This window comes from Kitasatospora sp. DSM 101779, from assembly GCF_025655475.1.
Taxonomy (GTDB): domain Bacteria; phylum Actinomycetota; class Actinomycetes; order Streptomycetales; family Streptomycetaceae; genus Kitasatospora.
In genome coordinates this window covers 6441880-6497283 of sequence record NZ_JAHTIK010000001.1, presented here as the reverse complement: position 1 = coordinate 6497283, position 55404 = coordinate 6441880, and the positions used below count along the sequence as shown (strand labels likewise).

Below are 55404 nucleotides of genomic sequence, written 5' to 3'. Positions count from 1 at the left end.
CTCGGCGACGGCGCCGATGGCGGAGGCTCCGCAGATCGAGTAGCCGGTGGCGACCAGCAGCGGCTGGTCGCCGGGCAGGCCGAGGCGGCGGCCGAGCCAGACGGTGCCGGCGAAGGTGGCGGCGACCACGGCGAGCACCATGGCGACGGTGGCCCAGCCGAGGCCGAGCAGGTCGTCGAGGCCGAGGGCGAGCCCGAGCAGCACGATTCCGGCGCGCATCAGCCGGCGGCCGGCCAGCGAGAGCCCGGGGCGGGCATGGCCGCGGACGAGCGGACGCAGGCCCGGCAGATGGGCGGCGGCGATGCCGAGCACCACCGCGGCGGTGAGGCGGGGGACGGCGGGCACGGCGGCGTGCACGGCCCAGGCGGCGGCGGTGCCGAGGCAGGCGAGCAGCAGACCGGGTCCGGTGCGGTGGAGCAGCGGCGGGGCGGTCGGCCGGGCCGTCGTGCGCAGGGTGAGGGCCATCGGGCTCACATCCCGCCGATGGCCGGGCCGGGGCCGGCCGGCAGGTGGTAGGTGCGGCGGATGCTGGTGGTGAGCCGGGCGATGTCGGCGCCGTAGACGTGGATGGACAGGGCGGTCCCGGGGCCGGCGTTGCGAACGAGGTGGATGTCGCCGGGCGGGGCGAAGGCGGCGACCGATCCCTGCGGGCTGACGGCGGCCTCGGTGAACTCCAGCCGCGCGGTCGGGCCGTCGGGGACGAGCCGGTAGCGCAGTTCGCTCTCCTGGCCGCGGTGGACGCCGGCGACGCACCAGGCGACGTGGTCGTGGATCGGGGTCTGCTGGCCGGGCAGCCACACCAGGGCGACGACGGAGAACGAGCCGTCCGCTTCGGCGTGCACCAGGTGCTGCCGGTAGCGGGCGGGGTCGCCGAGGCGCTGTTCGGGGGTGAGCAGGTCGTCGGGGCCGAGGTGCGGGGCGAGGCGGTCGGCGACCAGTCGGGCGGTGGTGCCGGGGTCGAGGCCGCGTCCGGCGGCGGCACGGATGTCGGCGATGAGCTGCTGCATCCGCGGGGTGGCAGGTCCGGCGACGGTGAGGCGGCCGGCGGGGGCGCTACGGGGGGCTGCGGTCGGGGAGGGGACGGTCGCGGCGTGGGTGCGGGCGGCGGTGGCGGTGGCGGCCGTGCCGACCGGGGTGGTGGCGGGGACGGCGGAGGGATTCGCGGCGGTGGCCATGGCAGCAGGGTCGACGCCACGATCCATCACGTCCAACGACAGTCTGTTGAGGGATCGCCAACTCCCGCTTATGGGTGCCGGGACCTGTCGGCCCCTCAGCAGCCGGCGCGGGAGGCGGCGGCGCGGCGGAGTTCGTCCAGCACCAGCGCGGTGGCGGGCATCCGCAGCTGTTCGCGCAGTGCGTAGGCGAGCACCCGGCGGCGGTGGTGCGGCTCGACCAGGCGGCCGGTGACCTTGGCGTGGCACAGGAAGGAGAGCACCAGTGCGGGCATCAGCGCAATCCCCACGCCCGCGGCGACGAGGCTCTGCACGGCGAGGTTGTCGTCGGTGGTGAAGACGATGTCCGGGGTCCACCCCTGGTCCGCGCAGATCTGCAGCAGGTTGGCGCGGCAGCGCGGGCAGCCGGCGATCCACCGCTCCCCCGCGAGGTCCGCGAGCCGGACGGCGCTCCGGCGGGCCAGCGGGTGGCCGACCGGCAGCAGCACGGTCAGCTGGTCCTCCAGCAGCGGCGTCTCGACGACCTCGGGCGGGACCTCCACCGGCAGGCCCGGGTACTGGAAGGCCAGCGCGATGTCGCACTCGCCGCGCAGCAGCCGCTGCACGGAGTCGGGCGGTTCCGCCTCCAGGAGTTCGACCCGGATGCCGGGGTGGTCGGCGAGCAGCCGGGCCATCGTCTCCGGGATGAGGGTCGCGTTGGCGCTCGGGAAGGCGCACACCCTGACCTTCCCGGCGCGCAGCCGGGCGAGTGCGCCCAGCTGCTGCTGGGCGGAGGCGAGGCTGTCGAGGATCGTCTCGGCGTGCCGGGCCAGCGCCTCGCCGGCCTCGGTGAGCCTCAGGCCGCGGCCGGCCCGGGTGAACAGCGGCACGCCGACGGAGCGCTCCAGCGCCTTCATCTGCTGCGTGATCGCGGGCTGGGTGTAGCCGAGCGTACGGGCCGCCGCCGAGTAGGAGCCGGAGACGACCACCTCGTGGAAGGTCCTGATGTGCCGTGAATCGAACACCAACGAATCATAAGCGGAGGTTGGGTCCGCTGACGACGCACCGTCAGCTCGCGGTCACCGTACGCGCTCCCCACCTCCATGGGCGACCTACCCCCGGGCATCGGGGGACAGGCCGCTCACGCACTGGCTGAAGAGGCACCACCCTGGGGCGCGTGGGGTGAACGCTCTAGCCCTGGGCGTCCGGCGGCAGTCCGGTCACGGCCTCGGCCGGGGCCACCGGTGCTCCGCCGCGCGTCTTCGGGCTGCGCCGCCCGCGCCGCTCGACCGCCCGGGCGAGCCAGGACAGCAGCAGGCACAGGCCGATGTAGACCGGGGCGACGACCATCACGACCGGGATGAACGGCAGGCCGTAGTCGAGGTTGGTGGCGATCAGCTTGCCGGCGTGCAGGAACTCCTCGTAGGTGATCAGGAAGCCGAGCGAGGTGTCCTTCAGCGCCACCACGAGCTGGCTGATGATGCTGGGCAGCATCGCCCGGTTCGCCTGCGGCACCAGGACGTACGCCATCACCTGGGTCTTGCGCATCCCGAGCGCGTACCCGGCCTCCCGCTGCCCGGCGGGCACGGCGAGCACGCCGGCGCGCAGCACCTCGGCCAGCACCGAGCCGTTGTAGAGGACGAGTCCGGCGACCAGTGCCTGGAGCGGGTCCGCTTTCAGTGCCACGAAGATGAAGAAGATCATCACCAGGAGCGGCATCGCCCGGAAGAACTCGACCACCGCCCCGCTGATCCGCCGGACCAGGGCGTGCTCGGAGAGCCGCCCGGCCGCGAACAGCGCCGCGAAGGGCAGCGCGAGCAGCACCGTCCAGCCGAAGGCCTTCAGTGTGTTGGCGAGGCCGCGCAGCAGCAGCTCCTGGATGCCGCGGTACTGGAAGGCCGTCCACTTCTCGTTGGTGAACTGGTGGGTGTCGAAGAGTTGGACGACCAGCCAGCCGATCAGGGCCGCCAGGGCCAGGGCGGCGAGCAGGCCGTAGAGCCGGTGGCGGGCCAGCGCCCGTGGGCCGGGGACGTCGTAGAGCGCGGAGGCCTCGGTGGTCACCGGCTCACCGCCGCACGCCGCTCCAGGACGCCGAACAGTGCGCTGATCGCCAGGGTGATCAGCAGGTAGCCGGCAGCGATCCAGACGAAGGCCCAGATCACGCTGTAGCCGAGCTCGTTGACGGTGTGGTAGGTGCCGAGCAGCTCGACCACGCTGAACGAGCCGGCGATCGCGGTGTTCTTCGCCAGTGCGATCATCACGCTGCCGAGCGGCGCGACGACCGCGCGGTACGCCTGCGGCAGCACCACCAGGCCCAGCGTCTGGCCGAACGTCAGACCGAGGCTGCGGGCCGCCTCCCCCTGCCCGGCCGGCACGGTGTTGATGCCCGAGCGGAACGCCTCGCAGACGAAGGCCGAGGTGTAGCAGCCGAGCGCCAGCACGGCGAAGGTGAAGAACGGCAGCACGATGCCGAACCGCGGCAGGCCCAGCACCACCACGAAGAAGAGCAGGGTCAGCGGGGTGTTGCGCAGCACTGTCACCCAGCCGGTGCCGAAGGCCCGCAGCGGCCGCACCGGCGAGACCCGGAAGGCGGCGACCAGCACTCCGACGGTGAGCGCCAGCCCGGCGCTGACCCCGGTGAGCGCCAGGGTCCCGAGGAAGCCGTGCCAGTAGGTCGACCAGTTGTCGATCAGCACTTTCATGCGGCGGCCCCTTCGGGAGCGAGTGGCGGTCGATCGGGGGCGGCGTGGACGGACGCCGGTCAGTAGCGGTCGATCGGGGGCGGGGCGGGGGCGGGTACGCCGGAGAGGCCCAGGGTGGCGTCGTACGCCCTGCGCCAGTCGCCGTTCTGCTCGTGCCGGGCGAGCGCGTCGTCGATCGCACCGCGCAGGACGGTGTCGCCCTTGGGCGTGCCGATGCCGTAGGGCTCGCGGGAGAACGGCTCGCCGACCACCTTCATCTCGTCGGGTGCCTTCGCCGCGTACCCCTGGAGGATCGCGTTGTCCGTGGTGACGGCGGCGACCTGGGCGGAGATCAGGTTGTCCACGCAGGCCGAGTAGGTGTCGTAGGCGACGAGCTCGGCCTTCGGGTACTCCTCGGCGATCCGCTGGTACGGGGTGGAGCCGGCCGCGGAGCAGACCTTGCGCCCGGCCAGGTCCTCGGGCCCGTGGATGCTGTCGTCGCTCCGCCGCACCAGCAGGCTCTGCCCGGCGACGAAGTACGGGCCGGCGAAGCCGACCAGCTTCTTGCGCCGGTCGTTGATGGTGTAGGTGCCGACGTAGTAGTCGACCTGGCCGTTCTGCAGCGCGGTCTCGCGGTTGGCGGAGGCGACAGTGCGGAACTCGACGTCCTCCGGGGCGAAGCCGAGGTCCGCGGCGACCATCTTGGCGATCTCGATGTCGAAGCCGGAGTAGGTGCCGGTGGCCGGGTCCCTCTGGCCCAGGTATGGCTGGTCCTCCTTGGCGCCGACGACCAGGTGGCCGCGGCGGCGGGCCGCGTCCAGGGTGGGCGAGCCCTGCACCCCGGAGGCGTCGCGGACGGGGTAGTGCGGCAGGGCGCCGGGCTGCGGGCCCTTGGGCGGCGGGGTGCCGGGCCTCCCGCAGGCGGCGGCGAGCAGGGCGAGGACGGCGAGCAGGACGGCGGCGGCCGTGCGGGCTGGGCGCTTCACTCGGCAGCCTCAGTGCTGGAGGATCTTGGCGAGGAAGTCCCGGGCCCGCGCGCTGCGCGGGGCGGCGAAGAACTCCTCCGGCGGGCGGTCCTCCACGATGCGGCCGTCCGCCATGAAGACCACGCGGTCGGCGGAGGCGCGGGCGAAGCCCATCTCGTGGGTGACCACGACCATGGTCATGCCGTCCCGGGCGAGGCCGCGCATGACGTCCAGCACCTCGGTGATCATCTCCGGGTCGAGGGCGGAGGTCGGCTCGTCGAAGAGCAGCGCCTTCGGGTCCATGGCGAGGGCCCGGGCGATGGCCACCCGCTGCTGCTGGCCGCCGGAGAGCTGCGCCGGGTAGCGATCGGCGTGCGAGGCGAGGCCGACCCGGTCCAGCAGGTCGAGACCGCGCCGCTCGGCGTCCGCGTGGGAGCGCCGGCGGACCTTGGTCTGCGCGAGGGTGAGGTTGTCCAGCACCGTCCGGTGCGCGAAGAGGTTGAAGGACTGGAACACCATGCCGACCTCGGCACGCAGTGCGGCCAGCGCCCGGCCCTCCTGCGGCAGCGGTCGGCCGTCGATGCTGATCCGGCCGCTCTCCACCGTCTCCAGCCGGTTGATCGCCCGGCACAGGGTGGACTTGCCGGAGCCCGAGGGGCCGATCACCACCACGACCTCGCCCCGGCCGACGACCAGGTCGATGTCCTGCAGCACGTGCAGCTCGCCGAAGTGCTTGTTCACACCGGCGAGTTCGATCAGCGGCGGGCTGGTGGTGGTCACTTGGTTCGGCGCCCCTTGAGCAGCCAGCCGACCGCGCCGCCGGCGAGCAGGGCGCCGAGCAGGGCGATCCACAGCGGCGCGGTCACCGTGAACACCCAGAACTGGATCTCCACGTCGTCGAGGTTGGCGAACAGGAACCAGATCGCCAGTACCGCGATCACCGCGCCGGCGATCACTCTGGTGGGCACTCCCGCGATCTCGCCGCGCGGCTTGCCACCGCCGGACGCACCGCCCGAGGAACCACCCGAAGTCTTGGTCACACCATCAGTCTGCTCCGTTCTGTACCGGTTTGCCGGTATCGCGCCGCCCGGTGCGACCCGGGCGGCGCAATGCCGGCTGCTCCGCGCTCCGCCGGACCGGCCCGCTCGGCACGATGCCGGTCCCCGTGCGCCGACCGGACCGGCCGCTCAGCGCTCGTCGCGCCAGGAGCGCCAGAGGGCCGCGTACGGGCCGCCGGCCGCGACCAGCTCGGGATGGCTGCCGTACTCGCTGATCCGGCCCTGCTCGACCACCGCGATCACGTCGGCGTCGTGCGCGGTGTGCAGGCGGTGCGCGATGGCGATCACGGTGCGGCCCTCCAGCACCCGGGAGAGCGAGCGCTCCAGGTGGCGGGCGGCCCGCGGGTCGAGCAGCGAGGTCGCCTCGTCCAGCACCAGGGTGTGCGGGTCGGCGAGGACGAGCCGGGCGAGCGCCAGCTGCTGGGCCTGGGCCGGGGTGAGCGCGGTGCCGCCCGAGCCGACCTCGGTGTCCAGGCCCTCGGGCAGGGCGTCGGCCCAGTCCTCGGCGTCGACGGCGGCGAGCGCGGACCGCAGCTCGGTGTCGTCGGCGTCCGGCCGGGCGAGCCTCAGGTTGTCCCGGAGCGTGCCCACGAACACGTGGTGCTCCTGGTTGACCAGGGCGACCTCGGCGCGGACCCGCTCGGCGGGCATCTCCGCCAGGGCGGCGCCGCCGAGGGTGACCCGGCCGCGGCCCGGTGCGTAGATGCCGGCGAGCAGCCGCCCGAGCGTGGACTTGCCCGCGCCGGACGGGCCGACCAGGGCCACCCGGCTGCCCGGCGCGACGTCCAGGCTGATGCCGTGCAGCACGTCGGCGCCCTCGCGGTAGCCGAAGCGGACCTCCTCGGCCCGCACCCGGCGCCCGTCGGGCCCGAGCGTCGCATCGGTGTCCGGGTCGGGCACCTCGCGGACGCCGACCAGGCGGGCCAGCGACGCCTGCCCGATCTGCAGCTCGTCGTACCAGCGCAGGATGAGGTCGACCGGGTGGACGAGCGCCTGCGCGTACAGCACGCCGGCGGTGAGCTGGCCGACGTCGATCCAGCCCCGGACGGTGAACGTCCCGCCGAGGGTGAGCGTGCCGAGCACGGCCAGCGCGTAGGTCGCGTCCACGGTCGGGAACCAGACCGAGCGCAGCCAGAGCGTGTACCGCTCCCAGGCCGCCCACTCGCCGATCTTGCGGTCGGTCAGCCGGACCCGCTGCTCGCCGAGGCGCAGCGCCTCGACGGTGCGGCCGGCGTCGACCGTCTCGGCGAGGACGGTGTTGACCGCCGCGTACCCGGCCGACTCGGCGCGGTAGGACTGCGGCGCGCGCCGGAAGTACCAGCGGGAGCTGGCGAGCAGCAGCGGCAGGCCGATCAGTGCGGTGGCGGCGAGCAGCGGCGAGGTCAGCACCAGCGCGCCGAGCACGAGCACCACGGAGACCACGGCGACGGCGAGCTCGGGGACGGCCTCACGGACGGACTTCGCCAGCCGGTCGATGTCGGTGGTGCCGCGGGAGACGAGGTCTCCGGTGCCGGCCCGCTCCAGCACGCCGGGCGGCAGGGCAACCGACCGGACGAGGAAGTCCTCGCGCAGGTCGGCGAGCACCTCCTCGCCGAGGATGCTGCCGCGCAGCCGGGAGAGCCCGATGAACACCGACTGGACGACCAGCGCCGCGAGGTACCAGCCGACGGCGCCGAGGATGCGGCCCCCGGTGGTGCCGGTGGAGAGCGACTCGACGAGCGAGCCGAGCACCCAGGGGCCGACCAGGCCGGCCAGCGTGGCGACCGAGTGCAGCGTGACGACGGCGGTGAAACCGCCGCGGTGACGGCGGGCGAGCAGGCGCACGTAGGCGCGGACGGTGGCCGGGCCGGCCACCGGGAGCATGGTGGCGGGCCCCTGCTCCTGGACGGTGGGGGGCTTCAGCCCTCGGGGGAGCCGCATGCCGCCTCCTTCATGGTCTGGTTCGGCGCGGGGGTGTCGGCGGGGACCGGGCCGGCCGCGGTGGGGGCCGGGCCCGCGGCGTCCTCGTCGCGGGTGACGACGGCCCGGTACTGCGCGTCGTCGGCGATCAGGGTGCGGTGGGTGCCGACGGCGGCGACCCGGCCGTCCTGGACGAGGACGACGCTGTCGGCCTGGTCGAGCAGCAGCGGGCTGGTGGCGAAGACCACCGTGGTGCGGCCGTCCCGGACCTTGCGCAGGCCGGCCGCGATCCGCGACTCGGTGTGGGCGTCGACGGCGCTGGTGGGCTCGTCCATGACGAGCACCGGCGGGTCGGCCACCAGTGAGCGGGCGAGGGCGAGCCGCTGCCGCTGGCCGCCGGAGAGCGAGCGGCCCCGCTCCGTGATCCGGGCGGCCATCGGGTCGCCGCCGCACTCGGGCGAGCCGTCGACGAGGGCGTCGAGCACGTCCTCGGCACGGGCGGCGGCGAGCGCCTCCGCGGTGTCCACCCGTCCGGCGCCGGGGACGTCCAGCAGCTCGGCCAGCGTGCCGGAGAGCAGCACCGGCTCCTTGTCGTGGACGAGCACGGCGGCCCGGGCGTCGGACAGCGGCACGCCGTCCAGCGGGACGCCGCCTAGCCGGACGGAGGGCTTGGGCCGCTCGTCCTCGCCGAGCGGGACGTGCCCGCCGAGCCGGGCGGCGAGTTCGCCGGCGATGTCCGGGTCGCCGCAGACCACGGCGGTGAGCCGGCCGGCCCGGGCGGTCAGGCCGGTGACCGGGTCGTGCAGGTCGCCGCGTTCGGGGCGGACGATGCTGTCCGGGAAGTCGCTGCCGGGGGCGGTGCGGCTGAGCGCGAGGACCCGGGCGGCGCGGCCGGCCGAGACCCGGGCCACCGACCAGGCGTGCGCGGCCTCGCCGAGGATCCGCAGCGGCGCGGCGAGGAAGGCCGTCGCACCGTACACGGCGACGAGTTCGCCGATGCCGAGTGCGCCGGTGGCGGCGAGGTGGGCGCCGTACCAGGTGACGCCGACGACGAACAGGCCGGGCAGCAGGACCTGCTGGGCCTGCATCAGGGACCAGGTGCGGGCGGCCCGGACGGCGGCCCGGCGGACCTTCTGCGAGGCGGTGCGGTAGCGCTCCAGGAAGAGCTCCTCGCCGCCGATGCCGCGCAGCACGCGCAGGCCCGCGACGGTGTCGGCGGCGAGCTCGGTGGCCTTGCCGCCGAGGGCGCGCTGCTCGGAGTAGCGCCGTTCGAACGGGCCGAGCAGCGGCCAGACGGCGGCGGCGAGCACCGGCACGCCGAGCAGGACGGCGGCGCCGAGCAGCGGCTCGCGGACGAGCACGACGAGGCTGACGCCGAGCCACACCAGCACGGCGGCGCGGACCCGCGCCATCAGCTCGACGTACCAGCCGATCTTCTCGACGTCGCCGCTGCTGACGGCGACCACCTCGCCGGTGGCGATCCGGCGGGAGAGGCCGGCGCCGAGGCGGGAGGCCTGGCGGGCGACGAGCTGGCGGACCTGCGCGGCGCAGGTGATCCAGTTCCACACCGCCTGGCGGTGCAGCAGCACGGTGCCGACCGCCTGGAGGACGGCGAGCAGGGCGGCGAGGCCGCCGGCCCGCCAGATGCCGGCGGTGTCGCCGTCGATCGCGGCCTGGATGCCGAGGCCGAGGGCGAGCGGCAGGGCCGCCTGGCATCCCATTTCGAGGACGCCCCAGCAGGTGGCGAGCACCTGCCCGCGGCGTTGGGCGCGGGAGAGCCAGCGCAGCAGGCCCAGCGGGGAGGAGAGGTCGGGTCTGCCGGGGTCGTCCAGCGGCAGGTGGGTGAGCGGCATGACGCTCCGTTACGGGTGGTACGGGCAGGTCGGGGCGCGCGGCCCGGGTCGCGGGCACGGCGGCGGGCCCGGCGCGTGGTGCGACCAGGGCTTCAGGAGGCGGGGGCGGGGCGGGGGCCCGGCGCGGGCGCGGACAGCCTTCGGGAGGCGGGGCGCCGGTCACGGTTCAGGACGTCATGGTCACCGAGCGTCCCCGCCGGGGTGTGGCGGACGCAACAGGTTTTCCGCGCGACCCGCGGGATTCCGGCCAGGGCGGCCGCAGGTCTCACCGGATCGAGGGAATTTCCGCCGTCCGGGAATGTTCTCCCCGCCCCACCGGTTGGTTGCCCTCGGAAAGTATCGGACGACCAGGAGGGCACCCCTTCCCGTGAGCACCATCCCCAGCGTCACGCTCAACGACGGCGCGGTGATCCCGCAGCTCGGTTTCGGCGTCTGGCAGGTCCCGGACGCGGAGGCCGCACCGGCGGTCCGCGCGGCGATCGAGGCGGGCTACCGCTCGATCGACACCGCGGCCGTGTACGAGAACGAGACCGGCACCGGTGTGGCGATAGCCGAGTCGGGCGTGGCCCGCGAGGAGCTGTTCGTCACCACCAAGCTGTGGAACTCGGGCACCGTCGACTGGTCCGGGCAGCAGGGGCGGGACGCCGTGCTCCGCGCGTTCGACGACTCGCTGGCCAAGCTCGGGCTCGACTACGTCGACCTGTACCTGATCCACTGGCCGCGGCCGATGCACGGATCCTTCGGCAACATCTGGAAGGCCTTCGAGCAGCTCGCCGCGGACGGCCGCGCCCGCTCGATCGGCGTCTCCAACTTCGGTCCGCAGCAGCTGGAGGTGCTGCTGCAGGAGAGCTCGGTGGCCCCGGTGCTCAACCAGGTCGAGCTGCACCCCTACTTCCCGCAGCACGAACTGCGGGCCTTCCACGCGCAGCACGGCATCGCGACCGAGGCGTGGAGCCCGCTCGGCCAGGGCAAGTCGCTGCTCGACGAGCCGGCGCTGGCGAAGGTGGCCGCCAAGCACGGCCGCACCCCGGCCCAGGTGGTGCTGCGCTGGCACCTGCAGAGCGGCGTCATCGCGATCCCGAAGTCGGTCACCCCGTCGCGGATCAGGGAGAACCTCGACGTGGCCGGCTTCGAGCTGGACGCCGAGGACCTCGCGGCGATCGCCTCGATCGACACCGGCCGCCGGATCGGCCCGGACCCGCAGGGCTTCGACTGGAACTGAGCCGCCGGCACAGATCCGCGCGGTGGACGGCCGTACCCCGGGGGATACGGTCGTCCGCCGCGCGGCACGACCGAGGGCCGTCACTCCGCACAGGTGACGGCCCTCGTTCTGTTGCGCGGCCGGGGCCGCGCGCTGCCGAATCGTTCCGTCCGGGCTACAGCCGGGCGGTCTTGGCGAGGAGGGCCAGCGCCGGCTCGTGCTCCTCCGGCTCCAGCGGGGAGAGGAGCAGTTCCTGCACCTCTCTCACCCCGGCCGCCGACCGGTGCAGGAGGTCCTGCCCGGCGGGCGAGAGCGACAGCAGGTTGCGCCGCCCGTCCGAGGGGTCGCGGCGGCGCAGCACCAGGCCGCGCCGGACGAGCCGGCTGACCATCTCGGCCATCGTCGCCTTGTCGAGCGAGGCGAGTTCGCCGACGGTGCGCTGGTCCGCACCCGGCTCCGTCTCCAGCGCTTCCAGCACCGCATACTGGGGCGCGGTCAGATCGGCTCCGACCTTCTCGGACCAGAGCTTGGTGTGCACCTGCTGGGCCACCCGGATGAGGTAGCCGATCGCCCGCTGGGCGTCGAGCAGCGGGCGCGCGTCGGTCAGTGCGGCGACCGCGGCCGGCTCCAGCCGGGCTATCTTGGCCATGACCCGGACGATCTCGATCTGCTCGTCGGGGGTGAGCGGCTCGAAGAGCGTCCGCTGCACGCGGACGACTCCGCCGGTGGCCTCGCGGACCGCCTGGGCGCCGTTCTGAGACAGGGCCAGCAGCTTGCGCCGGCCGTCGGCCGGGTCGCGCCGGCGCAGCACCAGGCCGCGCCGGACGAGTCGGGCCACCATCTCGGCCATCGTCGCCTTGTCCAGCGAGGCCCGTTCGCCCACGGTGCGCTGATCGGCACCGGGCTCGAGGGCGAGCGCGAGGAGCACGGCGAACTGCGGAGCCGTCAGATCGGCTCCGACGTGCTCGGACCACAAGCGGGTGTGCACCTGCTGGGCCACTCGGATGAGGTGACCGGGCGACTGCTGCAGTCGACCTGTCACTCGGGTTGTCGGGATCTCCCCCAGCACCATGAAATCCGTCCCGGTGTCACGCTCGGTGTGTGTGGGACACCCGAGCGGGGCAGTAACGGCGAGTAAGCGTCCCGCTGTGTGGGAGGGCGCGTCAGCCGTGCAGCCGGTGGCTGCTGGCGCACACTATACAAACGGTCGAGCCGCCCTGGCAGGCAGGGGCTGATAGTAGTCGCATGTTCGGCAAAGTTGGCATATTTCCGCCATCTGTCGGGCCCACGACAGGTCGGGTTTCGCCCGTCCGGCCGCCGTCGGCCCTCACCCTCCGTCACCTGCGGCTCTACACCCTGGCCCATGAGGCTACCCGCCGGTAGGGTGTGCGCCCAGCGCGCTGTGTACCACCTTTCGCCCCGGTCTCACCGACCGGGGCGCGCGGGTCGGCCGCCGCCTCGGTGCCGGCCTCCCGTCCCACCACCGAGAGAGACGAGTACGAGCATGACCGAGCAGTCCCCCGCCACCCGGGTCGCCGTCGTCACCGGTGCCGCCCGCGGCATCGGCGCCGCCACCGCCCTGCGCCTGGCCGCCGACGGCTACGCCGTCGCCGTGGTCGACCTGGAGGAGTCCGCCGGCAAGCAGACCGTGGACGCCATCGTGGCCGCGGGCGGCCGTGCACTCGCCGTCGGCGCCGACGTCTCGAACGCCGAGCAGGTGCAGGCGGCCGTCGACCGGATCGCCGCCGAACTCGGCGCCCCCGTGGTGCTGGTGAACAACGCCGGCGTGCTCCGGGACAACCTGCTCTTCAAGATGTCCGAGTCCGACTGGGACACCGTCATGAACGTGCACCTCAAGGGTGCCTTCCTGATGACCCGTGCGGTGCAGAAGCACATGGTGGACGCCGGCTTCGGACGCATCGTCAACCTCTCCTCCTCCTCGGCGCAGGGCAACCGCGGCCAGGCCAACTACTCGGCCGCCAAGGCCGGTCTGCAGGGCTTCACCAAGACCCTGGCGATCGAGCTCGGCAAGTTCGGGATCACCGCGAACGCGGTCGCCCCCGGCTTCATCGCCACCGACATGACCGCTGCCACCGCCGCCCGGGTGGGCATGGAGTTCGAGGCGTTCAAGCAGGCCGCCGCGACCCAGATCCCGGTGAACCGGGTCGGCACCCCCGAGGACATCGCGCACACCATCTCCTTCCTGGCGAGCGAGGGCGCCGGCTTCGTCTCCGGCCAGGTCCTGTACGTGGCCGGCGGCCCGCTCGACTGACCCGCTGACCCGCCCGCGGGGAGGCCCCACCCGACTGCCCCGGCGGCCGGGCGGGCGGCCCCGGGGCCGCGCCGGGCGGCGGCGGAGCGTCCGCGCCGGTCGCCGCGGGCGCGCCGACCCGAGCGTCGCAGTGCGCCGAGGCCCTCCGATGGTCCACACTCGGTAGCAGACGTCCGCTGTCCGACGAGGGCGGCGGAGCCGCAGCCGACCGCTCGCCGACGGCCCGGCCGGCACTCGTACCACTGGAGGCCTCCATGTCCGAGTCCACTGACAGCCGATCGATGCCCACCCCGGACCACCTGCTCCACACCGGGGCGGAGCACCCCGTCGACCCCGAGGACCTGGTGATGGCCTCCGGTCGAACCCCGACGCCGGAGCTGATCGAAAAGGCCCGGCAGGACCTCCAGAAGTACGGCCGGGTCGCCGTGGAGCGCCTGCTCCCCTGACCTGGAGCCCGTACCGTCGCCGCCGAGAGGCCCCGCACCTGCGGGGCCTCTCGTGTTCCTCCCGCCGCCACGAAGGCCCCCCGGGGCCGGGCACGGCCCCTTCCCGACCCGGCCCGGACCGCCCCGGGGCAGCGGGTAGGGTCTCTGGAGTGCGAGTCCTGACCGAATCCCCCCTCGACCGGCGGTCCGCGTCCGCTCCGCCGACGGTACCGGCCCGGACACCGATCGGCCGCCGGCGCGCGCTGCTGATCGCCGCCACCGCGCTGGTGTACGCGGCGGTCGTGGTCGGGGTGCTCGCCGACACCGCCCTGGTGCGCTTCGACTGGTGGCTGGAGCTGCTGAAGCCCTACAAGCGGTGGCCCGAGGTGCAGCCGCTGCTCGACGTGTGGATCGTGGCGGGCCAGCGCGGCCCGGCCGCGATCGCCGCCTGTCTCTGGCTCGGCTGGCGTTCCTGGCGCACCCGCACGGTGCGGCCGCTGCTGGTGATGGGCGCCGCCCTGCTGCTCCTCAACATCACCGTGGGCGGCGTCAAGATCATCACCGGCCGGCTCGGCCCGCACTACGCACACGTCATCGACTCCCCCGAGCTGTTCGCCGGAGGGACGATCTTCCCGTCCGGGCACACCGCCAACGCGGTGGTGACCTGGGGCGTCCTCGCCTACCTCGCGGTCCGGTGGCGGCGCACCGGGGCGCTGCTGGCCGGGCTGACGGCGGTGTCGATCGGCCTCACCACGGTCTACCTCGGCACCCACTGGATCTCGGACGTGGTCGCCGGCTGGACGGCCGGCCTGCTGGTGCTGCTCGCCCTGCCGCTGGCCGAACCGCTGGTGGACGCCGCGGACCGGTGGATCACCGCGCTGTACCACGGCCCGGCCGGGCGCACCGGGCGCTGAACCCCGGGCCTACCCTGGAAGGGGGGCTGGAGGTGAGCGCCATGCGCCCGGCGAAGACACCCCGGTACTGGCGCAGCGGCACCGAGCCGGCGACCGCGCGCAGCGATCTGAAGCTGCGCTTCCTGCTGTCCGTGCTCTTCCTGCCGGTGTTCGTGGCGATGACGGCGGGCTTCGCTCTCTGGGCGTCCCGCAGCACCGGATCCGACCTGCCGAGCAGCGGCGCGCTGGCGGGCTTCGCGGTGCTGTCCGGGGTGCTGACGGTGTTCGCCGCGGTGGACCTGTACGTGGTGGTCCGACGGCGCCGCACCGAGCTGTGAGACCCGGCGCGGCGATCTCCGAGGGGGTCGGGCCGCACGGCCGTCCCCCACCGGGGCACCCCGCGCGGTGAGCGTGTCGGTGCCCACCCCGGCCACCCGGCACCTCCTGGGTCCTCGCAATCCCGGCACACCCCTCCCCCGATCGCCGAGGGCATGACAGTCTGTCCGCCATGCGCACACGCTCCCTCACCGTGGTCGTCGCGGCCGTCGCCGCACTCGGGCTGGCCGGCTGCTCCGGCTCCACCGGCTCCGCACCGAAGGCCGACCCCGCCGCCCCTGCCTCCGCCGCCGCTCCCGCCACCCCGGCCGCCTCCGGGGCCGCCGCCTCCGACGCCGCCGCGGCAGCCACGCCGACCGGCCCCAAGCCCGCGCCGCCGTCGGACGCCGGCCTGCCCGCCAAGCCCGACGCGGACACCGCCGCCAAGCTGGTCGCGGCGCTGAAGGCGCTCGACCCGGACATCGTCTCGGCGGGCCCGGAGAAGACGGTGGAGGCGGCCCGCAAGGAGTGCCAGGCCGTCTACAACTACCCCAAGGACCGCGCCAAGCTGGTCGAGGTGACCGGCAGCACCTTCATCTCCGCCGCGCACCCGCAGGGCTTCGGCCCGGAGGTCTCGGAGAAGATCCTCGCCGCCGTGCAGGCCTCGGGCCTGTGCACCCGCCCCTGACCCGTCCACGGCCCTCCGGGCCCCGACCGTCCTCCGGTCGGGGCCCGGACCCGTTCGGCCGGCCTCAGCAGCCCACGCACCGTCGCCAGGTCCGCGTCCGGCAGCCTCTCCCTGCTCGGCGGAGCCACCGACGACCGGCCGGTACGGGCGCGGGCTGCTCCCACCGACTTCGACGCCGTGCCGCCGCACCTCCCCGCGATCGTGGACGCGATGGACGAGCATGGCACCAGCCGGCCGACCGGCCGGGCCCGGAGACCACGTCGGCCCGGATTCGGCCCGGATTCGGCCCGGATCGACATCGACCGCACCGAGCGCCACACGATCACCACGGACTGACGATGCCACGGACCATCCTGCTCACCGGCGCGGCCGGCGGCGTCGGCACCATGCTGCGCGAGCTGCTGCCGCCGTACGGCCACCGCCTCCGGCTCGCCGATCTCGCCCCGATCCCCGACGCCCCGGACGCCCTCGCCTTCGACCTGCGGGACGCCGACGCCGTCCGCGCGGCCGTCCGCGGTGTGGACGCCGTCGTGCACCTCGGCGGCATCTCGCTGGAGGACACCTTCGCCCGCATCCTCGGCGCCAACATCGAGGGCACCTACCAGCTCTACGAGGCCGCCCGGCTGGAGGGCGTGCGACGGGTGGTCTTCGCCAGCTCCAACCACGCGGTCGGCTTCACCCCGCTGGACGGCCTCGGCACAGGCGGTAGGGGCCTGATCGGCACCGACGTACCGCCCCGGCCCGACACCTACTACGGCCTGTCCAAGGTGTTCGGCGAGGGCCTGGCCCAGCTCTACGCCGACAAGTACGGCATCGACACCGTCTCGATCCGGATCGGCTCGTGCTTCCCGAAGCCGCGCTCCACCCGGATGCTCTCCACCTGGCTCAGCCCCGCCGACTGCGCCAGGCTGGTGCACGCCGCGCTCACCGCCCCCGTCGAGGGGCACGTGGTGGTCAACGGCATCAGCGCCAACACCCGCGCCTGGTGGGACCTGGCGCCGGCCCGGGCGCTCGGCTACGAGCCGCAGGACGACGCCGAGGCGTACGCCGCCGAGGTGGTCGCCGAGCACGGCGAACTGCCGCCGGACGGCGTCGACGCCCGCCTGCTCGGCGGCGGCTTCACCGAGATCGAGCCGCCGCGCTGAGACACGCCGGCAGCCGTCCTCGAAGGCGCACGGGTGGTCGATCGAGCCGCACCGTGCGCCTTCGGGGAAACGCCCTGAGGTCCATTCACCGCCCGCCGACCGCCTGCTTGACCAGGGTGCGGCCGAAGTCCCACATCAGGCCGCTGCCGCGGTGTGCCTCGTCCATCACCTCGGTGAAGGCGTCGACGAAGCGGTCGACCTCCTTCTCGGTGATGATCAGCGGCGGGATCAGCTTGATCACCTCCAGGTGGTCGCCGGACACCTGGGTGAGGATCCGGTGCCGTTGCAGCAGCGGCACGACCACCATCTGGGCGAACAGCCCCTTGCGGGCGGCCTGCAGCGCCGTCCACCCGGTGCGCAGCTTCAGCGACTTGGGCCGGCCGAACTCGATGCCGATCATCAGCCCGCGGCCCCGGACGTCGGCCAGCAGCTCGTAGCGGTCGACGAGTTCGGCGAGCCGGGTACGGAAGAGGTCGCCCACCTTGCGGGCGTTGGCCACCACCTGCTCGTCGCGCATCACGTGGAGCGTCGCGAGGCCGGCCGCCATCGCCTGCGCGTTGGAGCCGAAGCTGGCGGAGTGCACCAGCACCCGGTCCATCGACGAGTACACCTTGTCGAAGATCCAGTCCTTGCCGAGGGTGGCACCGATCGGCACGTAGCCGCCGGAGAGCGCCTTGGCCGCGCAGACCAGGTCGGGTCGCACGCCCTCCTCGTGCTGGTAGGCGAAGAAGTCGCCGGTGCGGCCGATGCCGGTCTGCACCTCGTCGCAGATCAGCAGCGCCTTGTGGGCGTGCAGCAGTTCCTGCGCGGCGCGCAGCCAGCCGGGCGGGGCGGCGTTCACGCCCTTGCCCTGGATCGGTTCGACGATCAGCGCGGCGACATCGCCCTTCTTCAACTCCTTCTCCAGCGCCACGAGGTCGCCGAGCGGCACCGCGGTGTCCGGCAGCAGCGGCTCGAACCCCTTGCGGAAGCCGCTCTCTCCGTTGACCGAGAGCGAGCCCGCCGTCAGGCCGTGGAAGGCGTGGTCGCAGTAGAGGATCCGCCGGCGGCCGGTGGCGCAACGGGCGAACTTGAGCGCGGTCTCGACCGCCTCGGTGCCGCTGTTGCCGAAGAACACCCGGTCCAGGCCAGGGGCTTCGGCGATCAGCCGCTCGGCGAGCAGGCCCGGCAGCGGGGCGCAGTCGAAGCGGGTGAGGTCGGGCAGCCCGAGGTCCATCACCTGCTGCACGGCGGCGCGCACCACGGGGTGGTGCCGGCCCAGCGCGAAGATCCCGAACCCGGCCAGCATGTCCAGGTACTCGTTGCCCTCGGCGTCGTAGAAGTACGGGCCCTCGGCACGCTCGTAGTACTTGTCGAAGCCGATGGTGTGCAGCATCCGCGGCAGCTGCGGGTTGAGGTACTTGGCGTGCAGCTCGTAGCGCTCGGCGGCGCGGTCGGCGAGCAGGGCAGCGAGGTCGAGGCCCCCGGTGGGACGGTCAGCCGGCATGGTGCTGGTTCGCTCCTCGGATCGGTAGCAGCCGCTTGGCGTGGGCGGCGGTCTGGGCGGCGACTCCGGTGCCGGTGAGTCCGATCTCCTCGAGGATCTCACCGCGGCCGGCGTGCGCCAGGAACTCCTGGGGGATGCCGAGGTCGCGCAGCGGGGTGTCCACGCCGGCGTCGCGCATGGCCTGGGCGACGGCGGCACCGACGCCGCCGGTGCGGCCGTTGTCCTCGACGGTGACGACGAGCCGGTGGGCGGCGGCGAGGTCGACCAGGGCGGGGTCGACGGGCTTCACCCAGCGCGGGTCGACGACGGTGGCGGTGAAGCCCTCGGCGAGCAGCAGTGCGGCGGCGTCGAGGCAGGCGGGGGCCATGGCGCCGACGGCGACCAGCAGGATCTCGGGGGCGGACCCGGTGCGGTGCAGCACGTCGACGGCGCCGACCCGCTCCAGGGCGGGCACGCCGGGGCCGAGGTCGCCTTTCGGGAAGCGCAGCACGGTGGGTGCGTCGGGGACCTGGACGGCCTCGCGGAGCTGGGTGCGCAACTGCTCGGCGTCGCGCGGGGCGGCCAGCCGCAGGCCCGGGACGACCTGCAGGATCGACATGTCCCACATGCCGTTGTGCGAGGCGCCGTCGTTTCCGGTGACGCCCGCCCGGTCGAGGACGAAGGTGACGCCCAGCTTGTGCAGGGCGACGTCCATCAGCACCTGGTCGAAGGCCCGGTTGAGGAAGGTCGCGTAGACGGCGACGACCGGGTGCAGGCCGGCGGTGGCGAGGCCGGCGGCGCTGGCGACGGCGTGCTGCTCGGCGATGCCGACGTCGAAGGTGCGGTCGGGGTGGGCGGCGGCGAAGTCGGCGAGGCCGACGGGCTGGAGCATGGCCGCGGTGACGGCGACGACGTCGGACCGCTCCTTGCCGAGTTCGACCATCTCGGTGCCGAAGACGGAGGTCCAGGAGGTTCCTCGGGAGGGCGAGACCGGCAGGCAGGTGTACGGGTCCATGGCGCCGACGGCGTGGAAGCGGTCGGCCTCGTCCTGTTCGGCGGGGCGGTAGCCGCGGCCCTTCTCGGTGATGCAGTGCACGATGACGGGGCCGCCGAAGCGCTTGGCGCGGCGCAGCGCCTGTTCGACGGCGCCGATGTCGTGGCCGTCGATCGGGCCGACGTACTTGAGGCCGAGGTCCTCGAACATGCCCTGGGGGGCGAAGGCGTCCTTGAATCCCTTCTTGGCGCCGTGCAGGGCGCCGAAGATGGGCTGGCCGACGATGGGGGTGCGCTGCAGGGCCTCCTTGCCCCAGGCGAGGAAGCGTTCGTAGCCGCGGGTGGTGCGCAGCGTGGCGAGGTGGTGGGCGAGGCCGCCGATGGTGCGGGCGTAGGAGCGCTCGTTGTCGTTGACGACGATGACCAGCGGGCGGTCGTCGGCCTCGGCGATGTTGTTCAGGGCCTCCCAGGCCATGCCGCCGGTGAGTGCGCCGTCGCCGACGACGGCGACGGTGTGGCGGTCGGTGCGGCCGAGCAGCTGGTTGGCCTTGGCGATGCCGTCGGCGTAGCCGAGGGCGGTGGAGGCGTGCGAGTTCTCGATGAGGTCGTGGTCGGACTCGGCGCGCGAGGGATAGCCGGAGAGGCCGCCGCGGCCGCGCAGGCGGGTGAAGTCCTGGCGGCCGGTGAGGAGCTTGTGGACGTAGGCCTGGTGGCCGGTGTCCCAGAGGATGCGGTCGCGCGGGGAGTCGAAGACGCGGTGGACGGCGATGGTCAGTTCGACCACGCCGAGGTTGGGTCCGAGATGGCCTCCGGTGCGGGTGACGGCGTCGATCAGGAAGTCGCGGATCTCGTCGGCGAGGAGGGGGAGGTCGCCGGCGGGCAGGCGTCTCAGGTCGGTGGGCCCCTTGATGGTGGACAGGAGTGACATGGCTTCACCTCGCGACTCGGTGGAGAGCGATGACCGTCTGTGTCCAGGGTGCGGCCGGGGCGGGCAGCTCGCCTGTTGTCCGTGCGCCCGGGCGCGCGCCGGGGCGCACGCCCGGGGGCGCGGACGTCAGTTGATCCGGCCGGAGCCCAGGGTCTCCCGGGCGGCGCGCAGGGACTCCTTGAGCGACCCCATGGTGGCGAGCACGGCGGTGGGTTCGTAGCCGCAGTGGGCCATGCAGTTGTCGCAGCGCGGGTCCCGGCCGCGGCCGTACTTGTCCCAGTCGGTCTTCTCGATGAGCTCGCGGTAGGTGGGGACGTACCCGTCGGCCATCAGGTAGCAGGGGCGCTGCCATCCGAAGAGCGAGTAGTTGGGGATGCCCCAGGCGGTGCAGTCGAAGTCGACCTTGCCCTCCAGGAAGTCCAGGAAGAGCGGGCTGTGGTTGAGCCGCCAGCGGCGGCGGTTGCCGCCGGAGAAGGCCTTGCGGAAGAGCTCCCTGGTCTGCTCGACGCCGAGGAAGTGGTCCTGGTCGGGCGCCTTCTCGTAAGCGTAGGCCGGGGAGATCATCATCTCGTCGACCTTGAGCTCGTCGTTGAGGTAGTCGAGCACCTCGATGATGGTCTGCGGGGTGTCGGTGTTGAAGAAGGTGGAGTTGGTGGTGACCCGGAAGCCGCGCCGCTTGGCCTCCCGGATCGCCTCCACCGCCTCGTCGAAGGTGCCCTCCTTCGCGACCGAGGCGTCGTGCCGCTCGCGCAGGCCGTCGATGTGGACGGTGAAGGTGAAGTACGGCGAAGGAGTGAATCTGTCGAGCTTCTTGCGCATCAGCAGGGCGTTGGTGCAGAGGAAGACGTACTTGCGGCGGGCGACCAGCTGGCGGACGATCTCGTCGATCTGGGGGTGCATCAGCGGCTCGCCGCCGGCGATGGAGACCATCGGCGCCCCCGACTCGAGGACGGCGCCGACCGCCTGGGCGACCGGCATCCGCTGCTTGAGCACCCCGGCCGGGTGCTGGATCTTGCCGCAGCCCTCGCAGGCCAGGTTGCAGGCGTACAGCGGCTCCAGTTCGACGATCAGGGGGAACTTCTCACGGCGCCTGAGCTTCTGTTGAAGCAGGTAGGTGGAGACGCGGACGGACTGACGCAGCGGCATGGCCATGGCTAACTCGCCTCCTGCGGGAGTGTCGAGGGCTGTGGTGGACGGGGTGCTGCGGTGGCGACCAGGCGGTGCCACTCGGTGAGGGCCGGCACGGCGGCGCGCAGGGCGCGCCAGGCGTGCACGCCGGCCGGCAGGGTGCCCGGCCGGATCAACTCGCGTTCGGGAGTGTCGACGACCACCCGCAGCACCGCGGCCGGCAGCTCGGGCCGGGTCTCGGCGCGGGCGGCGAGGACGGCGGCGGCCTCCATGTCGACGGCGAGGGCGCCGCGGGCGTGCAGCGCCCGGCGCTGGGCGCCGCGGACCACGTGGTCGGCGGTGTGGTGCAGGCCGGTGTGCGTGGTCAGGCCGCAGGCCTGCAGGGCCTTGGCGAGGGTGGGGGCGCTGTCGAGCGCGAAGCGCCCGCCCTCGGAGTCGCGGACGGCGTCCGCGACGATGACCTCGCCGGGGGCGGTGCCGGGGGCGACGGAGGCGCCGAACCCGGCGACAACCAGGGCTCCGTAGTCACCGGTGGAGAGCAGGGTCCGGACGGCCTGCCCTGCGCGGCCGCGGCCGATCCCGGTGCGGACCAGGACGGGCGAGCCGCCGATCGCACCGGCCCAGTCGCCGCCGCGCAGGGCCCAGGCCTCCGGCCCGAGCGCGCACAGCACCAGCAGGGGTTCACCCCTCATCGCACACCTCCGGCCGTCTCGGTGAAGTGACGTTTTCTCACCGGTCACCGCCTCCTGCCCCGAGCGGCCGCCCGGTCACGTACCTGCCGAGCGCCGTCACCGGGAACACCAGGCGGTACAGGTGGTAGTTGATCGAGAAGTCCCACGGGAAGCCCGTCCCGGTGAACTGCGGCTCGTCCCAGGTGCCGTCGGCGCGCTGGGTGCGGGCCAGCCAGGCGACGCCGCGTTCCACGGCCTCGCTGCCGCTGCCCGGGCCGTTCGGTGCCTCGCCGGCCGCGAGCAGCGCCATCAGCGCCCAGGCGGTCTGCGAGGCGGTGGAGTCGCCGCGCCCGGCCCAGGTGGCCGGGTCGTCGTAGGAGCGCATGTCCTCGCCCCAGCCGCCGTCCGGGTTCTGCCGGCTCTCCAGCCAGTGCACGGCGCGGCGGACGGCCGGGTGGTCGCCGCGGATCCCGGCGGCGACCAGCGCGGGCAGCACCGAGCCGGTGCCGTAGATGTAGTTGGTGCCCCAGCGGCCGAACCAGGAGCCGTCGTCCTCCTGGTGGTCGAGCAGCCAGGCGATGCCGCGCAGCGCCCGTGGGTCGGCGGCGCCGCCGACCTCGGCGAGCATCTCCACCACGTGGGCGGTGACGTCGGCCGAGGGCGGATCGATGACCTCGCCGAAGTCGCAGAACGGCAGCTTGTTGGGGAGCGGACTGGTGTTGTCGACGTCGAAGGCGCCCCACGCGCCGTCGCGGGACTGCATGCCGAGGCACCAGCGGACGGCGCGCTCGACGGCGCCGTTCAGCCGCGAGGGCTCCGGATGGGCGACCCGGCGCAGGGCCAGCACGACCTCGGCGGTGTCGTCGATGTCGGGGTAGGTGTCGTTGTGGAACTCGAAGGCCCAGCCTCCGGGCGCCAGGCGCGGCCGTTTGACCGACCAGTCGCCGCGGGTGGTGATCTCCTCGTCGAGCATCCAGTCGGCGGCCCGGACGACGGCCGGGTCGTCGGCGGGCAGCCCGGCGTCGCGCAGCGCGATGGTGGCCAGGCAGGTGTCCCAGACCGGGGACTGGCAGGCCTCCATCCAGCGTCTGCCGTCCTCGGTGTGCACGGTGAAGCCGTCGAAGGCGGCCAGGCCGGCCTTCATCACCGGGTGGTCGAGCCGGTAGCCGAGCAGGTGCAGGGCGATCAGGGAGTAGACGGCGGGCGGTTGGATGCCGCCCCAGCAGCCGTCCGCCTCCTGGCGGTCGACGATCCAGCGGCCGGCCCGGGCGAGCGCGCTGCGGCGCAGCGGCCGCACCGCGTACCGGTGGTAGTGGTGCATCAGCCGGTCGAGGCGCTGGAAGAGGCCCTCCCAGCTGGCGGCGGGGGCCAGGGGCGGGACCGGGTACGGGTCGGCCGGGTCGGTGTGCAGTTCGGTGAGGTCGAACGGGGCCGGGCGTACCGGGCGGTGGGCGGAGACCACGGTCAGCGGGACGATGGTCTGCCGGGCCCACTGGCCGAAGGCGTAGATGTTGAGCGGGGCCCAGCTGGGCAGGAAGAGGATCTCCGGGGGGAGTTCGGGGAGGCGTTGCCAGGGCCACCAGCCGAACAGGGCGAGCCAGATGCGGGTGAAGACCCGGGTGGCCGCGATTCCGCCGTGCTCCCGGACGTACCGGGCGGCGGCCTGCATGTGCCCGGCGCCGGGGTCGTCCCCGGCGAGTTTCAGGGCGACGTACGCCTCGACGGTGGTGGACAGTTCGGGAGGGCCGCCGTGGAAGGTCGCCCAGGTGCCGTCCGCGCGCTGCTGCGAGCGGATCCAGGCTGCCGTGGCCCGGGTCTGGTCCGCGGTGCGGATGCCCAGGAACTCACGCAGTAAAAGGTCCTCGGCGTCCATGGTGACGTTGGTCTCCAGGTCGCCCTTCCACCAGCCGTCCGGGTTCTGCAGTGACAGCAGGTGGGCGGTGGCCCGGGCCAGCACCGCCCCGGCCGGCACATCGTCCGATCGTCCTACCGGAGCCTGGCCGTCGGCGGCCCGCGCCTCCTCGGGAGGCGGGACGAGGCCGTCCGGCACCGGCACCTGACGGTCGGCCACCCGGTCGGGAGGGCGGTCGCCCACCGCGACCGGCTCGGAATCGTACTCGGGGTCGAGCCGGCCGCCCGCGGTTGCTGTCAATTCACGTCACCTCTCTCGTACCACCACGAATTCGGCGAGTGCGACGAAGTGCTCGCGCACCTCGTCGGTCATCGGCACCTCGTCCAGTGCGGCGAGGGCGGTCTGGTGCTGCCGGCGGGCCTCGTCCTGGGTCCAGGCCCGGCCGCCGGCCTCCTCGATCAGCCCGGCGCGGGCGGCGAGCACCTGCTCGCTCTCCTCGCCGCGGCCCCGCGGGTCGGCCAGCTGGTCGGCGAGCCTGCGGGAGGCGGCGCCGCCCTCGGCGAGCGCGGCGCACACCGGCAGCGACTTCTTGCGCTGGCGCAGGTCGCCCCAGTGCGGCTTGCCGGTGACCTCGGTCGCGCCCCAGATGCCGAGCAGGTCGTCGACCGCCTGGAAGGCCAGGCCGAGGTGGTGCCCGTAGCGCTGCAGCGCGTCGGAGACGCGGTCGTCGGCACCCGCGAGCACGGCACCGATCGCGGCGGAGGCGGCGAGCAGGGCGCCGGTCTTGCCGCCCTCCATCTCCAGGCACTCCTCCACCGTCACCACGTCGCGCTGCTCGAAGGCGACGTCCATGGCCTGGCCGTCGATGAGCTTGCGGGTGGCGCTGGTGATCAGCCGGACGGCGCGTGCGGCGTCCGCGGCGGTCGCCGTGCCCGTGACCGCCGCGTCGAGCAGCACCTCGGTACCCAGCGTGGCGAGCGCGTCGCCGACCAGGATCGCCTGGGCCGGTCCGAAGACCGTCCACGCGGTGGCCCGGTGCCGCCGGGTCTCGTCACCGTCCATCAGATCATCATGGAGCAGCGAAAAGTTGTGCACCAGCTCGACGGAGACGCCCCCGGGCACGCCGGCCTCGGCCGCCGCACCGGCCGCCTCGGCCGACAGCAGTGCCAGCGCGGGCCGCACGGCCTTGCCGCCGTCGCCCGCCGCGGGCCGGCCGTCCCGGTCGATCCAGCCGAAGTGGTAGGCGCCGACGGTGTCCATCGGTGCGGCCAAACGGGCGACGGCGGACTTCAGCGACGGGGTGCACATGGTCCGGCCGCGTGCCAGCAGGTCCAGCACCGACGGGGTGTCCTTCACCGAGCCGGCGCCCTGGGTGCGAGCCTCCACGTACGTTCCCTCTCCGTGCGAATGCCCGGCCGCTGTGGGCGCCAGGCGTGGTGCGGTGTCTGTGGTCGTCCGGCGGGGCGGCGTCATCGCGGCCACCGCCCGTCGCCGCGGTCGGCCGGCAGGCGCCGACCGGTGCGGGCGAGCGCGGTGTCCGCGGCGGCGTGGCCGCTGCGCACCGCACTCTCCATGGTCGCGGGCCAGCCGGTGGCCGTCCACGAACCGGCCAGCAGGAGGCCGGGGATGTCGGTGGCCGCGGCGGGCCGCAGCGGGGCGGTGCCGGGGGCCGGGTCGAAGGTGGCCGTGCGCTCGCGGGTGACGAAGAAGTCCAGCACCTCCGCCTCGCGGGCGCCGGGCACCAGCCGGGCCAGCTCCGGCAGGTAGCGCTCGCGCAGCTCGGCCACCGGCAGGTCGATCTCGGCCTGCACGGCGGACTGTGACAGCGCCAGGTACTGGGCACCGGGAACGGCCAGACCCGAATGGGCCGTCCGGTCGAACACCCACTGCACGGGCGAGCCCAGCGCGGCGAAGAACGGGCGGCGCAGCAGGGTGCGGTCGTACACCACGTGCACGTTGAGGATCGGTGCGTGGCCGAGCCCGGAGATCCGCTGCTGGTCGCGGATCGCGCCCGGCGGCAGCAGGGCGGCGGCGGACTCCTGCGCGCCGGCGAGCACCACGGTGTCGGCGGCGAGCAGCTCGCCGTCCTCCAGCCGGACGCCGTGCCGGTCGGCGGGCTTGATCTCGGCGGCACGGGTGCGCAGCCGCACCTGTACGCCGAGGCGCTCCAGCTCGGCCAGGGCGGCGTCGTGGTGGATCCGGCCGAGCGGCACCTTGGCCATGCCGATGTCCGAGGCGCCCGGGTCGGAGAGCAGCCCGGTCTTGAAGACCATGGCGGCCAGCGCCAGCGAGGTCTGCTCGGCGGTGGCGTTCAGCGTGGCGACGCCGACCAGGTCCCACAGCGCCGCGACGGTGGCCGGGGTCTGGCCCTGCCGGCGCAGCCAGGCGCCGAAGGAGATCGCGTCCAGCGCCGGGTCGGCGAGGTCGAGCGCCTGCAGGGCGAGGGCGGCGCGCACCACGCGCAGCCGGTCGGCCGGGCCGAGGTGCGGGTACCCGGCGAGGCTGGCGGCCAGGTGCAGCGGCACCGGCAGGCCCGCGCGGCGCAGCCGGCCGAAGGTGCGCCGCCCGTCTGGGGCCACGGAGAGCACGGGGACGTCGAGGCGCGGCTGGAGATCCACCAGACGGCCCGCGCCCAGTCGGTCCAGCAGGCCGCAGTAGGCGGTGCAGCAGCGCAGGAACACGTGCTGACCGTTGTCGACGACCAGGTCGCCGCGGCGGAAGGAGAAGGCGAGGCCGCCGAGCCGGGGCCTGGTCTCCAGCAGGGTGACCCGGTGGTCGGCCTCGGCGAGGCGCAGGGCCGCGGTGATGCCGGCGAGCCCGCCGCCGACCACGACGGCGGTGGGCCGCTCGGCCGTCGTCCGTGCGGTCATCGGTGCCACCCCCTGCCCTGGTCCCGGCCCTGGTCTCGCCGTCGTTTCGTGGACAACATCACTGCATATGCCCGTGATTCCCTGTTGACACAGCGTGACATAACTGGCGGAAGAATCAAGAACGCCCTCCGGCGAGCCCGGACAGCGCGACGTACGCCTTCTCCCAACCCGGCAGGGAGACCCGGCCGCGCAGGACGGACTCCGGTTCGGCCGCGATCCGGCCGAGCAGGCGGTGGTAGATGCCGGCCATCGCGGCGGTGCAGGCGCGGCTGCGGCGGTCCAGCATCGGCAGCAGCCGCAGGCCCTCCTCGAAGGCCTGCTGGGCCCGCTGCGCCTCGAAGGCGATCAGCCCGGTGAAGTCCGCGCCGACCGGCGGCTCGGACAGCGCGAAGCCCTCCTGGCAGCCGAACCGGACGAGGTCCTCGGTGGGCAGGTAGGTGCGGCCGTTGGCGGCGTCCTCGCGCAGGTCGCGCAGGATGTTGGTGAGCTGCAGGGCGAGCCCGAGGGTGTCGGCGTAGTGCGCGCCGAGCTCGGGGTCGTCGCAGCCGTACACCCCGAGCGACAGCCGGCCGATGGCGCCGGCGACACAGCGGCAGTAGACCTTGAGGTCCTCGTACGTCCGGTACTCGACGCCCTTGAGGTCCATCTCGACGCCGTCGATCAGCTCGTCGAAGCCGCCGAGCGGGATCGGGAAGCGCCGGGCGGCGTCCGCGAGGGCGACCTTGACCGGGTCGGTGTCGTCCTCGCCGACCGCGCCGGCCCGGACCTCGTCCAGCAGCTCGCGGGTGCGCATCAGCTGCTCGGCCTTGCGGTCCTCGGGCAGGTCGCCGTCGCCGATGTCGTCCACCCGGCGGGCCAGGGCGTAGAGCGCGGACATGGCGAGGCGCTTGGGCTCGGGCAGCAGCCGGATCCCGTAGCTGAAGTTGCGGGCCTGCAGCGCGGTGACCGCCTCGCAGTACCGGTAGGCCGCCATGACCGGCGCCGACGCCAGTGGTGATGCCGCCACTCGGGCGTTCACCTTCCCTTCGCGAAGAGTGCCGCCGCCCGCAGCGCGAGGCGGCGCTTGTCCGGCTTGGGCTGCCGGGCGAGCACGTCGTACCCGGCGTCCTCGACGGCCGCCAGGGCCGCGTACCCGCCCGCGGTGAATCCCGCGAGCAGCAGCCGTAGCCTCCCGTGAACCGTACCCACCAGCGGGGCGCCGCGGTCGAGCAGGGTCCGGGCGCGCTCGGCCTCGAAGGCGATCAGCTCGCGGACCCGGGGGCCCGCGGTGGGCTCGGCGAGGTCGTCCTCGGTGACGCCGAACCGCTCCATCGAGTCGGCGGGCAGGTAGATCCGGCCGCGGCCGAGGTCCTCGGCGACGTCCTGGATGTGCTCGACGATCTGCAGGCCGCTGCAGATCGCGTCGGAGAGGGCGATGCGCTCGGGGGTGGCGACTCCGGCGATGGCGAGCACCAGCCGGCCGACCGGGTCGGCGGAGAGGGTGCAGTAGCCGATCAGGTCGCGGTAGGTGGCGTAGCGGGTGGTGGTCTGGTCGACCCGGTTGGCCTCGATCAGGCGGCGGAACGGCTCCGGGGTGACCGGGTGGCGGTCGGCGAGCGGGACGAGCGCCTTCATCAGCGGGTGGCGGGGTTGCTCGCCGCCCTGGCCGAGGGCGGTCTCGAAGGCGCGGTCGAGGTCCCGCTCCAGGCCGTCCAGCAGGCCGAGCCGGAAGGCGGTGCGGTCGGCGACGACCGGGACGTCCAGCAGCGCGGCCACCCGCTCCGGCTCGGCGAGGTCGCCGTCGCCGGCGTCGTCGACCAGCCGGGCGAAGCCGTAGACCGCCATCAGGTCGGTCCGCCAGGCGGCGGGCAGGAAGGAGGGCGCGACCGGGAAGTTCTCCAGGTCCGCCTTCTGCAACGTGGCGCCGTCTGTCTGATTGTCTGATTTGGCCGAAGCCACCACTGCCGTCACTCCCCCGTTCTACACCGCTGTCGCCCGGCGGTCCCCTTCGGACACGCGTACCGGGCACTGTGTCCGATCACGCCGAGGCCGGTGCCGGGAAGACTCCCGGCACCGGCCTCGGCGAGGTCGCCGCGAACCCCTCAGGGGCGCTCGCCGCGCTCGTACGCCTTCACCACGACGTCGGTCGGCCCGTCCATGACGAGCTCGCCCTTCTCGATCCAGATGGTGCGCTCGCAGGTGTCGCGGATCGCGTTGTTGTTGTGGCTCACCAGGAAGACCGTGCCGGCCTCCTTGCGCAGCTCGCGGATGCGGGCCTCGGAGCGCTTCTGGAACTTCTGGTCACCGGTGGCCAGCGCCTCGTCGATCAGCAGCACGTCGTGCGTCTTCGCCGCGGCGATGGAGAACCGCAGGCGGGCGGCCATGCCGGAGGAGTACGTGCGCATCGGCAGGGTGATGAAGTCGCCCTTCTCGTTGATGCCCGAGAAGTCGACGATGTCCTGGTAGCGGGACCGCACCTCGGCGGGGGACATGCCCATCGCCAGGCAGCCCAGCACCACGTTGCGGTCGCCGGTCAGGTCGTTCATCAGCGCGGCGTTCACACCGAGCAGCGAGGGCTGCCCGTTGGTGTAGATGCCGCCCTTCTCGGTCGGCAGCAGGCCCGCGATGGCGGCCAGCATGGTCGACTTGCCGGAGCCGTTGGAGCCGATCAGGCCGATCGCCTCGCCCTTGTACGCCACGAAGCTGACGCCGCGGACGGCGTGCACCTCGCGGATGGCGGGCGAGCGCTTGCGCGAGATGATCCGGCTCAGCGCCGAGGTGGCGCTGCCCCGGCCGGAACCCGCGCCGTGCACCTTGTAGACGATGTGGACGTCGTCCACGACGACGGTGGGCACGCGAGCCAGCTGGGCGTCCACCGGAGCCGCCTCCTTGACGTTGGTCGTTGCGGTGTCAGCCACGGCCGTACTCCTCCTCCGCCTTCCAGAAGAACACGAAACCGAGCACGAAGGCGACCAGTGCCCAGGCGACCGCCACGGCCCAGACGTGCGGCGGCAGCGAGTGACGGTTGTCGATGCTCGGGTCGAACGCGAACCGGACTAGGTCCATGTAGACCGCCGCCGGGTTCACGTCGGCGGCCAGCTGGATCCACTTCGGCCAGCTCTCGATGTTCCGCTCGATGCTGTAGAACACGCCCGAGAGGTACATCCAGGTGCGCAGGATGAACGGCATCAGCTGCGCCATGTCGGTGGTCTTCGCACCGACCCGGGCCATGGCCAGCGCGATGCCCGTGTTGAACAGGCACAGCAGGGCGATGGCCGGGACGACCAGCAGCCAGCTCAGACCGGGCGTGATCCCGCTGGCCAGCACGATGCCGACCAGCACCACCATCGAGATCAGCAGCTGCTGCAGCTGGATGATGGTGAAGGCGATCGGCAGGCACGCACGGGGGAAGTGCAGCGCCCGGATCAGGCCCAGGCTGTCGGAGATCGAGCGGGTTCCGCTCTGCACCGCGGTCTGGATGAACTGGAAGATGAAGACGCCGATGCACAGCCACGGAACGTAGTTGCCGATCGACTTGCTGCCCGAGAGGATCAGGCCGAAGACCAGGAAGTAGACCACGCAGTTGAGCAGCGGGGTCACGACCTGCCAGACCTGGCCGAGCTTCGCCGTGCTGTACTGCGCGACCAGCCTGGCGGTCGCGAAGGACATGATGAAGTGGCGCCGGGACCACAGCTGCTGCACGTACTTGGGCAGCGGTGGCCGCGCCCCGCTCACCGTCAGGCCGTACTTGGCCACGAGCTGCTGGGGGGTCAGGCCCGCGTCGGCACCCCTCGGGGCCGAGAGGCTGAGCGGGTCACTCAATGTCGACACATTCGTCCTTGATCACGGAGTTTGGTTCGACCGGCAGGGGGGCTTGCCGGTGGCAGCGATCAGATGATCGGCGGTCGGCCCAGGCGGGTCAATCGCCATACAGTACGCCATCGCATCGGCCGTCGCGGACCGCAGGGTTCCGCCCAGCCGGCCCGGAATCCGCCCAGCCAGGCCTTGAGCGCGTCACCGGACGGGCGGCGGGCCAGGGTGAGCAGGAACCAGCTTCCCAGGTAGAGAGGCACCAGCGGGGCCGGAAGGTTCCGCCGGGCCAGCCACACGCGGTTGCGGGCCACGTTGTGGAAGTACGAGGCGTGCCGGGCCGGCGAGGTGGTGGGATGGTGCAGCACCACGTCGGCCCGGTAGTCGATGGCCCAGCCGGCGTCCTGCGCGCGCCAGGCCAGGTCGGTCTCCTCGTGCGCGTAGAAGAACTCGCCGGGGAGCTGACCGGCCTGCGGGAAGACCGCCGTCCGCACGGCGCTGGCGCCGCCCAGGAAGGTGGTCACCCGGGACGAACGCAGCGGGTCGCTGGCGCGCAGCCGCGGGACGTGCCGGCGCTGGGTGACGCCGGTGTCCGGGTCGGCGATCCGGAAGGAGACGATGCCGAGCCGCGGGTCCTCGGAGAAGGCACGGCGCAGCAGCTCCGCGGAGTCGCGGTTGGGCAGCAGGCCGTCGTCGTCGAGGAACAGCACCACGTCGACGTCCCGGCCGTCCGGGCCGAAGAGCTCGATGCCGACGTTGCGGCCGCCGGGGATGCCGAGGTTCTCCGGCGTCTCGGCGGTGCGGACGTCCGCGGGCAGCGGCGGCAGCGGGGCGCCGTTGCCGACCACGGCCATCTCGACCGGTGGGCCGTCCTGGGCGCGGACGGAGTCGATGAGGGCGCCCAGCTCCGCCGGGCGGTTGCCCTGGGTGATGATGACGGCGCCGAGCCGCAGCGCGTCGCTCATCGCAGCCTGCTCGACAGGACGATGCTCAGCAGGTGCAGCACGGTCTGCAGCATGGCGATCGCGGCGAGCACCACCACGGCCAGGCGGGTGAAGAAGATGCCGCCGTGCACCTGGTCGGCGATGCCCGCGGCGAGGATGAACAGCGAGGCCTCGACCGCACCGATCAGGCGGTGGAACTTCAGCAGCGAGGCGGCCCGGCGGGCCTTGGCGACACCGGCGGAGCGCGGCACGGAGGCGCTGTCCTCGACGGCGGTCATGCCGCTGCGGGCGCGGGCCACGTCGACCAGGTCGGTCTCCGACTTGATCAGGATCGCGCCGAGCGCGGCCAGGGTGCCGAGGAAGGCCCACTGCCAGGCGGTGGCGGTGCCCTCCTGGTGGAAGAGGTCGGCGGCGCGCAGGCCGAGGCCGGTGAGCAGCGCGGCCTCGGACATGTAGTGGCCGACCCGGTCCAGGTAGACGCCGGTGAGCGAGGTCTGCCGGCGCCAGCGGGCGACCTCGCCGTCCACGCAGTCCAGCAGCAGGTAGACCTGGATGAGCAGGGCGCCCAGGACGGCGCCCGTGATGCCCGGGATCACCAGGGCGGCGCCGGCCAGGATGCCGGTGAACATCATCAGGTAGGTCAGCCCGTTGGGCGTGATCGCCGTGACGGTGCTGAGGACGCGGGTGATCCGCAGCGAGATCTTCCGCATGTAGAGCCGGCCGGCCCAGTGCTCGGCGCTGCGGCGCTGGAGCATCCCCTCGGGGTGGATGACGGCCCGCAGCTCCTCGATGGAGGGGCGGCGGGTCAGGTCGACCGGGGCGACCGAGGGGGTGTCAGCGGTGGACTGCTTTGACATAGTCGGCGTACGCGTCCCTGATGTCGGTTGGGGAGAGGTCGAGGTGTTCCAGGATGGTGAAGCGGCCCGGGCGGGTGTTCGGGGCGTAGTGCACCGCCTCGGTGAACTCCGCCTCGGTGAAGCCGATCCGGTCGGCGGTCACCGGCAGTCCGTGGCTCGCCAGGCGCTCCACGATCAGACCGGTCAGCTCGTACTCGCCCCGCAGGTGGCTGGCGAAGGCGGCACCGAGGCCGACCTGCTCGCCGTGCTGGGCGGACCGCTTGGGGTACAGCACGTCCAGGGCGTGCGAGATCTCGTGACAGGCACCCGAGGAGGGCCGGGTGCTGCCCGCGATGTTCATCGCGATGCCGGACAGTACCAGGGCTTCCGACAGGGCCATCAGGAGGTCCTCGTCCTCCAGGCCGCCGGGGTGGCGCAGCAGGTTCTCGCCGGCCGAGCGGGCCATCGCGACGGCCAGGCCGTCGAGCGGCTCGCCGGTGACCCGGTTCGACAGCTCCCAGTCGGCGCAGGCCGAGATGTTGGAGATGACGTCGCCGATGCCGGCCGCGACGAAGCGCTGCGGCGCCCGGCGGATGACGTCGAGGTCGACGACGATCCCGATCGGGCTGGGCACGCCGTAGGAGCCGCGCCCGGCGTCGTTGTCGAGGATCGAGACCGGCGAGCAGATGCCGTCGTGCGCGAGGTTGGTGGCCACCGCGACGATCGGCAGGCCGACCCGGGCCGCGGCGTACTTCGCCGCGTCGATGATCTTGCCGCCGCCGAGGCCAACCAGCGCGTCGAAGTGGCCGCCGCGCATCTCGTCGGCCAGCCGGACCGCCGCGTCGAGGGTGCCGTCGGCGACCTCGAACCAGGCGGCGCCCGGGAGCAGCGGTTCGAGCCGCTCCCGGAGCACCGCGCCGGAGCCGTTGCTGATCGCCACCGCTATCCGCCCGGAGGCGGACAGCCGCTGGTCGGCGAGGATCCCGCCGAGCGCGTCGAGGGCGCCCGCGCGGATCTCCACGAAGACCGGCGAGGGCAGCAGCCGGGTCAGTACTGGCACGCGATCTCCCGCGCGCGGGCCAGGTCGTCGTGGTTGTCGACCTCGACCCAGGAGACCTCGCCGATCGGCTGCACGTCGACGCGCAGGCCGCGGTCGACCATCTCCTGGTAGCCGTCCTCGTAGTAGAGCTGCGGGTCGCGCTCGAAGGTGGCCTGCAGGGCGTCGGCGAGGGCGTCCTTGGCGGACGGGTTGATGATCGTGACACCGATGTACTCGCCGGTGGCCTCGGCCGGGTCCATCAGCTTGGTGATGCGGCGCATGCCGAGGGCGGGGTCGACGACGACCTTCATCTCCTCGTCGGCGAGCTTCTTCACGGTGTCCAGGGCGAGCAGGATGCCGGGGGCGTTGCCCTCCTTGGCCATCCGGTCGTTGCCGTCGAGCATGGTGCGCTGGACGGACGCCGGGTGCACGGTGTCGCCGTTGGCGAGCAGCAGGCCCTCGCCGAACAGCTCGCGGGCGCACCACAGGGAGTAGGCGTTGTTCCACTCCTCGGCCTTGTCGTTCTCGACCAGGGTGAGCTTGACGCCGTACTTCTGCTCCAGCGCGTCCTTGCGGTCGTACACGGCCTCCTTGCGGTACCCGACCACGACGGCGGCCTCGCGCAGCCCCACCTCGGCGAAGTTGCCGAGGGTGAGGTCCAGGACGGTCCGGTCCCCGTCGACCGGCACCAGCGCCTTGGGCAGGGTGTCGGTGTACGGGCGGAGCCGGCGGCCTGCGCCGGCGGCCAGGACGAGGCCGATCATGCGGTGTCTCCTGATTCGTCGTGTTCTGCCGTGGCGTCGCCGAACACCCAGAAGTGGATGGACTCGGCGACGACGACCAGGGCCAGGACGGCGGCCAGGGCCACCAGGCCGCCCTGCAGGGCGGCAGCTCCGGGCCCCTCGTGGCCGACGGCCCCGGTGGGGGCACCGCCGTACACGAGGGCGGCGAAGAGGGTGACGAGCAGGGCCCGTCCCTCCTGGCCGCCGGTCGCGCGAACCAGCCAGCGGGCCGGCGCGCCGGTGCCGCCGCGGAGGCGGTACACCGTGTCGTAGTGATGGTAGGCGACGGCCGCGACCAGCCCGAACGCGGCCGGGAGGGAGGCGGTGTCCAGGCGCAGTGCGAGCGCGAGGACGGTCAGGTACTCGCCGGCGCGGAAGAACGCGGGGGCCAGCCAGTCCAGGGCGCCGTTCGGCTTCCTGGCCAGGACGAGCGAGCTGAGCAGCACGTAGCCGGCGGCGGCGCCGACCGAGGCCCAGGTGCCGCCGAGCAGGTAGACGGCGACGGGCAGGCCGGCCGCGGCGAGCGCGGCGAGCACCGGGACGGCGAGGCCGGGCAGCCGGCGGGCGACGGGGCGCAGCACCGGGGCGAGCAGCTCGGCGAGCGGTCCGCCGTCGGCGAGGACGGCGACCTCGCGGGCGGCCTGGTCGGTGCGCGGACGGCGCCGGTTGACCGAGCGCAGCACCCGGCCGGCGGTGGTGTAGCAGCAGGCCAGGGCGCAGCCGATCAGCAGCACGGTGAGCGTGGTGCGGGGGGTGGTGAGCGCGGTGAGCAGGGCTATCAGGGCCCATCGCTCGCCGATCGGCAGCACGATGATGCGGCGGGCCCAGACCGTCCAGCCGACCCGGTCGAGCCGGTTGGAGAGCTGGGCGGTGGGGCTGGAGTTGGCCGCCTCGACCTTGCTGCCCGCGGTGGTGGGGTTGCGGGCGGTCTCCTGGTCGGCGGCCATGAAGGCGAAGTCGACGCTGTGCCGGAAGGTCATCAGCACCATCGCGGCGAGGGCGAGCGCCCACACGTGGTCGCCGGTGCGGGTGGCCGCGATCGCGAGGCCCGCGTAGAAGGAGTACTCCTTGGCCCGGTCGAAGGTGGCGTCCAGCCAGGCGCCGACCGTGGAGTACTGCAGCGAGTAGCGGGCGAGCTGCCCGTCGGTGCAGTCCAGCACGAAGGAGAGGACCAGCAGCAGGCCGGCGGCGACGAAGCCGGGCCGGGTCGCGGTGGCCGCACTGGCGGCCGCGGCGAGCGCGGTGACCAGGGAGGCCGTGGTGACCTGGTTCGGGGTGAGGCCGCGGCGGGCGCACCAGCGGGCGATGTAGCGCGAGTACGGGCTGACGCAGTAGGTGGTGAAGAAGCCGTCGCGGGCCTTCACGGCGCGGCGCAGCCGCACCGCCTCCTCGTCGACCTCGGCGACGGCGGCGCGGGCGGCGGCCAGCTCGTCCGCGGTGGCGGGGACGGTCGCGACCAGGGTGCCGAGCTCGGGGCGCTGGACGGGGATGCCGCCGCGCTGCACGGCGCCGGCCAGGGCGTCCGGGAGGTTCGGCTCGTGGCCGGTGAGGCCGTGGGCGGCGGCGACCAGGGCCTCGCGGGCGGCGGTGCCGTTGACCGCGAGGGCACCGGGGACGGCGCCGGCCGGGAAGCGCGGGTCGGTCAGGGCGAGGCGCAGGGCGTGCCGGTGGCCGACGAAGCCGGCGTCTATGACGGCGATCCGCTCGGCCGGGTCGGCGGCCGCGAGCAGGCCGGCGAGTTCGACGGCGTCCCGGGCGTGCAGGATCCGGCCGAAGCCGATCGCCGCGAGGTCGGCGGCGAGCGGACCGGGGGCGGTGACGGCGCCGCGGACGCCGGCGGGGGCGCCGGCCGCGGTGAGGTCGGGGCTGCGGTCGGCCTGGGTCGGGATCGGCACCGTGGTCACGGTGGCGGTGGGGCCCGTCCCGTAACCGCCCGTAGTGCTGAGCGGGAGCTGGTCGCCGGCTCCCGGGGCGGCCGACGGCTCGGCGCCGGTCACGATCACAGTGGACAGCGGGACTCACTCCCTGACGGTGCGAACGTTCGACGGTACGGGCGGGATCCGGCCGCAGCGGCGAGCGGTGGGACGGGGTGTGGTGGTGGCGCTGCCCATCGGGCCCGGCGCACCGGTTGAGGCTACCGGACGGCCCGTTTGCCCCCGAAACGGGGCATCCCCTGCTCAACGGGGCGCCGCACGCGGGCGCCCGGCAGTGCGGGCGGGCGGCGCGTCACCGCGGCCGGTGGCCGTTCCGACCGCCGACCGTGCGGATCATCATTCCGGACGGTGAGCCCGGCATTCAAGCCGCGGACGGGCGGACATCGGGCGTACGTACGACCTTCGAACGGACACAAGGTGAAGGCTGCGCAACGAATTCGGTCAGGGCCCGAACACATCGTCCGGTCATTCGCCCCTTCCCGGGCCCCACGTGCGTCGCGACCGCGGGACCCCCGGCCATGGGGCAGACTTGGGGCCCGACGCCACTTGCGAAGGGGACCCCATGTCCGACATCTCGTCGACCAGCCGGACGCACCTCCTCCCGGAGATCGACACGGATCTCGACAGAGGCCCCGGTGCCGGCGCGGGCGCCGGCCGTGCGGCGCAGCCCGCCACCGAGATCCTGCTGGAACTGGTCGACGACGACGGCTTCACCATCGGCACCGCGGAGAAGCTCTCCGCCCACCAGCAGCCGGGCCGTCTGCACCGCGCCTTCTCGGTCTTCCTCTTCGACCAGCAGGGCCGGCTGCTGCTCCAGCGCCGCGCCCTCGGCAAGTACCACTCCCCCGGCGTGTGGTCGAACACCTGCTGCGGCCACCCCTACCCGGGCGAGCAGCCTTTCGTCGCGGCCGCACGCCGCACCGCGGAGGAGCTCGGCATCGCACCCGCCCTGCTCTGCGAGGCCGGCACCGTCCGCTACGACCTGCCGGACGAGGCCTCCGGCCTGATCGAGCGCGAGTGGAACCACCTGTTCGTCGGCCTGGTCACCGCCGACCTCGCGCCGGACCCGGACGAGATCGCCGAGACGCGCTTCGTCACCGAGGAGGAGCTGAAGGAGCTGGAGGCGGAGAAGCCATTCTCCGCCTGGTTCCGGACGGTCTTCGAGGCGGCGCGGCCGGGCATCCGGGAGATCACCGGGCGCGGCTGGTAGTCCTCCTGCCGCAGGCTCGGGCGGCCCCGTCCGCTCCCGGCCTGCTGCGTCTCACCCGAATCTCACCAGAGGTGGCCCTCCGGCTCCGGCGTGCGCGGGGCCGGCAGCGGCAGGGAGGCCCAGATCACCTTGCCGCCGCCCTCGGTACGCTCCACGTCGCAGGTGCCGCCGGCCTGCAGGGTGACGCTCTTGACCAGCAGCAGGCCGCGGCCGCCGAGGTTGCCCAGGTCGCTCTCCAGCGCCTTCGGCCGGTAGGGGTGGAGGTCCTCCACCGAGATCCGCACCCAGCCCTCGCCGATGGCGAGCTCCGTGCTCAGACGGGGCGAGACCACCGCGGCGTGCGTCACCGCGTTGCTCACCAGCTCGGAGACGATCAGCAGCAGGTCGTCGATCAGCTCCTGGTAGCGCTCGCCGGCCATGCCCTGGGCGAGGAGGCGGTCGCGGACCGCGTGGCGGGTCTGCGGGACGGCGGCCTCCTGCGCATCGGCGACGAACCGCCACGCTCCGGGCTCCGGGCCGGCGCCCGGCTGTCTGGCCGCGGCCCCGTCCGGGGAGCCGGGGTCCGTGGAGGTGCTCGAGGCCGCCCCGCTGATGTGTTCCACGTCAAGCCACCCTTCGCATCGTGACGGGAGGCTCTGCCGCGAGCCGTGCGCACGGCGGCGCCGGCCGGCGGCCTCTCGGGAATCGGGCGTTCCGCTCAAGGCTCCCTTGGTCCACAGAGGCTAGGAGAGCACCCGTCGGCCACTGGCCCAGGTACTGGAAACTGGCGGCGGGTGAACTGTTCAGACCACATGCGAACGCGATCGGACCACTTCGGCCCGGTCACGATTCGTTGTACCAGCGGAACGGTCACACCGTGGGAGGTTTTCCCAGATCAGCACGGCCGGACACCGGGGTCTCCACGTCCGCGCGGGCCCCTTCCGGGCACACCCTGGCGGGAGTCCGCGGCCGCGCCGGCCGGCCGGTACGGCTCCATGCCCGGGCCCCGCCGCCTGCCGCGGTCGACCGTACGCCTCCTCGACCGTGCCGATCACGCCGATCACCCGGCAGGCGCTCGCACCGAGGCTGATCAGGCCGAGTCCGTCGAACTCCGGCGACAGCGCCATGGAGCGGCCCGGTGCGCGGCGGGAACCGCTGGGCCGGTATGCGAGCGTCGGCAGTCCGATCGCGAGGTCGAGCGCGCCGTACGGGGCGCCCGATCGACGTACGGTCCGCAGCCGCCGAGGGCGGTCGGTACCGGCCCTGGGGAAGAGGAGCGCGGCGAGCAGAGTGAGCCCCTCCGCCACGGCCGGGCCGATGTCCGATTGAAGGCGATCCATGCCCATATGCTCGGATCGTTCCGCGCCGTCCGCCCCGAGCAGCAGAAACGCAGGTGAGAAGCACTCCCGCGGCCTGGTAATGTTCTCTCTGTCGCCAGGGGGCGAAGGAAACGGAAACCCCGAGGCAACACACCCCGTCCGGGTGGCGGAATGGCAGACGCGCTAGCTTGAGGTGCTAGTGCCCTTTATCGGGCGTGGGGGTTCAAGTCCCCCCTCGGACACAGCTGCACGGAGTGCGGGTCGGGAGCAGTCCCGACCCGCACTTCTGCATTGCGGCGGCGCGGTCTCCTCCCTCCACAGTGTCAGGTGGGACGGCGGAGAATTGGCCCCACGCCACCGACCGCGTCCTCACCCTCCGTCGCCGCGCGCATGAGCCGCCAGGCCTCGCGCGACGCCGCCCAGGATTGGCGGTGCGACGTCTGCTCTCCGCGTGGGGCCTGCGCTACCGCGTGAACGCGAAGGTGCCGGGGATACCGCGCCGTGCCGTGGCCATCCTCTTCCCCGGCCCCAAGGCGGCGGTGTTCCTGGACGGCTGCTTCTGTCACGGCTGCCCGGAGCATGCGACCAGTCCCAAGTCCTAGCGTCACCCGGACACGTGGCCGCCCCCGCCGAGGTGGGCCTCGGCGACGCGGCGGGGGACGACCATGCGCCAGGCGTCCAGGACGAGTTCGCGCATCTCGTCGGTGTCGATGGCCGCGGTGCGGACCTGGACCCAGTTGAAGCGTTCGTCGGCGGGGTCGGGCGGCAGGAAGGTGTCCGGGGCGGAGGTGATCAGGGCCTCCCGCTCTTCCCTGGGGAAGGCGAAGCCGAGGACCGACTCCTCGCGGTTGAAGGCGAGGTAGACGATCCGGCCCACCCTGAACTTGATCCGGTCGCGGACCAGCGCCTCTTCCGTCCGGGGCAGCGAGAGCGCCAGCCGGCGCACGTCATCGACGGTGACCATCCGACCAGCCTGCCAGGCCGCCCGGGCTCACCGCCCGGGGACGGGGTCGTGTCCGCCGTCCGTGCCCGGGCGGCAGCGCAGCAGGCGGCCTGCGGTCAGGCGGCTGCCGCGCAGCGCCCCGTGCCGGTGGAGGGCCTGCACGGCGTAGGTGGAGCAGGACGGGGTGTAGGGGCAGCGGGCAGCCCGGGTGGGGCTGATCCGGGTGCGGTAGAAGCGGACGGCGTCGTACAGGCCGGCCGCGAGCGGCCCGGCCGGGACGGGGGCGGCAGGGTCGGCGGCAATCCGGCCTCGGCCCCGGCCGGCGGCGGCCTTCAGCACGGAGGCCAGCATGACCGGGATCAGGGCGATCATGCAGGGGTCGGCGATGTCGCCGAGACAGTCGCAGGCGTCGCAGCAGTCGTTGTCGCCCTTCGTCCGCTTGTTGCGGCGCTTCCACTCCTCGCGGGCGCGGCGCTGCTCCCTGCGGCGGCGGCGCTCGTGCTCGGGCAGCCACCACCAGGCCCGGCCGGGGCGCGGCGGCGGGCCGCTCTGCTGCTGCACGTGGTGCGGATGGTGCTGGGACACGGCTTCAGGCCTGCCTTCCGTCCGGTGCGGGTCGGCCCGCCGCGGCTGCGGCGCGCCCGGTGGGTCGGACGACCGTAGCGCACCTGCGCGTTCCCGCCACCGCCGCGGCGGCGTTGACTTCGCGTGCACTCCAACCGGCAGACTCCGAACCGTTCGTCCCCGCGAGGGAACAGGCGAGAACCGAGGAGCAGCGATGAAGTACCGCACGATCGGCACAGGGCCGTCGACCCGCCGCGAGGTGAGCGTGCTGAGCCTGGGGGCGATGCTGTTCGGCACCGTGGTGGACGAGCGGACCTCCTTCGCCCTGCTGGACCGGTTCGTCGAGGCGGGCGGCACCTTCGTCGACACCTCTAACAACTACGCCTTCTGGGTGGAGGGTTCACAGGGCGGCGAGAGCGAGGCGCTGCTCGGCCGGTGGCGGCGCAGCCGCGGGATCGGCGACGAGGTGGTGGTCGCCACCAAGCTCGGTGCCCGGCCGCTCGCGCCGTCGCGGGGATTCACCCTGGACGTGGAGGGCCTGTCGGCGAAGACCGTGCGGGAGTCGGCGGAGCGCAGCCGGGAGCGGCTCGGCACCGACCGGATCGACCTGCTGTACGCGCACATCGAGGATCCGCGAACCGAACTCGCCGAGACGGTGGAGGCGTTCAGCTCGCTGGCGGCGGAGGGCACGGTCGGGCTGCTCGGGGTGAGCAACCACCGGATGTGGCGGGTGGAGCGCGGCCGGGCGCTGGCGGCCACGGCGGGCCTGCCGGGGTGGGAGGTGCTGCAGTACCACCACAGCTATCTGCGGCACCGCACCGATCTGCCGTCGCTGCGCTCCGCGGACGGCACGATCGGGGTCGCGGACGGCGAGGTGCTGAGCTACCTGCGCTCGGAGCCGGGCCTGGCCCTGGTGGCGTACTCACCGCTGCTGGGCGGGAGTTACGTCCGCTCGGACAAGCCGCTGGGCGAGGGCTTCGACCATGCGGGGACGCCGAAGCGGCTGGCGGTGCTGCGGGAGGTCGCGGCGGAGACGGACGCGACGGCGAACCAGGTGGTGCTGGCCTGGCTGATCGGCGGTGAGCTGCCCGTCGTGCCGCTGGTGGGGGCGTCGTCGGTGGCGCAGCTGGACGAGAGCCTGGCAGCGGTGGAGCTGGAGCTGACGGCGGACCAGCGGGCGCGGTTGGATGCCGCGCACTGAGCCTGCCCGCGTCGCGCTTCGAGGACGAGGCCGGCCTCGCCGCCCCCGTTCGCCGGTCGGTCCTGCTTCGAACAATGGGCGGCGCCCTGCAACACGGACGTCGTCCCACCGCGTTGGCCACGAATGGACCACTCACCGACGACCGGTCGGACGGCTGCCGGACCGCCCGACCGGGCAGGTCCTTCAGCAGGAAGGCCAGGTGCGGGGCGTCGTACCCGGCGTCCGCGACGATGAGTACCTCCGGGTCGCCCGGCTGCCGCTGGCCGGCGGTGATCAGGCGGTGGACGAGCTCGCGCAGTTGCTGTGCGGTGACGGTGGCGGCGTCATCACCCGGCGCCAGTCTCAGCGCGTCCAGCGGTGCGGTCCACGAGCTGCGGCCGGGCTCGAGGGCGGTGATGACCGAGTAGGGCCAGCCTGGGACGGGGATGTGCTGGTCTTTCCCGCGGCCGCAGGTGTGGCAGAGGATCCGCTGCGGTGAGGTGCGGGCGTCCGGCCGCAGCCAGCACGTGATGTCCACCGCCAGGACCAGCCGGCCGTCGGCGGCCCGGGGCAGCGGCACCGCCGCGAGCGTCTGCCGAAGCCGGTCGGCATCGAGGCGACCGCGGGCCAAGGCGTCGTAGAGACCTCCGTGGCCGCGGCGGTGTTCGCCGACCGGCGAGAGCTCCACCAGCGACCTGACGGGCCCGTCGGCGCACAGCACCACGTCGGCCGGCTCGAACACCGCATCCCCGCACCGCGTCAAACAGGCGTAGAACTCACCTCGCAAGCGTGACAGTTCAGCGACTCCGTCCGGACGGACGCTCTCGTACAGCAGACTCATGCCCACGGCCTTCGTTCTGGTCCTGCGTGTTCCTTGGTCGGAGCACAGGATCAGGCGAAGGCCGCTTCCGTGTACGGCAGTTACCGATACGAGTGATCAAGTTCGGCAGCCCGTTCGAGGCCGTTGCTTAAAGATCAAGATAGGGCTTGTCCTCAAAGGCGATCGGGCAGCCGTAGGGGGCGCTGGGGGCACCTCCCGGCCGAAGGCTGGGGCGGAAGTGCGCGATTCGGATGCGGACCGCCGTACAAATCCCGGCTCGGCCCGGTCACTACGGTGCGCACCCCCAGACTGTGCAGTTCCCTGCGCCCCTGCGAGGCACCCGTACGCCTTTGAAGACACGCTCTACTGCTCCTGGTGGTCGGCGCCCGTCGGAGGCGGGCCCTGGGCGGTGAGGAGTTCGGTCTCGGCGTCGGTGAAGAGGCGGGAGCGGAGCAGGAAGCGGACGCCTTCGGGTGCTTCCAGGGAGAATCCGCTGCCGCGGCCGGGGACGACGTCGACGGTGAGGTGGGTGTGCCGCCAGTAGGCGTATTGGTCGGCGCTGATCCAGAACGGCGCGCCTTCGGCGACGCGGCCGAGCAGCAGGTCCGAGGCGCCGACGCGGAACTCGCCGCGCGGGTAGCACATCGGTGCGCTGCCGTCGCAGCAGCCGCCGGACTGGTGGAACATCACCGGCCCGTGCACGGCCACCAGTGTCCGCAGCAACTCCTCTGCCGCGCCGGTGAGTTCGATCCTGGCGGGGGCCGGCTTCATCAGAAGAAGCCGAGCTTCTGACCGGAGTAGCTGACCAGCAGGTTCTTGGTCTGCTGGTAGTGGTCGAGCATCATCCGGTGGGTCTCGCGGCCGATGCCGGACTTCTTGTAGCCGCCGAAGGCCGCGTGCGCCGGGTAGGCGTGGTAGCAGTTGGTCCACACCCGGCCGGCCTTGATGGCCCGGCCGAGGCGGTAGGCGGTGTTGCCGTCGCGGGTCCAGACGCCGGCGCCGAGGCCGTAGAGGGTGTCGTTGGCGATGTGCAGGGCCTCCTCGACGGTGTCGTAGGTGGCGACGGAGACCACCGGACCGAAGATCTCCTCCTGGAAGATCCGCATGTCGTTGCTGCCGCGGAAGATCGTCGGCTCGATGTAGTAGCCGCCCTCCAGGCCGGGGACGGTGCGGGCGCCGCCGCCGGTGAGCACCTCGGCGCCCTCCTGCCGGCCGATGTCCAGGTAGGAGAGGATCTTCTCGTACTGGTCGTTGCTGGCCTGGGCGCCGATCATGGTGGCGGGGTCGAGCGGGTCGCCGGCGGTGATCGCCTCGGTGCGGGCGATGCACCGGGCGATGAACTCGTCGTAGATGGACGAGTGGACGAGCGCACGGGACGGGCAGGTGCAGACCTCGCCCTGGTTGAGGGCGAACATCACGAAGCCCTCGACGGCCTTGTCCAGGTACTCGTCGTCGGCGGCCATCACGTCCGGCAGGAAGATGTTCGGGCTCTTGCCGCCGAGTTCCAGGGTGACCGGGATGATGTTCTCGCTGGCGTACTGCATGATCAGGCGGCCGGTGGTGGTCTCGCCGGTGAAGGCGACCTTGGCGACCCGGGGGCTGGAGGCGAGCGGCTTGCCGGCCTCGACGCCGAAGCCGTTGACCACGTTGAGGACGCCGGGCGGCAGCAGGTCGGCGATCAGCTCGACGACCAGCAGGATGGAGACCGGGGTCTGCTCGGCCGGCTTGAGGACGACGCAGTTGCCGGCCGCGAGCGCCGGGGCGAGCTTCCAGGTCGCCATCAGGATCGGGAAGTTCCACGGGATGATCTGGCCGACGACGCCGAGCGGCTCGTGGAAGTGGTACGCGACGGTGTCGGCGTCGATCTCGGCGATGCCGCCCTCCTGGGCGCGGACCACGCCCGCGAAGTACCGGAAGTGGTCGACGGCGAGCGGGAGGTCGGCGGCGAGGGTCTCGCGGACGGGCTTGCCGTTCTCCCAACTCTCGGCGACGGCCAGCTTCTCGAGGTTCTGCTCGATCCGGTCGGCGATCCGGTTGAGGATGCTGGCGCGTTCGGTGACGGAAGTGCGGCCCCAGGCCTCGGCGGCGTTGTGGGCCGCGTCCAGGGCGAGCTCGACGTCGGCCGCGGAGGAGCGGGCCACCTGGCAGAACGTCTGCCCGGTGATCGGCGAGGGGTTGTCGAAGTAACGGCCCTCCACCGGGGCGACCCACTTGCCGCCGATGAAGTTGTCGTAGCGGGGGGCGAAGCTGACGATGCTGCCTTCGGTTCCGGGCCGGGCGTACACCATGGGCGGCTCTCCTCGTCGAAAGACGCGTACGGGGGTGGTGTCCGGCGGCCGTCGCCCGGCCGCCGTGGACGGTGGCCACTCTCACCGCTTCGGGTTGGTGAAAGGTTGGCGCCGCCCCGCGGGCCCGTCGGCGGAGCAGTCGGTCAGTCGCGGACGGCGGCGTGCAGCCGGCTCAGCGCCACCGCACGCCGCCCGTCGCCGGGCGCGAGCAGCTGCAGTGCGTGCTCGTGCACCTCGGCGTCGTACGGGGCGAGTTCGCCGTACCGCAGGGCGGGCCCCGGGTCTGCCGAGGCGAGGACGGCGGCCCGGACGGCGACGTCCAGGTACGCGCGGTGCTCGACGACGGCGGGGGCGTCGGAGTGCGGCAGCAGTGGGCCGGTGTACAGCCGTACGGCGGTGGCGGTGTCGCCGGCCGCCAGGGCGCGGCGCACCTCGGCCGCGTCGCACCGCACGGGCGCGGTGAGCCGGTAGCGACGGGCGGAGACGGCGCCGCCGAGGTCGCGGCGCAGGTGGGAGATCTCGGCCTTGACGGTGGTGGCGGTGACCGGCCGGTCGCCGTACACGGCGGTGCGCAGCCGTTCGGCCGTGAAACCCTCGGGTTCGAGGGCGAGGAGGGTGAGGATCTCCAGGCGGCGCGGCGGCAGGTGCAGCGGGACGCCGTTGCGGGTGGCCCGTTCGCGGCCGAGGCAGGTGAGGCGCAGCCCCTCCGGTCGTGCGGTGCTGCCGGGGGCTGCCGGCAGGGCGGTCCCGACGGCGGCGGCGAGGGTGCGGACGGTGGAGAGCGCGAGCGGGTGCGAGCGGTCCCAGGTGGTGGAGAGGTCGAGGGTGCCGGCGATGCTGCCGTCCGGGCGGCGGATCGGCGCGCAGTAGCAGACCCAGCCGTGCAGGACGGAGACCAGGTGCTCGGCGGAGAAGACGGTGGCGGCGCGGCCGGTGCGCAGGGCGAGCGAGAGGGCGTTGGTGCCCATCGCCTGCTCGTCCCAGCGGGCGCCGGGCGCGAAGTTGACCTGTTCCGCCTTGCGCTGCATGACGCGGCCGCCGCAGGTCCACAGGATGGTGCCGGACTCGTCGGTGACGGCCGCGATGAAGCCTGCGTCGTCGGCGATCGCGCGGAGTTCGTCGGCGACGGCGTCGACCGGGGTGCGGAGCGGGGAGTGCGCCCAGTCGGGGCCGGGCGCGCCGGGGGCGGAGTGCGGGGCGAAGGTGCGGGCGGGGTCGACGGTGGTCAGCGAGCGGATCCAGGAGTCCGCGACCTCGGGGCGCACTCCGGCGCCGTCGGCGGAGTCCTGCGGAGGGGTCGCCCGGTGGGGAACCCAGCGGGACCACTCGTCCTCCAGCGCGGCCCTGCGCCGGCGAAGATCTCCACGCACAGCATCGACCCCTTCGACCTCGTCGTCGACGGCGGACACGGCCGGGCCCCGCCGGGGCCGCCCGTCCCGATCGGGCCAGTGTGGCCGACCCCCGGCGGGCGTGGCCAGCACGCCGCACCGGTGGGCACGGAAGGTCCACGGGCGGCGGCACGGGCCCCTACCGGGGGGTGCGGTGCGGGACGGGTGGGCCGGGACGGACCCCGGGGACCCCGGCGGCGGGCGGTGCGCGGGCCGCGCCAGGCGTTCAGCCGGTCCACATCTGCGCGCTGTCGGGTGGCCACCTCGATGCCGACCTGCCACGGGAGACATACGGGTGACCCGCCCGTCATGAGCGTGACGGGACAAGGGCCGGTCCGGAGCGCAGTGCGTCCAGTCCCGTCCACGAGCAGGGAGAGCCGAGATGACCACCGCCCCCGTCCTCACACCGTCCGTCCCCGACCGGGCCGCCGCTCCCCAGGCCGCCGCCCGGATCCCGCAGGCTCCCGTGCCGGTCGGCTACAGCGTCGCGCTGGCCCAGGACGAGGGCGATGTACGGGCCGCTCAGCGGCTGCGCCACCGGGTGTTCGCCGAGGAGATGGGCGCCGCCCTGGACAGCCCGCTGCCCGGCCTGGACGTCGACGCCTTCGACGACCACTGCGACCACCTGCTCGTCCGCGAGAACGGCACCAACGAGGTGGTCGGCACCTACCGGCTGCTGCGCCCGGAGGCGGCGCGCTGGGCCGGCCGGCTGTACTCCGACACCGAGTTCGACCTGTCCCGGCTGGCCGGGCTGCGGGACGGCCTGGTGGAGGTCGGCCGGTCCTGCATCCACCCGGACCACCGCGGCAGCGGCGCCGTGATCAACCTGATGTGGGGCGGCATCGCCCGCTACCTGACGACCACCGGCAACACCTGGGTGGCGGGCTGCTGCTCCGTCCCGCTGGCGGACGGCGGCACGGAGGCGGCCGGCGTCCGCGACGCCGTCCTCGCCAAGCACCTCGCGCCGGAGGAGTACCGGGTGTCGCCGCTGCGCCCCTGGGACCACGAGGGCGTCGCCCGGCCGGCCCGCGCGGCGATCCCGCCGCTGCTCCGGGGCTACCTGCGGTTGGGCGCCTGGGTGTGCGGCGAGCCCGCGCACGACCCGGACTTCGGCGTCGCCGACCTGTACGTGCTGCTGTCGCTGGAGCGGACCGACCCGCGCTACCTGCGGCACTTCCTGTCCGCCGGGCCCGCCTTGTGAGCGCCTGGCTGCCGACGGCGCCCTGCACGCCGGAGGACTGCGTGGCCGCCCCCCACCCGGCGGTCGGACCCGGGCGGCAGCTGCTGCGCGCCGCCTCCTGCGCGGCACTGCTGCTGGCCGGGGCGGCGCTGGCGCCCCTGGTGCGCGGCTGCTGCACGCCGGTGCTGCGCGAGCGGCTGGTGCGGCGCTGGGCGCGGCTGGTGATCGGCTCGCTCGGGGTGGAGCTGCGGGCGGGCCCGGCACCGCGGACGGACGGCGGCGTGCGGACCGACCGCGGCGTGCGGACCGACCGCGGCGTGCTGCTGGTGGCCAACCACGTGTCGTGGCTGGACATCCTGCTGGTGGCGGCCGTCCGGCCGAGCCGGATGCTGGCGAAGACGGAGGTACGGGCCTGGCCGCTGCTCGGCCCGGTGGCGGCCTGGGCGGGCACCCTCTTCCTGGACCGGGACCGGCTGCGCACGCTGCCGGCCACCGTGGACGCGATCGCGGCGGCGCTGCGCCGTGGCGAGCGGGTGGCAGTGTTCCCGGAAGGGAGCACCTGGTGCGGGCGGCGCGGCGGGCGGTTCCGGCCGGCGTTGTTCGAGGCGGCCGTCCGGGCCGGGGCGACCGTCCAGCCGATGGCGCTGAGCTACCGGCTGGCGGACGGGCGGACGGCGACCGTCGCGGCGTTCGTCGGCGAGGACGGGCTGCTCTCCTCGCTGCGCCGGGTGCTCGCCGCCCGCGGGCTGGTGGCGGAGGTGGAGTTCCGTGCGCCGATCCCGGCGGGTGCGGTGGGCCGCCGCGAGTTGGCCGCGGCAGCGCAGGCGGCGGTGTTCGGCACCCCGGTCCTGCCCGCGCCGGCGGCACCCGTCGAGAGCGTCCGGCATGTGGCCGACCGGCTGCCGGCCGCCGCCTGAGCACGGGACACCGCGGCGGTGCCGCCCGCGCCCGGGCGACGACGGCAGCACCGGCGACGGCAACGGCAACGGCAACGGCAACGGCGACGGCGACGGCTCAGCGGGCCACCGCGATCACCTCGCCGACGGCCTGCGGGTCGTCGAGCAGCCGCAGCATCTGCCGGGCGACCTCGGCGCGCGGGACGGTCCAGCCGCCGCGCACGTTCTGCCCGCGGGCCGTCCGGACGGTGCCGGTGGCAGGTCCGTCGGTGAGCCGGGGCGGGCGGACGACCGTCCAGTCCAGCCCGCTGCCCCGCAGTTCGTCCTCCATCCGGGCGAGGTCGGCGTAGTGCGGCCGGAGCGCGGCCTTGACGGCGGGCCCGAAGAGGTGGCGCATCAGGAAGCCGTCGCCGGGGTCGTACCGGGGCGGGGTGGGGCGGCCGGGCGAGGGAACGGTGCCCACGGGTGCGGCACTGACCACGACGATCCGCCGGGTACCGGTGCTGCGCATCGCGCGGACGAGGGCGCGGGTGCCGCGCTCGGCGACGCCCGCCTCGGCGTTGGAGCGGGCGCCGAGGCCGGAGAGGACGGCGTCGGCGCCGTCCACGGCGCGTTCCACGGCTGCCGGGTCCGGGTCGGCGAGGTCGGTGGTGACGACCCGTGTCCGGTCGGACGCCCGCTGCTCGGGGGTGAGCCGGTCGGGGTTGCGGACGAGCACGGTGGCCTGGTGGCCGGCGGCCAGCGCCTGGTCGAGGAGGTGGCGGCCGATGCCGCCGGTGGCGGCGACGACGGTGATCTTCACGGTCTTCTCCCGGTGGGTCAGGGGATGCGGGTGAGCTTCTCGGGGTTGGTCACGAAGTAGATGTCGCGGACGTGGTCGCCGTCGGCGGTCGGCTCGACGACCAGCACGGCGAACGGCTCGTCGCCGGCGAACAGGACCGCCGAGGGGTCGCCGTTGGCCCGCGCCCAGCGGACGTGCAGGGTGGCGGCGTTCCGCGCGGCGCCGGCCATCAGCGTCCGGGCGACGTGTTCGCGGCCGTGCACGGGCAGGCGCCCCGCGGCCGGGGCCCGGCCGCCGCCGTCGGCCCACAGGGTGACGTCGGGGGCGAGCAGGTCGAGCAGTGCGTGCAGGTCGCCGCCGCCGACGGCCGCGGCGAACCGCTCGGTGACGCGGCGTCGCAACGCGGCGTCGGTGCGGTAGCGGGGGCGCCGGGCGTGCACGTGCTCGCGGGCGCGGTGGGCGGTCTGGCGGACGGCGGCGGGGCTGCGGCCGAGCAGGTCGGCGATCTCGGTGTGCTGGTAGCCGAAGACCTCGTGCAGCACGAAGACGGCCCGTTCCAGGGGGGAGAGCGTCTCCAGGACGACCATCAGGGCCATCGAGACCGATTCGGCCTGCTCGGCCTCCTCGGCGGTGCCGGCGGGCGGTTCGGTGCCGGCGGGGGCGACCAGCGGCTCGGGCAGCCAGGGGCCGAAGTAGGTCTCCCGGCGGCGGGTGACCGCTGCCCGGCGGGCGAGCGCCTTGTTGACGGCGATCCGCACCAGGTAGGCGCGGGTGTTGTCGATCCGCGCGGTGCCGCGGCCGGCCCAGGCGAGCCAGGTCTCCTGCAGCACGTCCTCGGTGTCGGCGACGGTGCCGAGCATGCTGTAGGCGATCGAGAAGAGCAGGTCGCGGTGGTCGACGAAGTCCTGGGTCGCCCCGTCGCCGTCGTCCGTGCTGCCGGTCGCTGCGGTGCCGGTCATGGTGTGCCTCCCGTGTGCGGTCACCGATCGAGAGCAGCACAGGGGGCCCAGGTGTGACATCCACCCCGCCGGATGTGACCCGGATCTCATCCGGGCACCGCGTGCAGCGCCCGGCGGGCCGATACTGGCGGGGTGGACGAGGCGGTGGTGGACGAGGGCCCCTGCGCGCGGCCGACCGGGGCGATGGCGCGGTACGCGGCCCGGTACTCCGGCTACCGGCAGGCCGGTCTGCCGCCGGGCCGGCACCGGGGGCTGCCCTCGCCGTGGCTGACGCTGATCTTCACGCTGGACGACCCGCTGACGGTGGCGGTGCATCCCGAGCCAGGCCGCGGACCGCAGGACTACACGGCGCTGCTCGGCGGACTGCACACCACGCCGGCACTGATCACCCACCCGGGTCGGCAGTCCGGCATCCAGGTGGCGCTGGACCCGCTGGCCGCGCGCCCGCTGCTGGGGCTGCCGGCGGGCGAGCTGGCGGGCCTGGACCTGCCGGCCGAGGACCTGCTGGGGCCGCTCGCCGGGGAGGTCCGGGAGCGGCTGCTCGCCGCGTCCGGCTGGCCGGAGCGGTTCGCGGTGCTGGACGCGCTGCTGCCGCGCCTCGCGGAGCCGTACGGCGAGGCGGCGCCGGAGGTGCGGCGGGTGTGGGCGCTGCTGCGGCGCAGCGGAGGGCGGCTGCCGGTGTCGGCGCTGGCGGCGGAGGTCGGCTGGAGCGAGCGGCACCTCGCGGCGCGGTTCCGGCTGGAGACGGGGCTGTCGCCGAAGGCCGCGGCCCGGGTGGTGCGCTTCGACCGGGCCCGCCGGATGGCCGCGTCGGGAGGCGGCCGGCTGGCCGAACTCGCGGCGAGGTGCGGCTACTTCGACCAGGCGCACCTGGCCAGGGAGTTCCGTTCGCTGGCGGGCGTCGCGCCGAGCGTGTGGCTGGCGGAGGAGTTCCGATTCGTCCAAGCCGGGGTGCCGGGGGCGGTGCAGGCTGGGGTGTGACGGCACGGGGTGTGACGGCACGGGGTGCGACCGCACGGCTCCGTGCCGGCACCGGCCGACGGCACGGAGGTGGAGTGATGGGTACGGCAGAGGTCCCGGACGGGGCGCCCGCACCACAGGTGTGGCCGACGCTGCGGGCGCACGACGCGCGCAAGCTGATCGCCTTCCTGGTGGAGGCGTTCGGCTTCGAGGAGACGGTGGTGTACGGGGAGGGTGCCGTGGTGCACCACGCCCAGCTGAGCTGGCCGGAGGGCGGCGGGGTGATGCTGGGTTCGGTCCGCGAGGACCCGGACGGTGCGGAGAACAGCGGTCCGACCCCGCCGGGCAGCTTCGGGGCGTACGTGGTGACGGCGGACCCCGACGCGGTGCACGCGCGGGCCGCCGCCGCGGGCGCCGAGATCGTGGACGACCTGCACGAGACGGACTACGGCTCGCGGGACTTCGCCGCCCGCGACCCGGAGGGCAACCGCTGGTACTTCGGCACGTACCGCGGTGAGCCGCGCGTCCGTGGCTGAGGCGGCGGGCCGCGCCTCGGGCCGGAAGGAGGGGACGCGCCGGGCCGCCGCGGTGGAACGGCTGCGTGCGGTGTGCCTGGCGCTGCCCGGCGCCGAGGAGCGGCCGAGCCACGGGGAGGCGGCCTGGTTGCGGGCCGGCCGATGTTCGCGACGACGTCGGACCGGCACCACGACGACCGGACGGCTTTCTGGGCGGCGGCCGCCGCCGGGGTGCAGGAGCACCTGGTGGCGGCCGCCCCGGACCGGTACTTCCGCCCGCCGTACGTGGGCGGCCGCGGCTGGATCGGGGTGTACCTGGACGTCGAGGTCGACTGGCGGCAGGTCGAGGACCTGGTGCTGGACGCCTTTCTGCTGGTGGCACCCGCCCGGCTGCGCGCCGCCGCCCGGGCGGGCCCCGCGCCGACTGGGCCCACCGGGTGAATTGACGTCTGCGCAGGTCACAGGTGGTGCGGATGCAGCGTGGGGTGGCACGTACCGGCGTACGATGGTGCAAGTACGAGCCCCTTGCGGCCCCGTCACAGCCTCCGGGCTGGAGAGAGGGGGTGGGTCCGGTGTCGACGCCTCCCGGCAGTCAGACTCCTTCCACCGCACCCCGGTCGACCGGCTCGGGTGCCGGCGAGAAGGGTCTGAAGACCGGCGCGCTCGGTCTGGTGTCGTCCGTCGCCATCGGCCTGGCCTCCACGGCCCCCGCATACAGCCTGGCGGCGACGCTGGGCATCATCGTGGTCGGGGTCGGCCTGCAGGCGCCGATCATCACCATCCTGGCGTTCATCCCCATGCTGCTGATCGCCTTCTCCTACAAGGAGTTGAACGCCTCCGACCCGGACTGCGGGACGACGTTCACCTGGGCGGCGCGGGCGTTCGGCCCGCGGACGGGCTGGATGGGCGGCTGGGGCATCATCGTCGCCGACATCATCGTGATGGCGAACCTGGCGCAGATCGCGGGTGTGTACGGCTTCCAGCTGTTCGGCCTGGACTCGCTGGCGAACTCGACGACCTGGACGACCGTCGCCGGCGTCGTCTGGATCGTCGTCATGACGTGGATCTGTTACATCGGCATCGAGTTGTCCGCGGCCCTGCAGCGATGGCTGTTGTGCATCGAGGTCGTGATGCTGGTGCTGCTCTCGGTGACCGCGCTGGTCAAGGTGTACGGCTCGAACCCGCCGTCCACGGCGATCACGGTGGACGGCTCCTGGTTCAACCCGTTCGAGGTGTCATCGTCGACGGCGTTCACCGCGGGCATCCTCTCCGCGGTGTTCATCTACTGGGGCTGGGACACCGCGGTGTCCGTCAACGAGGAGACGGCGGACGCCGCCCGCACGCCGGGCCGGGCCGCCGTCATCTCGACCGTCCTGCTGCTGCTCATCTACGCCCTGGTGTCGACCGCGGCGATGGCCTTCGCGGGCGTCGGCACGGAGGGCATCGGGCTCGGCAACGAGGACAACTCGGGGGACGTGCTGTCGGGGCTCGGTGACGCCGTGTTCGGCACCAGCGGCTTCGGCGGGTTCCTCAGCAAGCTGATGATCTTCATGGTGCTGACCTCGTCGGCGGCGTCCACCCAGACGACCATCCTGCCGACCGCGCGCACCAGCTTCTCGATGGCCGCCCACAAGGCGCTGCCCTCCCACTTCGGCCGGGTGCACCCCCGCCACCTCACCCCGACCTGGTCGACCATCGGCATGGGCCTCGCCTCGATCGCCTTCTACGTGCTGCTCACCGCGATCAGCGGCAACGTCCTCGCCGACTCGATCGCCTCGGTCGGCCTCGGCATCGCCTTCTACTACGGCCTGACCGGCTTCGCCTGCGTCTGGTACTACCGCAAGGTGCTGACCCGCAGTGTCAAGGACTTCGTCCTCAAGGGCGTCGCCCCGCTGCTCGGCGGCCTGATGCTGCTGTACTTCTTCTGCTACGGCGCCTTCGACGTGTACGCCGACCCGGACTACGGCTCGACCTCGATCGACCTGCCGATCTTCGGCAAGACCGGTGGTGTGACGGTCATCGGCATCGGCGCGCTGGTGCTGGGCGTGATCCTGATGCTCGTGCAGTGGGCCGTGCAGGGCTCGTGGTTCCGCCGGCCGGACGTGCCCAAGGAGGCGGCGGACCCGGCCACCGCGCCCTGAGACGCCTCTCGGCGCCCCCGGCCGTCGCGGTCAGTCCTCGTCGGTGAAGCGCCAGCGGGTCGGCGAGCCGCGGAAGTCGGTGTGCAGCAGGCCGATCGCCTGGTCCGGGCGGACCCGCACGGTGGCGTTGACCGCCGGGTCGAGGAAGCCGATGCCGTACGCCACCGCGTACTTGGCGTTCAGCGCCGCCAGGAAGGCGGCGATCTCGGCCCGCTCGGCGGTGGCCTCGGCCCGCCCCTCCAGCACGACCGGGTCCCGCGGGTCCTCGGTGGCGACCACACAGTCGGGCCGCTCCGCGAGATTGCGCATCTTGCGGGAGGAGACGCTGCTGGAGAACCAGAACGCGCCGTCCAGCCAGACGCCCCAGACCGGCATGGTATGCGGACGGCCGTCGGGGCGCACCGAGCACACCCAGTAGTCGTGCGAACCGGCCAGACGCTTCTCGGCCCACTCCCAGCTGAGCAGTCCGGTGCCCTCGTCCGCGGGCCGGATGCCGTACCCGGGCATGTGCGGGCGCCCGGCGGTCGGCTCGGTCATGGCGGCCACTCCCTCCGACGGTGGCGGGTGCTTCCTCCAGCCTAGGGGTGTCGCCGGGGCGCACGGGTCGCGCCGGGGGGGCGCCCCGGTGTCGGGGGCGGGTGACAGGATCCCGGACATGGAGATCGGGGAGCTGGCGCTGCGGGCCTGGCGGGACGGCGCGGACGAGTGGCGGAGCCGGGTGCTGCGGACGGCCGCGGAACGGCTCGGGGCGGACGGCTGGGCGGTGGCGCCGGACGGGACGGCCACCGTGGTGCTGCACGGGCGGGATTTCGCGCTGGTGCCCGGCGGCGAGGTACAGCTGGGCTTCGACGCGGTGGCCTTCGAGGCGACGCCGGAGCAGGCGGCCTCGTACGCGGAAAGCTGCCGCGGCTTCGGCTTCCCGACGGATCTGCGCGCGTACCTGGCCGGCGTGCTGAGCCCCGTCCGGACAGTGCGGATCCCGGCGCTGCTGGTGGGCGTCGAGGCGGTCGACGCCGGGGAGGTCGACTTCGAGGCGCACGGCTGGCGGCTGCCCACCCCGGACGAGTGGGAGTACGCCTGCGGGGCCGGCGCGCCGACGCTGTTCCGCTGGGGCGCCACCCACCCGGACGCCGACGACCCGCTCAGCGCCCCCGACGGCCCGCAGCACCGGCCCAACGCCTTCGGGCTGCGCATCGCGCAGGACCCGTACCGGCCGGAGGTCACCGCGGATCCGGCGGTGATGTGCGGCGGGGACGGCGGATCCGCCACCTGCGGCGGCTACGGCGCCTTCCTGGCCTGGCTGCCGCTGGCCACCGCGTACCGCGACCCGGAGCTCGCGGAACTGCTCGACGACGGCGACTGGTGCGACGACCTGCTCGGCCGCCCGGTGGTGGCGCTCTGACGCGGGTGCGCGCCGACCGGGCGGCCCCGGCGGCTCACCAGCGGTCGTGGACCTGCGGGCGGATCCGGCGGTCGTAGAGGTCGCGGACGGCCTCCAGGGCGGCGTCGGAGAGCGGCGGCAGCGCGGCGGCCGCCGCATTGGCGCGGGCCTGCTCGGGGTTGCGGGCCCCCGGGATCACCGTGGTCACGCCCGGCTGCTGGACGATCCAGCGCAGCGCCGTCTGGGCGGGGGTGGCCCCCGCCGGGACGAGCGCCGAGAACTCGACGGCCGCCTCGACACCCGTCGCGAAATCCACTCCGGAGAAGGTCTCGCCCTGGTCGAAGGCCTCGCCGTGCCGGTTGTAGGTGCGGTGGTCGTCCGCCGGGAAGACGGTGTCCCGGGTGTAACGGCCGGAGAGCAGACCGGAGGCGAGCGGCACCCGGGCGAGGATGCCGACGCCCGCATCCGCGGCCGCCGGCAGCACCCGCTCCAGCGGCTTCAGCCGGAACGCGTTGAGGATGATCTGCACACTGGCCACACCCGGCCGGGCGATCGCCGTCAGCGCCTCGGCACAGGTCTCGACGCTGACGCCGTACGCGGCGATCCGCTCCTCCGCCACCAGCGTGTCCAGGGCGTCGAAGACCTCGTCGGAGGAGTACACCGGGGTGGGCGGGCAGTGCAGCTGCACCAGGTCGAGCCGGTCCACGCCCAGGTTGGTGCGGGAACGGTCCGCCCAGGCACGGAAGTTGGCGAGATTGTAGTGCTCCGGCCGCTGCTCGACCCGACGGCCGAACTTGGTGGCGACGAAGACGCCCGCGTCCGGACGCTCCTTCAGGTGGCGTCCGATCAGCTGCTCGCTGCGGCCGTCGCCGTAGACGTCGGCGGTGTCGAACAGGGTGACACCGCTCTCGACCGCGGCGTCCAGCACGGCGAGCGCGTCCTGCTCGCGGACGTCACCCCAGTCCGCGCCCAACTGCCAGGTGCCGAGGCCGATGACGGAGACGGGACGGCCGGTCCGGCCGAGTACGCGCTGTTCCATGGGGAGCCTCTCATTGACCGGCGGGAAGGTTCTGTGCGATCACCGTCCACCGTACCGAGCGATGAGGCGGGCGGACGGGCGGGC

Annotated in this window: 53 protein-coding genes, 1 tRNA gene and 2 pseudogenes (1 of these 56 only partly in view); 18 read left to right on the top strand and 38 right to left on the bottom strand. The window is 73.7% G+C overall.

Annotated features, from left to right (window positions below; translation table 11 throughout):
* From KSNIM_RS29585 to KSNIM_RS29540, 10 genes are all read right to left on the bottom strand, one after another.
* On the bottom strand, positions 1 to 465 hold the beginning of the coding sequence (locus KSNIM_RS29585; RefSeq protein WP_263106187.1) for a YeiH family protein. Its footprint begins 612 nt before the window's first position; only the first 465 of its 1077 coding nucleotides appear in the window; its start codon is at positions 463 to 465; its stop codon lies beyond the left edge, outside the window.
* 5 nt (positions 466 to 470) lie between these two features.
* Entirely contained in the window at positions 471 to 1007 is a 537-nt protein-coding gene (locus tag KSNIM_RS29580; RefSeq protein WP_263108165.1) for a cysteine dioxygenase family protein, read from the bottom strand.
* Between the two features lie 263 nt (positions 1008 to 1270).
* Positions 1271 to 2176: a LysR family transcriptional regulator gene (locus KSNIM_RS29575; protein ID WP_263106186.1), complete on the bottom strand. Its 906-nt coding sequence runs from the start codon at positions 2174 to 2176 to the stop codon at positions 1271 to 1273.
* A gap of 166 nt (positions 2177 to 2342) precedes the next feature.
* Complete coding sequence (locus KSNIM_RS29570) at positions 2343 to 3212, bottom strand: amino acid ABC transporter permease (RefSeq protein WP_263106185.1); 870 nt, start codon at positions 3210 to 3212, stop codon at positions 2343 to 2345.
* The gene (locus KSNIM_RS29565) at positions 3209 to 3853 is read right to left on the bottom strand and encodes an amino acid ABC transporter permease (protein ID WP_263106184.1); all 645 of its coding nucleotides are present in this window, start codon (positions 3851 to 3853) and stop codon (positions 3209 to 3211) included. Before KSNIM_RS29565 ends, KSNIM_RS29570 begins: the two co-directional genes overlap by 4 nt.
* A 59-nt stretch (positions 3854 to 3912) precedes the next feature.
* Entirely contained in the window at positions 3913 to 4818 is a 906-nt protein-coding gene (locus KSNIM_RS29560) for a glutamate ABC transporter substrate-binding protein (protein WP_263106183.1), read from the bottom strand.
* A 9-nt stretch (positions 4819 to 4827) separates the two neighbouring features.
* Complete coding sequence (locus tag KSNIM_RS29555) at positions 4828 to 5556, bottom strand: amino acid ABC transporter ATP-binding protein (protein ID WP_263108164.1); 729 nt, start codon at positions 5554 to 5556, stop codon at positions 4828 to 4830.
* A gap of 17 nt (positions 5557 to 5573) precedes the next feature.
* The gene (locus KSNIM_RS29550) at positions 5574 to 5837 is read right to left on the bottom strand and encodes a lipopolysaccharide assembly protein LapA domain-containing protein (RefSeq protein WP_263106182.1); all 264 of its coding nucleotides are present in this window, start codon (positions 5835 to 5837) and stop codon (positions 5574 to 5576) included.
* 147 nt (positions 5838 to 5984) lie between these two features.
* Positions 5985 to 7775: an ABC transporter ATP-binding protein gene (locus KSNIM_RS29545; protein WP_263106181.1), complete on the bottom strand. Its 1791-nt coding sequence runs from the start codon at positions 7773 to 7775 to the stop codon at positions 5985 to 5987.
* Positions 7754 to 9607: an ABC transporter transmembrane domain-containing protein gene (locus KSNIM_RS29540; protein ID WP_263106180.1), complete on the bottom strand. Its 1854-nt coding sequence runs from the start codon at positions 9605 to 9607 to the stop codon at positions 7754 to 7756. The genes KSNIM_RS29545 and KSNIM_RS29540 overlap by 22 nt, the downstream gene beginning before the upstream one ends.
* Before the next feature lie 367 nt (positions 9608 to 9974).
* Between KSNIM_RS29540 and KSNIM_RS29535 the strand changes: the two genes are divergently transcribed.
* On the top strand, positions 9975 to 10829 hold the full coding sequence (locus KSNIM_RS29535) for an aldo/keto reductase (RefSeq protein WP_263106179.1): 855 nt from the start codon (positions 9975 to 9977) through the stop codon (positions 10827 to 10829).
* A 154-nt stretch (positions 10830 to 10983) separates the two neighbouring features.
* Here the strand turns inward: KSNIM_RS29535 and KSNIM_RS29530 are convergent, their stop codons facing one another.
* The gene (locus KSNIM_RS29530; protein ID WP_263106178.1) at positions 10984 to 11808 is read right to left on the bottom strand and encodes a MarR family winged helix-turn-helix transcriptional regulator; all 825 of its coding nucleotides are present in this window, start codon (positions 11806 to 11808) and stop codon (positions 10984 to 10986) included.
* A 504-nt stretch (positions 11809 to 12312) separates the two neighbouring features.
* Here KSNIM_RS29530 and fabG point away from each other — a divergent pair.
* The 6 genes from fabG (at position 12313) to KSNIM_RS29500 (ending at position 16546) form a co-directional block, all read left to right on the top strand.
* Complete coding sequence (gene fabG, locus KSNIM_RS29525) at positions 12313 to 13080, top strand: 3-oxoacyl-ACP reductase FabG (protein ID WP_263106177.1); 768 nt, start codon at positions 12313 to 12315, stop codon at positions 13078 to 13080.
* Between the two features lie 254 nt (positions 13081 to 13334).
* Positions 13335 to 13526 (top strand): hypothetical protein, encoded by a 192-nt coding sequence (locus KSNIM_RS29520; protein WP_030272071.1) that lies wholly within the window; start codon positions 13335 to 13337, stop codon positions 13524 to 13526.
* Positions 13527 to 13675: 149 nt separating this feature from the next.
* Positions 13676 to 14419 carry a phosphatase PAP2 family protein gene (locus tag KSNIM_RS29515; RefSeq protein ID WP_317634069.1) on the top strand — a complete coding sequence of 248 codons (744 nt, stop codon included), beginning with the start codon at positions 13676 to 13678 and terminating at the stop codon, positions 14417 to 14419.
* Between the two features lie 41 nt (positions 14420 to 14460).
* On the top strand, positions 14461 to 14736 hold the full coding sequence (locus KSNIM_RS29510) for a DUF6343 family protein (protein ID WP_263108163.1): 276 nt from the start codon (positions 14461 to 14463) through the stop codon (positions 14734 to 14736).
* Between the two features lie 170 nt (positions 14737 to 14906).
* Positions 14907 to 15401, top strand: coding sequence for a hypothetical protein (locus tag KSNIM_RS29505; protein ID WP_263106175.1), 495 nt, complete (start codon positions 14907 to 14909; stop codon positions 15399 to 15401).
* A gap of 332 nt (positions 15402 to 15733) precedes the next feature.
* Complete coding sequence (locus KSNIM_RS29500; RefSeq protein WP_263108162.1) at positions 15734 to 16546, top strand: NAD-dependent epimerase/dehydratase family protein; 813 nt, start codon at positions 15734 to 15736, stop codon at positions 16544 to 16546.
* 85 nt (positions 16547 to 16631) lie between these two features.
* Here the strand turns inward: KSNIM_RS29500 and KSNIM_RS29495 are convergent, their stop codons facing one another.
* From KSNIM_RS29495 to KSNIM_RS29420, 16 genes are all read right to left on the bottom strand, one after another.
* Positions 16632 to 18032: an aspartate aminotransferase family protein gene (locus KSNIM_RS29495; protein WP_263106174.1), complete on the bottom strand. Its 1401-nt coding sequence runs from the start codon at positions 18030 to 18032 to the stop codon at positions 16632 to 16634.
* Positions 18022 to 19932: a 1-deoxy-D-xylulose-5-phosphate synthase gene (gene dxs / locus KSNIM_RS29490; protein WP_263106173.1), complete on the bottom strand. Its 1911-nt coding sequence runs from the start codon at positions 19930 to 19932 to the stop codon at positions 18022 to 18024. The genes KSNIM_RS29495 and dxs overlap by 11 nt, the downstream gene beginning before the upstream one ends.
* Before the next feature lie 126 nt (positions 19933 to 20058).
* Positions 20059 to 21084, bottom strand: a complete 1026-nt coding sequence (hpnH, locus tag KSNIM_RS29485) for an adenosyl-hopene transferase HpnH (RefSeq protein WP_263106172.1) — start codon at positions 21082 to 21084, stop codon at positions 20059 to 20061.
* Between the two features lie 2 nt (positions 21085 to 21086).
* Complete coding sequence (locus tag KSNIM_RS29480) at positions 21087 to 21752, bottom strand: 1-hydroxy-2-methyl-2-butenyl 4-diphosphate reductase (protein WP_263106171.1); 666 nt, start codon at positions 21750 to 21752, stop codon at positions 21087 to 21089.
* A 37-nt stretch (positions 21753 to 21789) separates the two neighbouring features.
* Positions 21790 to 23703, bottom strand: coding sequence for a squalene--hopene cyclase (shc, locus tag KSNIM_RS29475; RefSeq protein WP_263108161.1), 1914 nt, complete (start codon positions 23701 to 23703; stop codon positions 21790 to 21792).
* A gap of 186 nt (positions 23704 to 23889) precedes the next feature.
* Positions 23890 to 24891 (bottom strand): polyprenyl synthetase family protein, encoded by a 1002-nt coding sequence (locus KSNIM_RS29470; RefSeq protein WP_263108160.1) that lies wholly within the window; start codon positions 24889 to 24891, stop codon positions 23890 to 23892.
* Positions 24892 to 25052: 161 nt separating this feature from the next.
* Positions 25053 to 26453 (bottom strand): hydroxysqualene dehydroxylase HpnE, encoded by a 1401-nt coding sequence (gene hpnE / locus KSNIM_RS29465; protein WP_263106170.1) that lies wholly within the window; start codon positions 26451 to 26453, stop codon positions 25053 to 25055.
* Positions 26454 to 26568: 115 nt separating this feature from the next.
* Entirely contained in the window at positions 26569 to 27426 is an 858-nt protein-coding gene (hpnD, locus tag KSNIM_RS29460) for a presqualene diphosphate synthase HpnD (protein ID WP_263108159.1), read from the bottom strand.
* 41 nt (positions 27427 to 27467) lie between these two features.
* Positions 27468 to 28349, bottom strand: coding sequence for a squalene synthase HpnC (gene hpnC, locus KSNIM_RS29455; protein WP_411543794.1), 882 nt, complete (start codon positions 28347 to 28349; stop codon positions 27468 to 27470).
* Between the two features lie 185 nt (positions 28350 to 28534).
* Positions 28535 to 29350, bottom strand: coding sequence for an ABC transporter ATP-binding protein (locus tag KSNIM_RS29450; RefSeq protein WP_263106169.1), 816 nt, complete (start codon positions 29348 to 29350; stop codon positions 28535 to 28537).
* Positions 29343 to 30263 carry an ABC transporter permease gene (locus KSNIM_RS29445; protein WP_263106168.1) on the bottom strand — a complete coding sequence of 307 codons (921 nt, stop codon included), beginning with the start codon at positions 30261 to 30263 and terminating at the stop codon, positions 29343 to 29345. The genes KSNIM_RS29450 and KSNIM_RS29445 overlap by 8 nt, the downstream gene beginning before the upstream one ends.
* A gap of 59 nt (positions 30264 to 30322) precedes the next feature.
* Positions 30323 to 31207 (bottom strand): glycosyltransferase family 2 protein, encoded by an 885-nt coding sequence (locus tag KSNIM_RS29440; protein ID WP_263106167.1) that lies wholly within the window; start codon positions 31205 to 31207, stop codon positions 30323 to 30325.
* Positions 31204 to 31941 (bottom strand): CDP-alcohol phosphatidyltransferase family protein, encoded by a 738-nt coding sequence (locus tag KSNIM_RS29435; RefSeq protein ID WP_263108157.1) that lies wholly within the window; start codon positions 31939 to 31941, stop codon positions 31204 to 31206. The genes KSNIM_RS29440 and KSNIM_RS29435 overlap by 4 nt, the downstream gene beginning before the upstream one ends.
* 79 nt (positions 31942 to 32020) lie before the next feature.
* On the bottom strand, positions 32021 to 33082 hold the full coding sequence (locus KSNIM_RS29430; protein ID WP_263106166.1) for an iron-containing alcohol dehydrogenase family protein: 1062 nt from the start codon (positions 33080 to 33082) through the stop codon (positions 32021 to 32023).
* Positions 33070 to 33825 carry a phosphocholine cytidylyltransferase family protein gene (locus KSNIM_RS29425; RefSeq protein WP_263106165.1) on the bottom strand — a complete coding sequence of 252 codons (756 nt, stop codon included), beginning with the start codon at positions 33823 to 33825 and terminating at the stop codon, positions 33070 to 33072. Before KSNIM_RS29425 ends, KSNIM_RS29430 begins: the two co-directional genes overlap by 13 nt.
* The gene (locus tag KSNIM_RS29420) at positions 33822 to 35624 is read right to left on the bottom strand and encodes a DUF5941 domain-containing protein (protein WP_411543893.1); all 1803 of its coding nucleotides are present in this window, start codon (positions 35622 to 35624) and stop codon (positions 33822 to 33824) included. Before KSNIM_RS29420 ends, KSNIM_RS29425 begins: the two co-directional genes overlap by 4 nt.
* A 715-nt stretch (positions 35625 to 36339) precedes the next feature.
* On the opposite strand from KSNIM_RS29420, the gene idi reads away from it, so the two are divergent.
* The gene (gene idi / locus KSNIM_RS29415; protein ID WP_263106164.1) at positions 36340 to 36987 is read left to right on the top strand and encodes an isopentenyl-diphosphate Delta-isomerase; all 648 of its coding nucleotides are present in this window, start codon (positions 36340 to 36342) and stop codon (positions 36985 to 36987) included.
* Between the two features lie 62 nt (positions 36988 to 37049).
* Here idi and KSNIM_RS29410 read toward each other — a convergent pair whose 3' ends face one another.
* Positions 37050 to 37589: an ATP-binding protein gene (locus KSNIM_RS29410; protein ID WP_411543793.1), complete on the bottom strand. Its 540-nt coding sequence runs from the start codon at positions 37587 to 37589 to the stop codon at positions 37050 to 37052.
* Between the two features lie 853 nt (positions 37590 to 38442).
* Between KSNIM_RS29410 and KSNIM_RS29405 the strand changes: the two genes are divergently transcribed.
* Both KSNIM_RS29405 and KSNIM_RS29400 read left to right on the top strand, forming a co-directional pair.
* Positions 38443 to 38527 (top strand) — tRNA-Leu (locus KSNIM_RS29405).
* A 100-nt stretch (positions 38528 to 38627) separates the two neighbouring features.
* Positions 38628 to 38884: pseudogene (locus tag KSNIM_RS29400) on the top strand (very short patch repair endonuclease); the annotation flags it as partial.
* A gap of 5 nt (positions 38885 to 38889) precedes the next feature.
* Here KSNIM_RS29400 and KSNIM_RS29395 read toward each other — a convergent pair.
* A complete protein-coding gene (locus KSNIM_RS29395) occupies positions 38890 to 39249 on the bottom strand; it encodes an MmcQ/YjbR family DNA-binding protein (RefSeq protein WP_263106162.1) in 360 nt (119 codons plus the stop codon).
* 27 nt (positions 39250 to 39276) lie between these two features.
* A complete protein-coding gene (gene yidD, locus KSNIM_RS29390) occupies positions 39277 to 39813 on the bottom strand; it encodes a membrane protein insertion efficiency factor YidD (RefSeq protein ID WP_263106160.1) in 537 nt (178 codons plus the stop codon).
* 193 nt (positions 39814 to 40006) lie between these two features.
* Here yidD and KSNIM_RS29385 point away from each other — a divergent pair, with 193 nt between their 5' ends.
* Complete coding sequence (locus tag KSNIM_RS29385; protein WP_263106158.1) at positions 40007 to 40993, top strand: aldo/keto reductase; 987 nt, start codon at positions 40007 to 40009, stop codon at positions 40991 to 40993.
* A gap of 142 nt (positions 40994 to 41135) precedes the next feature.
* Here KSNIM_RS29385 and KSNIM_RS29380 read toward each other — a convergent pair.
* The 4 genes and pseudogenes from KSNIM_RS29380 to KSNIM_RS29365 all read right to left on the bottom strand — a co-directional run.
* Positions 41136 to 41813: pseudogene (locus KSNIM_RS29380) on the bottom strand (transposase); the annotation flags it as partial.
* Between the two features lie 342 nt (positions 41814 to 42155).
* Entirely contained in the window at positions 42156 to 42563 is a 408-nt protein-coding gene (locus KSNIM_RS29375) for a DUF779 domain-containing protein (RefSeq protein ID WP_263106157.1), read from the bottom strand.
* Complete coding sequence (adh, locus tag KSNIM_RS29370; RefSeq protein WP_263106156.1) at positions 42563 to 44080, bottom strand: aldehyde dehydrogenase; 1518 nt, start codon at positions 44078 to 44080, stop codon at positions 42563 to 42565. Before adh ends, KSNIM_RS29375 begins: the two co-directional genes overlap by 1 nt.
* 143 nt (positions 44081 to 44223) lie before the next feature.
* Positions 44224 to 45450, bottom strand: a complete 1227-nt coding sequence (locus KSNIM_RS29365; RefSeq protein ID WP_263106155.1) for a GAF domain-containing protein — start codon at positions 45448 to 45450, stop codon at positions 44224 to 44226.
* Positions 45451 to 45850: 400 nt separating this feature from the next.
* On the opposite strand from KSNIM_RS29365, the gene KSNIM_RS29360 reads away from it, so the two are divergent.
* Positions 45851 to 46669, top strand: coding sequence for a GNAT family N-acetyltransferase (locus KSNIM_RS29360; protein ID WP_263106154.1), 819 nt, complete (start codon positions 45851 to 45853; stop codon positions 46667 to 46669).
* Positions 46666 to 47565 carry a lysophospholipid acyltransferase family protein gene (locus KSNIM_RS29355; protein WP_411543792.1) on the top strand — a complete coding sequence of 300 codons (900 nt, stop codon included), beginning with the start codon at positions 46666 to 46668 and terminating at the stop codon, positions 47563 to 47565. The genes KSNIM_RS29360 and KSNIM_RS29355 overlap by 4 nt, the downstream gene beginning before the upstream one ends.
* Positions 47566 to 47662: 97 nt before the next feature.
* On the opposite strand, the gene KSNIM_RS29350 is transcribed toward KSNIM_RS29355, so the two are convergent.
* Together KSNIM_RS29350 and sigJ are read right to left on the bottom strand one after the other, a co-directional pair.
* On the bottom strand, positions 47663 to 48346 hold the full coding sequence (locus tag KSNIM_RS29350; RefSeq protein WP_263106151.1) for an NAD(P)-dependent oxidoreductase: 684 nt from the start codon (positions 48344 to 48346) through the stop codon (positions 47663 to 47665).
* A 17-nt stretch (positions 48347 to 48363) separates the two neighbouring features.
* A complete protein-coding gene (sigJ, locus tag KSNIM_RS29345) occupies positions 48364 to 49284 on the bottom strand; it encodes an RNA polymerase sigma factor SigJ (protein WP_263106150.1) in 921 nt (306 codons plus the stop codon).
* Between the two features lie 132 nt (positions 49285 to 49416).
* Between sigJ and KSNIM_RS29340 the strand changes: the two genes are divergently transcribed.
* The 4 genes from KSNIM_RS29340 (at position 49417) to KSNIM_RS29325 (ending at position 52900) form a co-directional block, all read left to right on the top strand.
* Complete coding sequence (locus tag KSNIM_RS29340; RefSeq protein WP_263106149.1) at positions 49417 to 50265, top strand: helix-turn-helix domain-containing protein; 849 nt, start codon at positions 49417 to 49419, stop codon at positions 50263 to 50265.
* Between the two features lie 77 nt (positions 50266 to 50342).
* On the top strand, positions 50343 to 50780 hold the full coding sequence (locus KSNIM_RS29335) for a VOC family protein (RefSeq protein ID WP_263106148.1): 438 nt from the start codon (positions 50343 to 50345) through the stop codon (positions 50778 to 50780).
* A 141-nt stretch (positions 50781 to 50921) separates the two neighbouring features.
* Complete coding sequence (locus KSNIM_RS29330; protein WP_263106147.1) at positions 50922 to 51200, top strand: MmcQ/YjbR family DNA-binding protein; 279 nt, start codon at positions 50922 to 50924, stop codon at positions 51198 to 51200.
* Between the two features lie 131 nt (positions 51201 to 51331).
* Positions 51332 to 52900, top strand: coding sequence for an APC family permease (locus KSNIM_RS29325; RefSeq protein ID WP_263106146.1), 1569 nt, complete (start codon positions 51332 to 51334; stop codon positions 52898 to 52900).
* A 30-nt stretch (positions 52901 to 52930) separates the two neighbouring features.
* Here the strand turns inward: KSNIM_RS29325 and KSNIM_RS29320 are convergent, their stop codons facing one another.
* On the bottom strand, positions 52931 to 53437 hold the full coding sequence (locus KSNIM_RS29320; protein ID WP_263106145.1) for a pyridoxamine 5'-phosphate oxidase family protein: 507 nt from the start codon (positions 53435 to 53437) through the stop codon (positions 52931 to 52933).
* Between the two features lie 118 nt (positions 53438 to 53555).
* On the opposite strand from KSNIM_RS29320, the gene KSNIM_RS29315 reads away from it, so the two are divergent.
* A complete protein-coding gene (locus KSNIM_RS29315) occupies positions 53556 to 54302 on the top strand; it encodes a formylglycine-generating enzyme family protein (RefSeq protein WP_263106144.1) in 747 nt (248 codons plus the stop codon).
* Positions 54303 to 54336: 34 nt separating this feature from the next.
* Here the strand turns inward: KSNIM_RS29315 and KSNIM_RS29310 are convergent, their stop codons facing one another.
* Entirely contained in the window at positions 54337 to 55320 is a 984-nt protein-coding gene (locus KSNIM_RS29310; protein WP_263106143.1) for an aldo/keto reductase, read from the bottom strand.
* Between the last annotated feature and the right edge of the window lie 84 nt (positions 55321 to 55404).

Excerpts from the sequence above, each read along its gene's own strand:
- KSNIM_RS29580 (WP_263108165.1), bottom strand. The coding sequence starts at position 1,007 with ATGCAGCAGCTCATCGCCGACATCCGTGCCGCCGCCGGACGCGGCCTC.
- KSNIM_RS29565 (WP_263106184.1), bottom strand. The coding sequence starts at position 3,853 with ATGAAAGTGCTGATCGACAACTGGTCGACCTACTGGCACGGCTTCCTC.
- KSNIM_RS29545 (WP_263106181.1), bottom strand. The coding sequence starts at position 7,775 with ATGCGGCTCCCCCGAGGGCTGAAGCCCCCCACCGTCCAGGAGCAGGGG.
- KSNIM_RS29540 (WP_263106180.1), bottom strand. The coding sequence starts at position 9,607 with ATGCCGCTCACCCACCTGCCGCTGGACGACCCCGGCAGACCCGACCTC.
- fabG (WP_263106177.1), top strand. The coding sequence starts at position 12,313 with ATGACCGAGCAGTCCCCCGCCACCCGGGTCGCCGTCGTCACCGGTGCC.
- KSNIM_RS29520 (WP_030272071.1), top strand. The coding sequence starts at position 13,335 with ATGTCCGAGTCCACTGACAGCCGATCGATGCCCACCCCGGACCACCTG.
- KSNIM_RS29510 (WP_263108163.1), top strand. The coding sequence starts at position 14,461 with ATGCGCCCGGCGAAGACACCCCGGTACTGGCGCAGCGGCACCGAGCCG.
- KSNIM_RS29505 (WP_263106175.1), top strand. The coding sequence starts at position 14,907 with ATGCGCACACGCTCCCTCACCGTGGTCGTCGCGGCCGTCGCCGCACTC.
- KSNIM_RS29495 (WP_263106174.1), bottom strand. The coding sequence starts at position 18,032 with ATGCCGGCTGACCGTCCCACCGGGGGCCTCGACCTCGCTGCCCTGCTC.
- dxs (WP_263106173.1), bottom strand. The coding sequence starts at position 19,932 with ATGTCACTCCTGTCCACCATCAAGGGGCCCACCGACCTGAGACGCCTG.
- hpnH (WP_263106172.1), bottom strand. The coding sequence starts at position 21,084 with ATGGCCATGCCGCTGCGTCAGTCCGTCCGCGTCTCCACCTACCTGCTT.
- KSNIM_RS29480 (WP_263106171.1), bottom strand. The coding sequence starts at position 21,752 with ATGAGGGGTGAACCCCTGCTGGTGCTGTGCGCGCTCGGGCCGGAGGCC.
- KSNIM_RS29470 (WP_263108160.1), bottom strand. The coding sequence starts at position 24,891 with ATGTGCACCCCGTCGCTGAAGTCCGCCGTCGCCCGTTTGGCCGCACCG.
- hpnE (WP_263106170.1), bottom strand. The coding sequence starts at position 26,453 with ATGACCGCACGGACGACGGCCGAGCGGCCCACCGCCGTCGTGGTCGGC.
- hpnD (WP_263108159.1), bottom strand. The coding sequence starts at position 27,426 with ATGGCGGCCTACCGGTACTGCGAGGCGGTCACCGCGCTGCAGGCCCGC.
- KSNIM_RS29440 (WP_263106167.1), bottom strand. The coding sequence starts at position 31,207 with ATGAGCGACGCGCTGCGGCTCGGCGCCGTCATCATCACCCAGGGCAAC.
- KSNIM_RS29435 (WP_263108157.1), bottom strand. The coding sequence starts at position 31,941 with ATGCTCCAGCGCCGCAGCGCCGAGCACTGGGCCGGCCGGCTCTACATG.
- KSNIM_RS29425 (WP_263106165.1), bottom strand. The coding sequence starts at position 33,825 with ATGATCGGCCTCGTCCTGGCCGCCGGCGCAGGCCGCCGGCTCCGCCCG.
- idi (WP_263106164.1), top strand. The coding sequence starts at position 36,340 with ATGTCCGACATCTCGTCGACCAGCCGGACGCACCTCCTCCCGGAGATC.
- KSNIM_RS29395 (WP_263106162.1), bottom strand. The coding sequence starts at position 39,249 with ATGGTCACCGTCGATGACGTGCGCCGGCTGGCGCTCTCGCTGCCCCGG.
- KSNIM_RS29385 (WP_263106158.1), top strand. The coding sequence starts at position 40,007 with ATGAAGTACCGCACGATCGGCACAGGGCCGTCGACCCGCCGCGAGGTG.
- KSNIM_RS29375 (WP_263106157.1), bottom strand. The coding sequence starts at position 42,563 with ATGAAGCCGGCCCCCGCCAGGATCGAACTCACCGGCGCGGCAGAGGAG.
- adh (WP_263106156.1), bottom strand. The coding sequence starts at position 44,080 with ATGGTGTACGCCCGGCCCGGAACCGAAGGCAGCATCGTCAGCTTCGCC.
- KSNIM_RS29360 (WP_263106154.1), top strand. The coding sequence starts at position 45,851 with ATGACCACCGCCCCCGTCCTCACACCGTCCGTCCCCGACCGGGCCGCC.
- sigJ (WP_263106150.1), bottom strand. The coding sequence starts at position 49,284 with ATGACCGGCACCGCAGCGACCGGCAGCACGGACGACGGCGACGGGGCG.
- KSNIM_RS29335 (WP_263106148.1), top strand. The coding sequence starts at position 50,343 with ATGGGTACGGCAGAGGTCCCGGACGGGGCGCCCGCACCACAGGTGTGG.
- KSNIM_RS29330 (WP_263106147.1), top strand. The coding sequence starts at position 50,922 with ATGTTCGCGACGACGTCGGACCGGCACCACGACGACCGGACGGCTTTC.
- KSNIM_RS29320 (WP_263106145.1), bottom strand. The coding sequence starts at position 53,437 with ATGACCGAGCCGACCGCCGGGCGCCCGCACATGCCCGGGTACGGCATC.
- KSNIM_RS29315 (WP_263106144.1), top strand. The coding sequence starts at position 53,556 with ATGGAGATCGGGGAGCTGGCGCTGCGGGCCTGGCGGGACGGCGCGGAC.
- KSNIM_RS29310 (WP_263106143.1), bottom strand. The coding sequence starts at position 55,320 with ATGGAACAGCGCGTACTCGGCCGGACCGGCCGTCCCGTCTCCGTCATC.